Here is a 55064-nt window from a genome sequence, read left to right on the forward strand (position 1 = left end):
CGACGTGCGCGTGGAGCTGCTCGAGCCGCCCCGCTGACGCGTCGCGGGTCACTTGCCCACCGCGGTCCATCCTCCGTCGACCGCGAGGCACTGGCCTGTGACGAAGGACGCCTCGTCCAGCAGCATCCGGATCATCCCGGCTGTTTCGTCAGGCCGCGCCATGCGGCCGAGCGGCGTGCGCGCCGTGACGGCGCTCGCGTCGTAGCCGCGATCGATCATGTCCTGCACCATCGGGGTGAGCGTGTGGCCCGGCGCGACCGCGTTGACGCGCACGCCGAGCGGCGCCCATTCGATCGCGAGGTTCTCGGTCAGCTGGCGCACGGCCGCCTTCGCGGGCCCGTAGTCGATCTGGTTCGCCCATCCGCGGTACGCCGTGGTGGACGACACGAGGACGATGGATGCCGGCTCGCCCTCTAGGCGCCGCACCACCTCCCGGCAGACGGCGAAGGCTCCGACGACGTGGATGTCGTACAGCCGCCGGAGAGCGGCGAGGTCGATGTCGAGCGCCGGGGCGTAGGCGCCGCGGATGCCGTGGCACGCGACGACGCCCGTGATCCGTCCCGCGCGCGCCTCGGCGCGGGACACGGCGTCGACGACCTGCTGCTCATCGGTGACGTCGACGCGCTCGTATCCGACGTCGCCGTCGGCGGCTCCGACCGGCGCGAGGTCGAACACCGTCACGCGATGGCCGTGGGCGACGAGGTCGGCGACCACGGCGGCGCCGATGCCGCTGGATCCGCCGGTGACGATCGTGTGCGAGCGGGTGTCGGTCATCGGTCCTCCTCCGTGGGGCGCCGCCGGTTTCCGCGCACCCTCGAGCGATGCCATGCTAGCCTGTAAACCAAACAAGCGCTAGGTTTAGACCGGCGCGAGAACCCGCGTGTTCGCGAAGGCGCGAGAAGGAGCACGGATGCCGGACAAGCTGATGACGATCGATGAGGCGGTCGCCCAGGTCGAGAGCGGGATGACGATAGGCATCGGCGGATGGGGTTCCCGCCGCAAGCCGATGGCCCTCGTCCGGGCGCTCCTGCGCACTGACGCGCGCGACCTCACCGTCGTCGCGTTCGGCGGACCGGATGTGGGGCTCCTCGCGGCGGCAGGACGCATCCGCCGCCTCGTCTACGGCTTCGTCTCCCTCGACAGCATCCCGCTCGATCCGCTGTTCACCCAGGCGCGCGAGCGCGGGGAGCTCGAGATCGAGGAGTACGACGAGGGCATGTTCGTCGCCGGCCTGCGCGCGGCCGCGCAGCGCCTCGACTTCCTCCCCACGCGGGCGGGGCTCGGCTCCGACGTGCTGCCCGCGAACCCGCGGCTGAAGACCGTGGCGTCGCCCTACAGCGACGACGAGTACGTGGCGATGCCCGCGCTCCCCCTCGATCTGGCCCTCGTGCACATGAACCGCGCGGACGCGGCCGGGAACGCGCAGTTCCTCGGCCCCGACCCGTACTTCGACGACCTCTTCGCCATGGCCGCGCAGCGCACGATCGTCTCGACCGAGAAGGTCGTGTCGACCGGGAGCCTGCTGGACGAGGCGTCCTTCCACACGCTCCTGTTCAGCCGCATGTACGTGCACGGAGTGGTCGAGACGCCCCGGGGCGCGCACTTCACCACGTGCGAGCCGGACTACGGCCGCGACGAGGCCTTCCAGCGCCACTACGCGACCGCGGCGAAGGATGCGGATGCCTGGGCCGGCTTCAGCGGGACGTTCCTCGGCGGCGACGAGGCCGCCTATCACGAGGCCGTCGCGCGCTTCCACATCACCGAGGGGGAATCATGACCAGCGACGTCACCCGCGCAGAGATCTGCATCGCCGCGTGCGCCGACAACTACCGCGAGTCGGGAGAGGTGCTCGCCCACGCGGTCGGCATCGTGCCGACGCTCGGCGCGCGCCTCGCCAAGCGCACGTCGGCGCCGGACATCGTGCTGTCCGACGGCGAGGCGTTCTTCATGTCGGAGCTCCCGCCGCTCGGCACCTCGGATGCGGCCGGGGTCGTCGAGGGCTGGGCGCCGTTCCGCCGCATCTTCGACATCGTCGCGACGGGTCGCCGCCAGAGCATCATGGGCGCGAGCCAGATCGACCGCTACGGCAACCAGAACATCTCGCTCATCGGCGACTGGGCGCGTCCGAAGCGCCAGCTCATCGGCGTGCGCGGGGCCCCGGGCAACACCGCGAACCACCGCGTCGACTACTGGATCGCGAAGCACTCCGCCCGCATCTTCGTCGACTCCGTGGACATGGTGTCGGGCGTCGGCAACGACCGTGCGAAGGCTGCGGGGGCCGCGATGCGGTTCCATCACCTCGGCGTGATCGTCACGAACCTCGCGGTGTTCGACTACGACGTCGAGGGACGGGTCCGCGTGCGCTCCATCCACCCCGGCGTGACGCCCGAGGAGGTGCGGGAGAACACCGGGTTCGACATCGACACCGACGGCGTCCCCGCGACGCGTCTTCCGGATGCGGAGGAGCTGCGCCTCATCCGCGAGGAACTCGATCCGCGCGGCATCCGCTCCCGTGAAGTGCCGGCCTGAGGCCGGCACCCGGAGAGCTACTCGGCGAGGAGGCCGTTGTGGAAGAGGTCGAGGTAGTGGCGGCTCACGCTCGCGGCGGTGTGGCGACCGCCCGGGCGGAACCACCGCACCGTCGACCACAGCGAGTCGCGGAGGAACCGGTACGCGATGCCGGCATCCATCGACTGGCGGAACGCACCCGACTTCTGACCGCCGCGGATGACCTCGAGCCAGATCGCCTCGATGCGCGCCGACTTCTCGTGCAGGAACTCGAAGCCGGTCTGCGTCGCGAGGAAGGCCGACTCGTTCTGGTACAGGCCGACGGCATCCGGCTCGCGCTCGATCGTGAGGAACGCATGCTCGACGAGCGCGTCGAACGTGTCGCGCGGGCTGCCGCCGGCGGCGAGGATCTCCTCGAAGCGCGCCAGCAGGCCGTCCATGAAACTGCGCAGGATCTCCTCGAGGATCGCTTCCTTCGAGGAGAAGTGGTGGTAGAGACTTCCGGAGAGGATGCCGGCCTCGTCGGCGATATCGCGGACGGTCGTGGCCGAGTAGCCCTGGGATGCGATGAGCCGCGCCGCGATGGCCAGGATCTGCGTCCGGCGCTCGGAGCTCTGGTCCGCGCGCTCCGCCCTCGTGTTCATTGCCATCCGGCTGGCCTCCGTGTCAGTTGGTCAAGCGTTTGTTCAACTTGATGCGTTCATATGCTACGCCCACAATCAATACCCGGAAAAGCCCACACCGACGTGAAGGAACCCCGATGATCCGATACTCGACGGCCGAGACCCTGCCCGCCCTGCTGGCCGACATGAGCAGCCTCGGCGACCACCCGGCGGTCGTGGACGGCGACGAGCGCGTCGGATACCGCGAGCTCGAGACCCGCGTCCACGAGGCGAGCCGCGCGTACCTCGCCGCGGGCGTCCGGCGCGGCGACCGCGTCGCCGTCTGGGCGCCGAACCGGCTCGGGTTCATCCTGGCGATGCTCGGCGCCGAGGCGATCGGCGCCGCCGTCGTGCCGCTGAACACCCGCTACACGGGGCATGAGGCCGCCGGCATCCTGGCCCGCTCGCGCGCCTGTGTGCTCGTGCTCGCCGACGGCTTCCTCGACCGCTCCTTCTCCCGCATGCTGTGCGATGCGGCCGCCGAGCTCGAGGACGCCGACGGCGCGGGCGAGGGTGGCGCGGTGCCCGGGCTCCCGCACCTGCGACTCCTCGTCGGGCTGGACTCCCGCCCGGTCGGCGACGCCGCCCTCGACTGGGAGTCGTTCCTCGCGACCGGGCGGTCGGTCGACGACGCGACCCTGGCCTCGGCGCTCGGCGCCGTCGATCGCGACGACGTGATCGACATCCTCTACACGTCCGGGACGACGGGCGTGCCCAAGGGCGTCATGAGCGCGCACCGGCAGACGCTGGGCGTCGCCCGCGCCTGGGCGAAGGGCGCAGAGCTGTCGACGGAAGACCGCTACGCGATCGTCAACCCGTTCTTCCACGGCTTCGGCTACAAGGCCGGCATGATCGCCGCGCTCGTGGCCGGCTCGACGATCTACCCGCTGCCGGTGCTCGACGCCGACGCTCTGCTCGAGCTCATCCAGCGCGAGCGCATCACGGTGCTCCCCGGTGTGCCCACGATCTTCACGACCCTCATCGACCACCCGCGTCTCAAGGAGTACGACCTCTCGTCGCTGCGCTTCTCGATCGCCGGTGCGACGGCGGCGCCCGCGACGCTGTTCCGCGACATGGTCGGGATCCTCGGCTTCCAGCGGGTCGCGCAGGCCTATGGCCTGACCGAGTGCGTCGTGGCGACCATGTCGCGACAGGGCGAATCGCTGGACCACGCGCAGCAGACGACGGGGCCGGCGATCGAGGGGATGGAGATCCGCGTCGTCGACGAGGAGGGGAACGACGTCCCGACCGGCTCGGACGGGGAGATCCTGCTCCGCGGCGAGCAGGTCATGCTGGGCTACTTCGAGGATCCGGAGGCCACGAGCGCCGTCATCGACGAGGACGGCTGGTTCCACACCGGCGACATCGGCCAGCTCGACGAGCACGGATGCCTCAAGATCACCGATCGCCTCAAGGACATGTTCATCGTCGGCGGCTTCAACGTGTACCCCGCCGAGGTCGAGAACGTCCTCCGCAAGCACCCGGCTGTGAACGAGTCGGCCGTCATCGGCGTGCCTGACCGGCGCCTCGGGACGGTGGGGCGCGCCTACGTCGCGCTGCTGAGCGACCTCGACCACCGGCCCGACGCGGCCGAGCTCACCGCGTTCTGCCGCGAGCGCCTCGCGAACTTCAAGGTGCCGCACGACTTCGTGTTCGTCGACGACTTCCCCCGCAACGCGACGGGCAAGATCCTGAAGACGGAGCTCCGCGTCGCCTGACGGGCCTCGGACCCAGCGGGCGCCCTGCCGACGCAGGGCGCCCTTCGCGTATCAGGCGCCCTGCGTGGCGATGCGGAACGTCTCGCGCATGTCGGCGATCCAGGCATCCGGGTTCTCCCACGCGGCGAAGTGTCCGCCGTGCTCGTGCCCCCGGACGTTCACCAGGTTGTACCAGCGGGCGCTGCGGTCGCTCGGGCTGCGCTGGGCGGATGCGCTGATGTACGCCTCGGCGCGCTGCTGCGCGGTGACACCGGGAGGATTCTCGAAGCCGAGGAAGGTGATGCCGGTCGGCGGCTCGATCTGCGGGATGCGGTCGTGGTCCGGCCGCCACGGGTACATGGCGGAGTTCGCATACGTCCGGATGCTGGTGCCGATCGTGTTCGTGAGCCAGAACATCGTGACGGTGCCGAGCAGCTCGTCCTTCGAGAAGACCGATTCGAGGTCCCCGTCGTGATCGACCCAGAGCTGGCTGCGCCGCACGAGCCACGCGAGCAGCCCGACGGGCGAGTCCGACAGTCCATAGGTCAACGTCTGCGAGTCGAGCATGTGGACGGCGATGTGGGCGACGAACTTCCGCATGTACTTCTGCAGCCCGTCGCGCTCCTCCTGCGTCGCGTCCGGTGGCGAGACGCGCCCCTCGGTGATGTCCCACCACCGCTCGCCCTGGAAGATGTCGAGCGGGGTCGGCGTGCTGACGTGCAGGCCGATCACGTGCTCGGCGTGCTTGTGCCCCAGCTGCGCGGTCACGAGCGCGCCGAAGTCTCCCCCGCCCGCGGCGTAGCGGTCGCAGCCGAGCACCTCGGTCATGAGCTCGTTCCACAGGTCGGCGATCTTCCAGAAGTTGAGATCGTCGCGTCGCGACGGCGAGGACAGCGCGAATCCGGGGTAGGAGGGCACGATGACGTCGAACGCCGGAGCACCCGGTGCACCGTGTGCATCCGGATCGGCGAGCGCGTCGATGACCCGGCTCCAATGCCAGAACGTCCACGGCCACCCGTGCGTCAGGATGACGGGGATCGCATCCGCCCGCGGGCTCGGCCGGCGCAGGAAGTGGATCGGCTCGCCCGACACCTCGACGCGGTAGTGGTCGTAGGCGTTGTAGCGGCGTTCCATCTCGCGCCAGTCGAACTCGTCGAGCCAGTAGTCCACGAGCTCGCGCATGTAGGACTGCTCGACGCCGTAACGGCCCGTGTCGTCGCCGGGGAGTGCCGGCCATCGCGTGCGGCGCAGCCGCTCCCTGAGGTCGTCCATATCCTCCTGAGGGAAGGAGATCTCGAACTTCTCGGCGCGGGACGTATCGATCATTCGATCCTCCGATTAGGGGCTTGCGCGGTGCGGCTACACCCAGGTGGGACGCGGCGAGGCCAGCAGGCCCACCGGAGCGACGGTCTCGGCCAGCCGACCGGTGAGCGCCTCGGCGACGTCGGCGACGTCCCAGTGCTCGCGCTCGGTGAGGACCCGCAGCATCGGCGGGTCCATGAGGCCGAGCCGACGGCCGTCGAACCGGACGATCTGCCCGGTCAGGGGCGCCGAGGCGGCGCTGAGGAGATGCACGACGGCAGGGGCGACCCGCTCGGGCGGACCGCCGCGGTAGCGCTCGCTCGCCGAGCTCAGCTCCGACATCGCAGTGTGGGCGAGGGGTGCGATGGCATTGCAGCGGATGCCGGCATCCGCGCCTTCCAGCGCCCACGTGTAGGTCAGCGACATGACGGCGCCTTTCGTCGCCCCGTAGAGCGAGAGCCCGGCCATCCCCTGCAGCGCGCCGGACGCGACGGTGACGATGCTGCCGCCGTGGCCGTCTTCGCGCAGGGCGCGCATCGCCGCGCCGACCCCGTGGACGACACCGGCGACGTTGGTGGCGAGCATCTCCGCGACGTCGTCCGGCGTCACGTCGACGGCGTCGCCCGGGCGCAGCATCCCCGCGTTCGCGACGAAGCCGTCGATACGCCCGAAGGCTGCGCGGCACGCGCCGACGAGGTCGTCCGCGGCGCGCGGGTCGCGCACGTCTCCGCCGACGGCGACAGCGGATCCGCCGGCCGCCTGGATCTCTGCGGCGACCGCAGCGGCGGACGCGAGGTCGAGGTCGCCGACGGCCACGCTCGCCCCGGCCTCCGCCGCGGCGAGCGCGTACGCCCGCCCGAGACCGGCGCCCGCGCCGGTGATGGCGATCGCGGCGGCCTCGAGCGGGCTCTGCGTCATGTCAGCTGAGGCGTTCCAGTACGAGCGCCATGCCCTGACCGCCCGCCACGCACATGGTCTCGACGCCGAACTGCGCGTCGCGCTCCTGCATCGCGTGGATGAGCGTCGTCGTGATGCGAGCGCCGGTCATGCCGAACGGGTGCCCCAGCGCGATGGCGCCGCCGTTGACGTTCACCTTCTCGGGGTCGATCCCGATGTCGTCGATCGAAGGCAGCACCTGGGCGGCGAACGCCTCGTTGATCTCGAGCAGGTCGATGTCGGAGATCGACATGGAGGCGTTGCGCAGCGCCTGCGCGACCGCACCCACGGGGCCGAGGCCCATGATCTCGGGGCTGAGCGCCGAGACGCCGGTCGAGACGACGCGGGCGAGCGGCGTGAGCCCGAGCTCGCGGGCGCGGGTGTCGCTCATGACGACGAGCGCCGCGGCTCCGTCGTTCAGGGGGCAGCAGTTCGCCGCGGTGACGGTGCCATGCGGGCGGAAGACCGGCTGCAGGCCTGAGATGCCCTCGAGGGTCACGCCCGCGCGGGGGCCGTCGTCAGCCGAGACGACCGTGCCGTCCGCGAGGGTGACGGGGGTGATGTCCTTCTCCCAGAACCCGCGCACCCTGGCCTGCTCGGCGAGGTTCTGGCTGCGCACCGCCCACTCGTCCTGCGCAAGCCGCGAGACACCGCGGAACTGGGCGACGTTCTCGGCGGTGTCGCCCATCGCGATGTAGATGTCGGGCAGTTCGCCGCGGGCGCGCGGGTCGCTCCAGACGGCGCTGGCATCCTCCGCGAGCGCCTGCGTGCGCGCCATCGCGGCGGCGTACGCCGGGTTCTTCGTGTCGGGCATGCCGTCGGACTTGCCGAGACCGAAGCGCGAGACGGTCTCGACGCCGGCTGAGATGAACACGTCGCCCTCGCCGGCGCGGATGGCGTGGAAGGCCATGCGCGTGGTCTGCAGCGACGAGGAGCAGTAGCGGTGCACCGTCGTGCCGGGGACGCCGTCGAGCCCGAGCTGCAGGCCGATCTGGCGGGCGATGTTGTAGCCCTGCTCGCCGGCGGGCTGACCGCATCCGACCATCATGTCGTCGATCGTCGTCGGGTCGAGCTCGGGCACCCGGTCGAGCGCCGCGCGCACGATCTGGACGGCGAGGTCGTCGGCGCGCATGTCCTTGAGCGAACCCTTGTTCGCGCGGCCGATCGGCGAGCGCGCGGCGGATACGATGACCGCTTCGGTCATTTCCGGTCTCCTTCTGAGCTGTGGTCGTGGCGGGGGAAGACGGTGCCGACATCGGGGGTGTGCGCGAGGAAGGCGGGCCATTCGCCGCCTCCGTCCGCGGCGAGCACGGCGCCGGTGATGTGGGATGCCAGCGGAGAGGCGAGGAGCACACAGGCGTCGCCGATCTCGGCCGGCGTCGCGAGGCGGCCGCGCGGGATGGTCGCGGCGATGCGCGCATAGCTCTCGGCGTCGCCGTAGTGCTCGGTCGCGCCCTCCGTGGCGACGAGCCCGCAGCTGACGGCGTTGACCCGCACGTCGGGCGCCCACTCCGCGGCGAGGCTCTGCGTGAGGCTCTCCAGCGCCGCCTTGGCCGCGCCGTACACCGCGGTGCCGGGGCTCGGCCGCCGGGCGCTGATCGACGTGATGTTCACGATGGATCCGCCGGTCTCGCGCAGATGCGGATAGGCGGCCCGCGCGACGAAGGCCGCGGACAGGAAGTTCAGCTCCGTGATCGCCCGCAGGTATCGGGGCGATCCGTCTTCGAAGCGCCCGAACGGCGACCCGCCGGCGTTGTTGACGACGACGTCGATGCGGCCGCGGCGGGCGACGACGTCGGCGATCCACGCGTCGACGGCATCGGGGTCGCGCACGTCGGCGGCGCGGAAGACGGCCTCGCCCGGAGCATCGTCGGGCTCGCTGCGGCCGCAGAACTCCACATCGGCGCCTGCGTCGAGGAAGCGCCGGACGATGCCCGCGCCGACACCCCGGCCGCCGCCGGTGACGAGGACGACTCGACCGGACAGATCGATGGTCAGGCTCATGGGACCTCCTCGCAGCATCGCGGACTCTGGCCAGCCTACCAAACAAATGCTAGTTTTGGCGCATGACGCCCGGCTCCCCCGCATCCCCCGCCCGTACGGCACTCGTGACCGGCGGCGCCGGCGGCATCGGCGGGGCGGTGAGCGAGCGTCTCGCCCGTGACGGACTGCGGGTGATCCTCGTCGACACGGACGCGGATGCGGCCGAGCGTACGGCATCGCGCATCCGCTCCGCCGGGGGCGAGGCGACCCCCCTCGTCGGCGACGTCACCGACGACGAGACCGTCGCGCGGATCGGCGACCTGATCGACCGCGAGACGGACGGCGGGGTCGACGTGCTCGTCAACAACGTCGGCGATTTCCGCCCCGCGCGCGCCGTCTTCCACAAGAGCACGCCCGACCAATGGGAGGCCCTGCACCGCATCAACCTGTGGCACGTCTTCCGCGTGACACACCTCGTCGTCCCGGGGATGATCGCCCGCGGCGGCGGGGCGATCGTCAACGTCTCCACCGTCGAGGCGTTCCGCGGCATCCCGGGCAACGCGGTGTACTCCGCGTACAAGGCCGGCGTCTCGGCGTTCACGAAGAGCCTCGCCGTCGAACTCGGCCCGAGCGGCATCCGCGTCAACGCCATCGCCCCCGACCTCACCGACACCGCGCAGACTCCCGCCGACGCGATGCTCGAAGGACGTGACCCCGCGCTCGTGCGGTCGTGGGTCCCGCTCGGCCGGTTCGGCGCACCCGACGACCACGCGGAGGTGGTCTCGTTCCTCGCCTCCGATGCGTCCCGCTTCGTCACAGGGCACACGATCCCGGTCGACGGCGGGACCCTCGCCGCATCCGGCTGGTACGGCCGCACGGCGACGCGCGGCTGGACGAACCGACCGGACGGCGCATGAGCGATCTCGCCGGGGCTGCCGACGAAGCAGCCGACCGCGCCGCCATCCACCGCCTGGTGCTCGAGTACTGCCGCGCGGTGGACCGCGGTGACACGGCTGGAATCCGTGCGGTCTACTCGCGCGACGGCGTCGACCACCACACCGGCTTCTCCGGTCCCGCCGACGAGTACGCCGCGTGGGTCCGCGAGCGAACCGCCGTCTTCGACGGAACGATGCACCTCGTCGGGAACCACCTCGTCGAGCTCTACGGCGACCACGCACTCGCCGAGACCTACGGCACCGCGGTGCACTGGGGCACGCCGCAGGACGACCCCGCCCTGAACTTCACGAGCGGCTTCCGCTACATCGACCACGTGCGTCGCGACCCGGAGGGCTGGCGCATCGTCGAGCGCCTCGCGGTCCGCGAGTGGACACGGGTGGATGCCGGCCGCCTCGTCGCGCCCGAGGGCTTCGGCCCGCGCGGCAGCCGCGACGCGGACGACCCGCTGCACGTCGTGCGCGAGCGGGTCGTCCGGGCGATCGGCTGAGGCGGTTCAGGCGGCCAGCGCCGAGGAGGCGGAGGTCAGGCGGCGGTTCCGCCGAAGTATGCGCGCTGCAGATCGTCGAGGGTGACGGAGTCCGCGGCGCCGGCGAGGACCGTGCGGCCCATCTCGATGACGCTGACGTCGTCCGCGATGGCGACGGAGTCCTGCACGGCCTGTTCGACGAGCAGGATGCCGATGCCCGTCGCCTTCAACGCGTGCACCCGCTCCATGACCTCCTTGACGATGACCGGGGCGAGGCCCTGGCTCGGCTCGTCGAGGATGAGGAGCTTCGGCTTGGCCATGAGCGCCTGGCCGATCGCGAGCATCTGCTGCTGACCGCCCGACATGCTGGCCGCGGGCAGCGAGCGCTTGTCGCCGAGGATCGGGAAGAGCTCGTAGATCTCCTGCACCGATCCGGCGAGGGCGCGCTTCCGCTTGCCGGTGGAGAGACCGCCGAGCAGCAGGTTCTGCTCGATCGTGAGCTCGTGGAAGACGCGCTTACCCTCCTGCACGTAGGACATCCCGCGTCCGACCCGGCGGTGCGGCGGCACGTCGCCGAGCGGCTCGCCGAGGTAGCGCACGTCACCGCCCGTCGTGCGGTTGAGTCCCGTGATCGCGCGGAGGGTCGTGGTCTTGCCCGCGCCGTTGCGGCCGAGCAGGACCGTGATGCCGCCCGCCCGGACGGTGAGCGACACGTCGCGGACGACCTTCAGGTCGCCGTACCCCGTCTGCAGATGCTCGACCTCGAGCACGATCTCGTCAGTCATCGCCGCCTCCGTGGTGGGTCGCCGCGTCGTCGGGTGCGACGCCCAGATACTCCTGCATGACGCGCGGGTCGCGCTCGATCTCGTCCGGCGTGCCGTGCGCCATCACCTTGCCGTGCGCGAGCACGTAGATGTCGTCGGACAGACGCAGGACGAGCTGGAAGTTGTGCTCGACGAGCACGACGGTCAGCCCCGCATCCCGCAGCCGTCCGATGAGGGATGCCAGCACGTCGAGCTCGTCTTCGTCGAGACCCGAGGCGACCTCGTCGAGGAGGAGCACCTTGGGTGTGGCGACGAGGCTCCGCGCCACCTCGAGGAGGCGGCGGTTGCCGAGCGGAAGGGCGTTCGCGAGCTCGTGGCGGTGGGCGCTCAGCCCGACGAGTGCGAGGGCGCGCTCCGCCTCGGCGCGGTCCTGACGGCGGACGCGCCAGTACCGCGGCAGACGCAGGATCGAGCTCAGCATGCTCACGCGGTCGCTCGCGTAGCGCCCGGCCTCGACGGCCTCGAGCACCGTGAGCTTCTCAGGGATGTTCGGGGTCTGGAACGTGCGGGACACGCCGGCCCGCGCGACGCGGTAGGACGACTGCCCCTCCACCTCGTGCCCGTCGAGCGTGATCGCGCCGGCGTCCGTCCGGTAGAAGCCGGAGATCATGTTCAGCAGGGTCGTCTTGCCCGACCCGTTGGGCCCGATGATCGCCGTGACGGCGCCCGGCCGCGCATCGACGCTGACGTCGGTGAGCGCCTTGTTGCCGCCGAAGGACTTCGACACGTCGGTGACCTGCAGGTGCGCGCCATCCATCTCCCCGATCTCGGCGGCTGCCGCAGGGGCCTCCGCCGCGACCGCCACCTTGCTCCGCGCGGCGGCGTCGAGCCGGCGCACGAACGACCATGCGAGGCCGGCGAGACCGCCGGTGAACAGGACCCCGCCGAACAGCAGGAACGCACCGGTGATGATGAGGCCGTACTGCTGGAAGTTCGTCGCCTGGTTCATGCCGAACTGCAGGACCGTCGCACCCACGACGGCGCCGAAGACGGATGCCGATCCGCCGAAGATCGACGCTGCGAGCACCGTCATCGCGAACGAGAACGAGAACGCCTCGGGGGAGATGAACAGGTCGAGGTTGGCGAAGAGCACGCCGGCGAGTCCCGCGGGCAGCGCTCCAAGCGCGTACGCCGTGAGCTTCGCGCGGAACACCGAGATGCCCATCGACGACGCGAGCACCGGGCTCTGCTTGAGGACCCGCAGGGCCGTTCCGTGGCGCGAGACGATCACGTTGCGCATCACGGCGAACCACAGGATGGAGATGACGACGATGATGACGTAGAACAGCGACTGGTCGATCATCTCGCCGCCGAGCGTCGGCGGCTGGATGCCGGCGAGTCCGTTCCGCCCTCCGGTGATCCCCTTGAACATCGACAGCACGTCGGGGATGAGGAGGATGAGGAAGAACGAGGTCATCGCCAGCGACCAGCTGCCGAGTCGCAGACCGGGGATGCCTGAGATGAGGCCGACCACGAGCGCCGCCGCGGCACCCGCGATCAGCTGCAGCCACAGCTCGGTGATCCCCGCGGCGCCCATGATGCCGGCGGTGTAGGCACCGGCGGCGTACATCGCCACCTGGCCCATCGCGAGCTCCCCCGCGTAGCCGAGCGACAGGTTCATGCCGGAGACGATGAGGGCGAGCAGCATCGTGAGCTCGACCTGACGGATGACGCCGTACTCGGCGCCCGCGTACGGCAGGACGATGAGGGCGAGGCCGATGATGAGCGGCCACACCCAGCCGGGGACTGCGCGCAGTCGCAACCAGAGCGCGGCCATCAGACGGCCCTCTCCATCCGGCGGGTGAACAGGCCGGTGGGCTTCACCATGAGGATCACGATCAGCACGAGGAAGATGCTGAGGTTCGCCGCATCCGCACTGATGTAGCGGGCGGCGAGGGCTTCGGTGAGACCGACGATCAGTCCTCCGGCGAGGACGCCCCACAGCGAGCCGAAGCCGCCGATCGCGAGGACGACGAAGCCCTTGAGCGCGAGGGAGGCGCCGAGCGTGGCGACGGCGTAGGTCTTGGGCCCGACGAAGACGCCGAGGGCACCGGCGAGGACGCCGGTGAAGACGAAGGCGAGGAACGCGAGGCGGCGCACGTTGACGCCGCGCAGCTGTGCGGCCTCCCGATCCTCGCTCATGCCGAGCAGCGCGATGCCGGTGAGAGTGCGCTTGGCGTACTGGGTGAGCGCGACGACGAGCACGACCACGAGGACGATGAGCGCGAGCTCGACGGGGTACACGCGGCCGCCGAAGACGGTGAGCACCTGCTCGCCTGCGAAGAAGGGGACGCTGAGGGGCTCGCCGCCCCAGATGACCTGGGCGACGCCCTCGATGATGATCGAGGCGCCGAGGGTCGTGACGAGGATGTTGTGCGGATCCTTCACCGGGCGGATGGCGATCCGCTCCTCGAGAGCCGCGATGCCGCCGACCACCGCGCCGCCGATGATGGCGACGATCCACCAGGGGAGGTGCCACGACACGATGCCGACGTAGGCGATGAAGCCGCCGACCATCATGAGGGCGGCCTGCGCGAAGTTGAACGTCTTCTGCGAGAGGAAGACGATGTTGTATCCGACGGCGACGAGGGCGTAGACCGCCCCGAGCGCGAGTCCGGACCAGATGATCGTCATGAGGGTTCGGGTTCCCTTCCGCGGTCCAGCCGCTGTTGCGAGGCGGCCTCGGATGCGCTCAGGCGCGTTCCGAGGCCGCGTCGGCAGGGTTCTAGTGGAACTGGCCGTCCACGAGCGGTCCGGGCGAGATGAACAGGAAGTCCGACGGCTGCACGTGCGGCGAGTGCGCGGCGGCCGTGAATCCGTACAGCGACAGGATGGCGGTGCCGGCGGACTTCTGCACGGCCGGGTCGATCAGCGCCTGCGCGATCGCGGCGGTGTCGAACTTGCCCGCCTTCTCCGCGGCCGCCTTGACGAGGAACATCGAGTCGTAGTTGTACGCCAGGATGAGCGACGACTTGATGTCGCCCGCCTTCAGCATCTGCTGGACGGCGTCATTCACCGCGGTCGCGTTCGCGTCGTACTTCGTGCTCGTGTAGACCTGCATCGTCAGGTTCTTGACCGCATCCGTCCCGAGCACGCCGGTGGGCGGCGGAGTCGAGATGAGGCCCGTGGCCGCGACCGAGGTGTTGCCCATGATCGGCACGTTCCAGCCGAGCTTCTGGATCCCCTGCAGCACGTAGCCGAGCGGAGCACCGTACGCGTCGAGCACGAGCACATCCGGGTTGCCCTGCTGGAGCGCCGCGAGCTGCGGCGTCATGTCGAGCGCCGCGACGTCGTACCCCTCGTCGCCCGTGACGGTCATGCCGGCCTTCGTGAAGGCGGCGCTGGACATCTGGCCGAACAGTTCGCCGTACGCGCTCGAGCCGTGCAGGATCGCGACCTTCTTCACGCTGCGGTTCTTGAGCTCGTCGACGAAGGACCCGAGGTAGTCGGGCACGGATGCCGACAGGTCGAAGTTGTAGGGGCTCTTCTTCGGGTCGCCCGAGGTCGCGGTCGGGCCGATGTCGAACGACAGGATCTTGTTCTGGGTGACGATGGGCAGCATCGCCTCCGTGATCGTCGACGGACCCGAGTTCAGGACGATGTCCGGCTTGCTGCTGCCGGAGACGGCTTCGCGAAGCTTCGTGACGGCGACCGTCGGGTCGCCGGTGTCGTCGATGACCTGGATCTCGACCTTGCGGCCGAGGATGCCGCCCTTCTCGTTGATCGCGTTGACGGACGCCTTGGCGGCCGTCACCGACGTCGTGGCGTTGTCGGCCAGGATGCCCTTGCCGCCGATGCCGCCGAGGACGACGACCTTGATGGGGTCGCCTCCCGCGGACGTGGAGGGGTCGGCCGAGCCTGAGCCCGAGCAGCCGGCGAGTGCGACCGCTGCCAGGACGAAACCTGCGACGGTTGCTGTGATCTTGGTGCCGCGCATGTGTTCACCTTTCTCATCGTTGAGCGAAACTACCAAACGCTTGCTTAGTCAAGCATACCAAGCGCTTGCTACACAAGAGTTCGACGCCACCGGCTCAGAACACCGGCGAGTGGAAAGCCGTGCTGGAGCGGTTCGCGGCCCGCTCGACGCGGTGGGCGATGCGCCAGCCCGTCGCCGTGCGCACGTAGTCGACGACGTACATGCCCGTCACGGCGGAGATCTCGAATCCATCTTCCGACGTGCGGCCGGACTCGAAACGGAAGTGCATGCGGCCCGTGGCGCGGTCGCCGTCGAGCACGATCTCGGGCAGATGGATCAGGTGGAGTCCGCGGAAGCGCCGGTTGATGTCCCGGCAGAACTGTGCGAGCTCGGCCCGCCCCTCGTAGCGGGCGCCGGGCCGCACGGCGGTCGCCGGCATCTCGAAGACGCCGTCTGCGGCGAACAGGCCCGCCCACCCCTCGGCATCCACCGTGTCCCACGTACGGGCGTACGCACCCTCGATGTCGAGGATCGCGAGGCGGTCCTCCGCGCGCTGCAGTCGCTGTTCGAGATCGGTCATGTGGTCCATCCCTTCGCACCGGGCGCCGAGGCCGGTCCGTCATCGTCGGCGGGGTTCCGATAGCCTACCAAGCACTTGCTTGATGTGATACGTTCCGGGCATGACCGACACCGACTTCGCCGGGCTGCCCGGAATCGCACTCGTCCTGGGCGGATCCGGAGGCATCGGCGCCGCGATCGTCCGGCGCCTTGCCACAGGCGGAAGCCGCGTGGCGCTCACCTATCGATCCTCGCGACCGTCGGAACTCCCCGAGGGCATCGAGGCGCATCCGCTCGACGTCGAGGACGCCGCCGGCGCCGAGTCGCTGGTCGCGGACCTCGTCGCGCGCCACGGCGCGATCCACACCGTCGTGCACGCCGCCGGACCGCACGTGCCGATGGTGCACCTCTCGAAGGTCGGCCCGGAGCAGTTCGCACGGCAGATCGACGCCGACCTCGTCGGCTTCTTCACCGTCGTCCACGCCGTCCTGCCCGCGCTGCGCGCGTCATCCGGCTCCCTCGTCGCGGTCACCACGGCCGCGACGAGCCGCTATCCCGTCCGCGACGGCCTGTCGGCGGCGCCGAAGGCCGGAGTGGAGGCGCTCGCCCGCGGGCTCGCCGCCGAGGAGGGCCGCTTCGGCGTGCGCGTCAACTGCGTGGGCCCGGGCATGCTCGACGACGGGATGTCGGCACGCCTCATGGCATCCGGCGACCTCGACGAGCGGGCGCTCGACGTCGCCCGCTCGAACATCCCGCTCCGCCGCTTCGGGAGCTCGCAGGACATCGCCGAGGCGGTGGCCTTCCTCGCATCGCCCCGCGCCGGGTTCATCACCGGCCAGAAGCTCGACGTCGACGGCGGCTACGGCGTCTGACCGACGACGGTGCGCTGCTCCACCGGAGGGGTGCGACCGCTCAGCTGCTCGCCGCGCTCGGTCATGATGCGCGCCCCGATCTCGGGCTGCGGCAGCAGGTAGAACGCGCCGTTCGCCGCCTGAGCGAAGATCTCGCGGGCCGCATCCGCCGGGGTCGACCCGGTCGCCAGCAGCTCGCGCATCGTGCGGCGCTCGTCCTCCGCGGCGGCGACGTCACCGGCATCCACCATGCCCGTCGCGTCGAAGATCCGCGTCGCGACGGCGGCCGGCAGCACGACGCCGACGCGGATCGGCGCACCCACCCGCGCGAGGTCGACCTGCAGCGCCTCGCTCATGCCGAGGACGGCATGCTTCGTCGCGATGTACGGGCCCTGCCGCGAGATCGTCTTGACCGCGGCGACGGATGCGAGGTTCCAGATGTGCGCGGGAGCATCCGCAGCGATCATGCGCGGCACGAAGGAGCGGATGCCGTGGAACACCCCGCTCACGTTGATGTCGACGATGCGCCGCCAGTTCTCGAGCGGCGTGTCCCACAGATAGCCGAGCTGCTCGACGCCGGCGTTGTTGACGAGGAGGGACACCGGGCCGAGGGCGAAAGCCGTGTCGGCAAGAGCGTCGACCTGGGCGGGGTCGCGAACATCCGTCTCCACCGCCCACGCCCGGGCGCCGCCGTCGATCAGGTCGCGCGCGGCCCGCCGTGCGGCCGCAGCGTCCACGTCGGCGATGACGACCCGCATTCCGAGCCCCGCCGCGTGCCGGGCGATGCCTTCGCCGATGCCGGACCCGGCACCCGTGACGACGGCGAGTCCGCCTTCGAAGGTCTGCGGCGGGATCATGTCAGCTCTCCTCGTCCTCGTTCTCGATCTGCTCGCGCAGCCATCCGATGCGCGCGGCCTCGTCCTGCAGGTACCGGGTCGACCAGCCGAGGGCGATCGACGAATAGCGCCACCCGGGCACGGCGGACGAGTTCGCCCGGTGCTGCTCGGCGCGCTCCGCGCGGGCGAGCACCTCGTCGCGGTAGTCGTCGAGCACCCGCAGCAGCCGGGTGCGGTCGCCGTTGTGCGCCGCCCAGACGCGCAGGAGGACGGGGTGCTTCAGCACCACCGGGTCGGGCTCGAGCCGGTCGGCCCAGTCCCGCATCCAACGCCGCCCGGTGTCGGTGATCTCGTACAGCCGCCGGCTCTTCGCCTCGTGCGTCTGCTCCACGCGGGAGACGACGAGTCCGTGGCTCTCGAGCCGGCGCAGCTCGGTGTAGATCTGGCTCTGCGACGGCGCCCAGTAGAAGAACGCCAGGCTCTGCTCGGCCCAGCGCTTGATGTCGTAGCCGGAGAGCTGCTCGCCGAACGACAGGATGCCGAGAACGGCCCAGCTCGTCGCCGGCAGCTCGGCCTCGTCGGCTGTCACGACCTCGGCGTCGTCGTCCATGCGGCTCCCCCTCTGTGTTCACGACGCGTGCGCTCCGCGTCGAGCGGATGGTTCTGAACACGGTATGACTTTCCGGCATAGTTCCATGGCGGCGGCGTCGGACACAAGTGCAAACCAAGCGCTTGACCAACTCTCGACACCATGCGATAGTTCTGGCAGTGCTATGACTTTTAGTCATACCGATCGAAGGAGATCGCATGAGCGCGACGGATGCCACGCCGGCCGCCGCGGGGGTGGGCGACGAGACGCGTCGCCTGCTCGCGCTGCTGAACGAGACGTTCCCCGACATCGCGTCGATGGAGCCGCTCGAGGCGCGCACGGCGGTCGATGCCCGCATCCGCCCTGCGGCGAACCTCGACGACGTCGCCTCCACGACGGACGAAGCCGTCGGCACCGACGGCGTGACGGTGCGCGTCTACCGGCCGCACGATCCCGACCCCGATGTGCCGGCCACGGTCTACGTGCACGGCGGCGGGTTCCTGCACGGCTCGGTGGAGGGACACGACTCCTACTGCCGCAGCTGGGCGCGTGCCGTGCGCGGCATCGTGGTCTCCGTCGACCACCGCCGGGCTCCGGATGTGCCGGCGCCGGTGCCGCTCGAAGACGTGATCGCCGCCGTCGACTGGGTACGCGCGAACGGGTTCGCCGACGCCGGCGTCGTCATCGCGGGCGACAGCTCGGGCGGAAACCTCGCGGCGGGCGCGGCGCTCGCCCTGCGCGATCGCAGCGACTCCCCGCTCGTCGGCCAGGTGCTGCTCTACCCGTTCCTCGACCCGACGATGTCGTCGCCGTCGTACGAGCGGAACGCCGAGGGGTACTTCATCACGGCCCGCATCCTCGACTACTACTGGCAGTCGTACCTGGGCGAGACCGACCGGGATGCCGCGGCATCGGACCCGCGGATCTCGCCGCCCGCCGCATCCTCACTGGCGGGGCTCCCGCCCGCGATCGTGGTGACGGGCGGACGCGACCCGCTGTGCGACGAGGGCCGCGACTACGCGGACGCGCTGCGCGATGCCGGCGTCCCCGTCATCCATCACCACTTCCCCGAGCAGTTCCACGGCTTCGCGACGATCCCCGGCTACGGGCCGGGTGCCGCCGCGAGCGCGATCGTCTGGTCGGATTTCGCCCGCATGTTCACGAGAGCAGGAGAGTCATGAGCGACACGCACACCCACCACGACCTCATCGTCGTCGGCGCCGGCTTCGCCGGGATGTACACCGTGATCCACGGGGTCCGCGCCGGCCTCGACGTGCTCGGCCTCGAGGCCGGGAACGACGTCGGCGGCACTTGGTACTGGAATCGCTACCCCGGCGCGCGGTGCGACGTGGAGAGCATCGACTACTCCTTCTCGTTCGACGAGGACCTGCAGCGCGAGTGGCGCTGGACCGAGCGCTACGCCACGCAGCCGGAGATCCACCGGTACCTCGCCTACGTGGCGGACCGGTACGACGTGCGCCGCAGCTTCCGGTTCGGCGAGTTCGTCGATGGCGCGGACTGGGATGAGGACACGCAGCGCTGGACCGTCCGCACCCGCGATGGCCTCGTCGCATCCGCGCGCTGGCTCGTGATGGCGACCGGCAGCCTCTCCACGCCGATCCTGCCCGACATCCCCGGCCGGGACTCGTTCGCGGGCGACGTCTACCAGACCTCGGTGTGGCCCGACGAGCACCCCGACTTCGCCGGGCAGCGCGTCGCGGTGATCGGCACGGGCTCGTCGGCCGTCCAGTCGATCCCGATCTTCGCCGAGAGCGCCGACGAGCTCGTCGTCTACCAGCGCACGGCCAATTACAGCGTGCCCGCGTTCAACCGCCTTCTCGACGACGCCGAGTGGGATCAGGTGCTCGAGCGCTACGACGAGCGGCGCGAGCTGTCCTGGAACGGCCTGGCCGGATCTCCGTGGGGAAGCCACCCGATCCCGTTCGAGGACGTGCCGGAGGACGAGCGCGATGCGATCTTCGAGGAGGCGTGGGAACGCGGCGGCGTACTGTTCGCCAAGGCCTTCCAGGGCCTGACCGCCAAGCCCGAGATCAACGCCGCGGCGCGCGATTTCTTCGAGCGCAAGATCGGCGGCATCGTGCAGGACCCGCAGACCCTAGCGGATCTCACACCGCACAACCATGCCATCGGCACCAAGCGCATCTGCACCGACTCGGGCTACTTCGAGACGTTCAACCTGCCGCATGTCGACCTGGTGAATCTGCGCCGCGATCCGATCGTCGAGATCTCGCCGGAGGGCATCCGCACGGAGTCCGGCGCGCGCGGGTTCGACGTCATCGTGTACGCCACGGGCTTCGACGCCATGACGGGGTCGCTGACACGCATCGACATCCGCGGGCGCGATGGCGCGCTGCTCCGGGATGCGTGGGCCGACGGCGCGACGACGTACCTCGGCGTCGCCGTCCCCGGCTTCCCGAACCTCCTCGTGCTCAACGGCCCCGGGACGCCCAGCGTGCTCTCCAACATGGCGCTCACGTCCGAGCAGCAGGGCGACTATGCGCTGCGGCTCATCGCCTACAGCGACGAGAACGGGTACACGTCCGTCGAGGCCAGAGCGGATTCCGCGCACGCCTGGGACGCGCACGGGGCCGAGCTCGCCGGCAAGACCCTCTTCGGGGACGCGGAGTCGTGGTACACGGGCGCGAACATCGCCGGCAAGGCGCGCGGGTTCCTCCCCTACATCGGCGGGTTCCGCCCCTACATCGACCGCGTCGACGCGGTGGCGGCGGAGGGCTACCCCGGGTTCGTGTTGACCCGCGCGTGAGCCCGCGCGCACGGGCCCTTGGCACCGTGGGACGCCGGCGCTAGGGTATCAAGCAAACGCTTGGTCTGGAGGATTCATGGATGGTGCCCGCTTCGGCTTCTCGCCAGACGATGCCGTGCTGATCACCGGCGCGGGAAGCGGCATCGGCCGCGCCACTGCGCTGCGCGCGGCCGAGCAGGGACTCGCCCTCAGCCTGTGGGACCTCGACCCCGCAGGACTCGCGGCGACCGTGGAGCTCGTCGCGCCGACCGGGGTGCGCGTCCACTCGTGGGTGGCCGACGTCGGGGACGAGGATGCGGTCGCGGACGGTGTCGGCGACGCCGTCGCCGCGCTCGGCACCATCCGCTACCTCCACAACAACGCCGGCCCCGCCTCGAGCAGCAGCATCCCGTTCGACCGCGCGCTGGAGATCTGCGTCGGCAGCGTCCGACGGGTCACCCAGCACTGGTCGGCGGCGGCGCCGGGCGCCGGAGCGGCCATGGTCGCGACCACGTCGGTCGCCGGCAACCTCGTGGGGACGGACAGCGACTGGTACTCCGCATCCAAGGCCGCGATCATGGGCTACGTCCGCCACCTCGCCGCCCACCGGGCTGCGGAGTTCCGCAGCAATGGCGTCGCCCCCGGCATGACGGACACCCCCCGGCTCGCCGGATTCGCGCAGAGTGAGACGGGCAAGCGCGTGCTCACCCGCATCCCGCTCGGCCGCATGGCGAGCCCCGACGACATCGCCTACGCGACGCTCTTCCTCCTCTCCCCCGTCGCGTCGTACATCAACGGCGTCTTCCTGCCGGTCGACGGCGGCTGGACGGTCACGCAATGACCGACGCACCGGTGCTGCACAGCGCCACCCACCGCCTGAGCTACGCCGACACCGACCCGGCCGGCATCCTGTACTACGCCGCCTGGTTCCCCAAGATGGAGGCACTGCAGACCGAGTTCCTCTTCCTGCAGGGGCTGCGCCAGGACACGCTCCTCGACCGGTTCGGCTGGTGGACCGTGTCGCGCGCGACGAAGTGCGACTACCTCGCGGCGGCCCGACTGCTCGAGGAGTTCCGCATCGATCTGCGGCTCGGGGAGATCGGGACCACCTCGTTCCGCTTCGACTTCGACATGCGGCGCATCGGCGACGACGTGCAGGTGGCGCGCGCGTCGAACACCGTCGTCACCGTCTCGTCGGATCAGCGGCCGGTCCGCATCCCGGAGATGCTGCGCGTGCGCCTGGAGGCGTGGCGCACCGGAGCGGTCTGATGGATGCGGGCGACCGCGTCGACATCGCGATGCTCATCGCGCGCATCGCGCAGCTGGCCGACGACGGCGAGGTCGACGACTACCTCGACTGCTTCACCGGCGATGCCGCGTGGGAGCTCACCGACGCGAGCGGCATCGGCCTCGAGGTGCAGACCCGCCGCGGCCGTGCCGAGCTCGAGGCGGGTGTCCGCGAGCGCCGCGCGCAAGGGATGCAGGGCCCCGGCACGCACACGAAGCACGACGTGTCGACGGTCGCCGTGACGGTCGACGGCGACCGCGCGCGGGCGAGCGCCTACTACCGCTACTACCTCGACACGCACGCGACGCCGCGGCTTGCGACGATGGGCCGGTACGACGATGAGTTCGTCCGCGCCGCCGAGGGATGGCGGCTCGCCCGCCGCGTGATCAGTCGGAGCTGACGCGCGACAGGAACGCGGCGGCCCGCCCGCTGCGGACGAGATCGAGATGCATGTCCGCCTGGCGCAGCGCGGAGTGCAGGTGGAATCCGTCGAGGCCGTCCCAGCCCGCGGTCCAGGTGAGCCGTCGTGCGTACTCCCACACCGGTGCATCGCCGAGCTCGGGACGCAGGACGGCGACCTCGGCGGTGCGCCGCAGGTGGTGCGCCGCGATCTCCGCGCAGCGACCAGCCAGCCCCGTGAAGCGGAACTCGTGCCCGGGCAGCACCTCGAGGTCTCCGAGGCCGGCGATCCGGTCGAGCGAGTCGAGGTAGTCGCCGAGGGGGTCGGTGCCGGGGAGCGTGCCGATGCCGACACCCGCGTAGATGCGCGGCAGGACGTGGTCGCCGGAGAGCACGACGCCGCGCGCGCGATCCACGAGGCACATGTGACCCGACGTGTGGCCCGGCGTGAGCAGAACGTCGAGCGAGCCGGCGTCCCCGAGCTCGATGCGGTCGCCGTCCGCCACGAGGACGTCGGCAACCGTGGTCGGCACGAGCGACGGACGATCGAATGACTCCCGCAGCTCTTCGCGGCGGGCCGACGGCACCGCCCACGCCTCGAGAAGCCGTTCGTATGCGGCGCGGTCGTTGCGGCCGGGCGCCGTCTCCTGTGTCAGCACGTCGGCCTCGCGGCCCGACAGGACGAGTCGCGCACCGCTGGCCTGGCGCAGGCGTGCAGCAGCACCGAGGTGATCGGGATGGTGATGGGTCACGATGATCGTCACGATGTCGGTGACACGCAGTCCGAAGGACGCCAGGACCTTCTCGATCGAGGGCAGCGTCTCGACTCCGTCCCAGCCGGGATCGACGACATGGACCCCGTCGGAGCCGATGAAGACGTAGGCCAGTGTGTACGGGAGGGCACTCGCCGGTATGGGCACCGGGAACGCCCAGAGCCCGTCGGAGACATGCTCGGGCGCCGGCAGACCGCGCGCGTCCCACGCATCCCGCTGCGCCATGCTCGTGGGCCGGGCGCTCGAGGCCCTGGTCATGACGCGTGCCGCCGGAAGGAGATGGGCCGCTTCGCGAGGAACGCCTCGCGCGCGATGGCGTACTCGTCCGACGCGAGCAGGTCTCCCTGCACCGCGAGCTCGGCGACGAGCGCTTCCTCGAGAGCCGACTCGGCCGCACCGCGCACGAGGCGCTTGGAGGCGAAGACCGCCTGCTGCGGAGCGTCGAGGATGCGGTCGACGTACACGGCGATACGGGCGTCGAGCTGGTCGTCCGGGACGACGTCGGCGATGAGCCCCCATTCGGCGGCCTGGGTCGCGCCGATCCGCTCCCCGCCGAGGATCATGCGGGTCGCCCGCGCGCGACCGACGAGCTCCACCAGCGTGCGGGTGGCACCGCCGTCGGGCACGAGTCCGATCGGGAGGAAGGGCATGAGGAAGAACGCGGATGCTGCAGCCACGACGAGGTCGCACGCGACCGCGATCGACGCTCCGACGCCCGCCGCCGGGCCCTGGACGCGCGCGATGACGACCGCGCGCGCGCCGGAGATCGCACGGATGACGTCGGCCGCGGCGGCGACGGTGGCCGCATCCACGAGCCCAGACAGGTCCGCGCCGGTGCAGAAGGCGCGACCCTCGCCCTCGAGGACGATGACAGAGGGCCCGTCGGCGTCGACCGCGCGGATCGTCTCGGCGAGAGCCGCGAGGTCTTCCGTCGTGAGGGAGTTCAGCCGGGACGGCCGACTCAGCCGCACCACCGCACGGTCACCCACACGCTCACTCGACACGACATCCATCCTGGACCCCTCTCGATCTCGACAGCATACCAATCAAATGCTTGGTAGAGTCAGCGGCATGAGCGACGTCGACGTGCTGCACACCCCGCTGTCGGTCGGCCCTGTCGAGCTGTCGCACCGCGTCGCCGTCTCGCCGATGTGCATGTACGCCTCGGTCGACGGCCACGCCACCGACTTCCACCTCGTGCACCTCGGCCGCTTCGCGCTCGGCGGCGCCGCGCTCACGATGGTCGAGGCCACCGCGGTCGAGCCGCAGGGACGCATCTCCCACCACGATCTCGGACTGTGGAGCGACGACCACATCCCCGGGCTGCAGCGCATCGCCGGATTCCTCGCGGCTCACGGTTCGGTACCCGGCATCCAACTCAGCCACGCCGGCCGCCGCGCCTCGGTGCGAGAGCCGTGGCGGGCGGGGGCGCCCCTCGACGAGACCGATGCCGCCGCGGGCCTCCCCCCGTGGCCGGTCGAAGGTCCGTCGGCACTCCCGGCCGGTCCCGGCTGGCCGATCCCCGCCGCCATGGACATCGGCGACATCCGGCGAAGCATCGAGCGGTGGCGGGATGCGGCGGCCCGCGCCGTCGCCGCGGGCTTCCGGGTCATCGAGCTCCACGGAGCCCACGGCTACCTGCTGCACGAGTTCCTCTCCCCGATCGCCAACCAGCGCACCGACGCCTACGGCGGCACCACGGAGGGCCGCATGCGCTACCCGCTCGAGGTCGTGGCGGCCGTGCGCGAGGCGATCGGCCCTGAGACGGCGCTCGCCTACCGGCTGTCCGCCGTCGACGGCGCCGTGGGCGGCCTCGACCTCGACGACACCGCGGCTTTCGCGGCGCGCCTGCAGGACGCCGGCGTCGATCTCATCGACGTGTCGTCGGGCGGCATCTCGACCGACCGGTCGCTCGACACGCGGATCCGGCGCGGGTTCGCGTTCCACGCCGACTTCTCCCACCGCATCCGCGAGTCCGTCGACATCCCCGTCGCCACCGTCGGGCTCGTCGTCGAGCCGGAGCAGGCGCAGGAGCTCGTCACCCGCGCCGACGCCGACCTCGTGCTGCTCGGGCGCTCCGTGCTCGACGACCCCAACTGGCCGCATCACGCGCGGGTCGCGCTCGGCGACGATGAGTTCGCGGAGTGGGACGTCCGCTACGGGCACGCGCTGGCGCCGCGGGCGCGGCTCATCGGCAAGCTCGCCGCGACCGGCGAGTCCCCGATGTCGCGCTTCGAGTAGACCCCGGCTGGATGCCGCCGGGCTCAGGCGCCGGGGTACCGCACGGGGTCGATGGCCGCGGCCGTGGCGGACAGCATCCGCTCGCCCACCGCCGGAGCGTCCGCCTCGATCTCGCGCACGCGCGCGGCCGTCTCGGTCGGGTCGCCGTCGAGGTACACGAGACGCACGCGGACGCTCCCCGGTGCCTGCACGGGCGACTCGTCGAACGGGAGCGAGGAATGCCGCTGCGGGTGGCTGTACGAGAACGTCCAGACACCGGCGACGCCGTCGACCTCGAGGAGGCGCGGGATCAGCATGCGGTCCTCGTACTCGTGTGCGGCGTGCACGTCGAGGGCGTGCGGGTCGTCGAACCGCGTGGCCGTGACCTGGACCCCGCGGTTCGGGCGGTACGGCAGCACCTCGGGCGAGACGAGGGCGCTCGCGGAGGAGTACCCCTTGACCGGCAGGAAGAACGCGAGCATCGGCCGACGCACGCCCGGGATGATCGGGCCGCGGCCCCACTGGAACGACGCCTCGCCGAGGGCGTCCCATTCGCGCACCGACTGCTCGACCGGCGGCCGGAACCAGTACATCGCCACGTAATCGACCCCCGCGAACTCCGGGTCTGCGCCGGGCTGCGCGCGGGACTCGTCGGTCACCGCCCAGCGCTCGCCCCACGCGACGCCGGGCAGCGCGAGGTTCTCCGGGCGATGGTCGAAGAGGTGCCACCGGTTGTACGACCCGTGCTGCGACGGGTCGGTGAGCTCGACGAAGGAGAAGAAGGCCAGTTCCGCGAACATGAACCCATACAAGCGCTTGGTTGGTATCTCGTCAAGCGCGTCGCCGACGTTCAGGGCGCGAGCAGCGCTCGGGCCGCCTCCTCGCCGGTGAGCAGCCGGTTCCGGCGCCGGCGGATGCGCCATCCGCCAACCGCGCGGACCAGCTCCCACCGGTTCGCACCGACGCGTACCGGCATCCATCCGGTTCCGTCGTACTCGAGCACGATCGAGTGGTTGACCGCCGTCGCCACGTCGCCGTCGATCTCGATGCGCGGCGGCGACAGGACGTGGGCGCATCCTGCCGCCATGAGGCGCCGGTGCTCCTCGATGTCGACGAGAGCGGGCAGCTCGTCTCGCCGCAGCACCGTGTCGTCGAACCCGTACTCGCCGTCGTCGGACCACAGCGCGGCGAGCGCCTCACCGCTGCCCGAGTCGGCCGCCGGCCCGTAGCGGGCGATCAGATCGGCGATCGCGAGCCGATCCTCGATCGCCGCGATCCGCTCTTCGAGCGTTCGATGGCGTGCAGCGTCGGCTTCCATCATCCCAGCCAAGCGCTTGGTCGGTTGCCCGTCAAGCGGCTCTCAGCGCCGACGAGACCGCTCAGCGGTTGATGAAGGAGGGCGCGCGCTTCTCACGGAAGGCGGCCATCCCCTCCTTCTGGTCCTCCGTGTCGAACAGGCCGGCGAACGTCTGCCGTTCGAAGCGCAGCCCCTCCCCGAGAGACGACTCGAGCGCCGCATCCAGCGCCGCCTTCGCCGCGAACACCGACGGCAGCGACTTGGATGCGATCGCCTGCGCCGTCTTCTCGGCCTCCGCGAGCAGGTCGGCCGCGGGAACGACGCGCGAGACGAGACCCGAGCGCTCCGCCTCCGTCGCATCCATCAGTCGTCCCGTGAGGACGAGCTCCGCCGCCTTGTAGTACCCGACCGCGCGCACGAGGCGCTGCGTGCCGCCCATGCCCGGGATGACCGCGAGGTTGATCTCCGGCTGCCCGAACTTCGCCGTGTCAGCGGCGAGGATGATGTCGCACATCATCGCGAGCTCGCATCCGCCGCCGAGGGCGTAGCCGGACACGGCGGCGATCACCGGCGTGCGCACGGCTGCGAACCGCGCCCATCCGCCGAAGTGGTCGCCCATCAGCATGTCGAGGCCGCTCTTGGCCTCCATCTCCTTGATGTCGGCGCCCGCGGCGAACGCGCGCTCGGAGCCGGTGACGACGATCGCGCCGATGCCCTCGTCGGCGTCGTACCGGGTCGCAGCATCCACGACGTCGGCCATGATCTGCGAGTTCAGCGCGTTGAGCGCCTCCGGACGGTTCAGGGTGATCCAGCCGACGCGGCCGCGCGTCTCGGTGAGGATGGTCTCGTAGTCGGTCATGGGTCCTCCAGTCACGGGCGCATCGTCGCGCGACGGGCTCGCGCCCGCCGATCCCACCCTAGGCGCCGCGGGCACACACGACAGATCCGCGCTACGCACGGGGGTCGACGCCCACCCGCACGTGCTGGCCGCGTGCAGCGAGCGCGAAGGCGTCGTCCACACGCGAGAGCGGGAGGGTCGCGCCGGTGAGCTCGTACAGCGGGATGCGGCGCCACGCGTGCTCGACGTAGCGGACCGCATCGCGGAGGTCGTCCGACGTGTAGTTGTGCACGCCGCGGACGGTGACGAGCCCGCGCACCACGCGCTCCGGGTCGAGCGGCACGGCGCCCGCGGAGAAGACGCTGCCGACGAGCGCGACGACTCCTCCGACGCCGACGACGTCGAGAGCCTCTCCGACCGCGGAGAGGGATCCGGATGCCTCGACCACGGCGTCGACCTGATCACGCCGGGCCGCGGCGAGCGTCGCAGTGAGGCCGCCCGGGATCTCGCCGCCTCGGTGCCGCGAGCGGGAGGGGTGGGCGGCCGCGGCCCGCGCGGCGGAGTGGTCGACGCCGCGCGGGTCGTAGACGGCACGGGCGCCGAATCGGATCGCCCGGGCGCGGCGCGCCGCATCCGGGTCCGACACGATCACCGTCGCGTCCTTGTCCGTCGCGATCGCCGTCGCGACGAGCCCGATGAGCCCGGCCCCGGTGACGAGGAGCGTCGCGTCCTCGAGGTCGACGGTCTGCTCGATCGCGCGGATGGCGGCCCACGCCGTCGCGACGCCGCACGACACGGGCGCGAGCGCTTCGGCGGGCACACCCTCCGCCACCTTCACGATGGCCGTGCCGGCGCGCACGTGGACGTGCGTCGCGAATCCGCCGTTCAGCTGCCACCCCGGCTGGATCTTCTCGTGGCCGTATTTGCGCAGCGACGTGCACTTCTGCGGAATGCCCCGCTCACAACGGCCGCACGTGCCGCACGACACCGTCACCGACCACACCACGCGGTCACCCGGGCGGAGCGCCGCGCCATCGACGTCGACGGCGTCCGTCCCGACGGCGACGATCCGCCCGACGCTCTCGTGCCCGAGCACCGTGGGAACCGGCGTCGGGCGATCGCCGCGCACCGTGTGAACGTCCGATCCGCAGATGGTCGACAGTTCGACGGCGACGAGCGCCTCGCCGTCGGCGAGCGGGGCATCGAGCACTGCCATCGCCTCGTGCGGGCGCCCCGGCTCGAACCACACCTGCGCGGTCGCCGCAGGGTCGAGCCGCGCGCGGTACGCCCCGACGGGCGCGAGCGTCGTCTTCATCCCCGGCGGCGTCAGCGGGCGCTGACGGGGGCGAAGGATGCGGCGACGCTGTCGTCCTCGGCATCCTCGATGTCCGCCTCGACGATCCGCCCGCGGATGCCGAGGAGCGCAGGCAGGTGCGTGACGTCGGGGATCACGGCATCGGCCCCGGCGCGCAGCAGTGCAGGGCGGCCGTGCGCGCCGCTGAGCACGCCCGCGACGAGTCCGGCGCCCGCGCGCAGACCGGACTCCATGTCGCTCGCGGTGTCGCCGGCGACGGCGACCGCCGCGACCGACGACGCCCCCGCACGCAGGAGCGCGCCGAGCACCAGGTCGGGCGCGGGGCGGCCTCGGCCGACGTCGGCGGGCGAGAGAGCTGCGACGATCTCGTCCGTCCAGTCGATGTGGCGGAGGATGGCGTCGCGCGTCGCCGGCGCGAAGCCGGTCGTCAGAGCGACCTGCACGCCGGCGGCGCGGAGTGCCCGCACGGTGTCCCCCGCGCCGGGCACCTCTGTGACGCCCTGCTCGTCCACGAGCTCGGCGTACGCGTCCTCGAACGCGGCGTTCGCGCGCGCCGCCGCCTCCCGGTCGCCCGCGGCGAGGTGGGTGAAGACCTCGATCTTCGACTGACCCATCGTGTCGCGCACGTACTGCAGGGCCTCGTCCGCCGGCAGGGCGACCGCGCCGGTGCGCTCGGCTGCCCGGGCGAAGGCCTGCTCGACGAGACCGTCGTCGACGATCGTGGTGCCGGCCATGTCGAAGACGACGAGCTCGATGGGCGTGGTGGGGCGGGCGGTCATCGGGTGCCTTCCTTCTGGGGTGCGGACGCGGATGCGGAGAGGTGGGGATATGCGGCGGCGATGACGGACTCGGCGACACCGAGGCCCGTCGTCATGCCGATGCCCGTCGTGACGGTCGCGACGTGGACGCGAGGCTCGACCTCGGCGACGAGGAAGTCGTCGGCGCCGCTCGCGTAGACGCCCTGCCAGCGCTCGCGCACGCGGAGACGCTCGCCGAAGAGATCCTCCGCGGCGGCGAGGAGCTCGTCCGCCGCATCCTCGCTCTGGAACGGCGGGATGACGGCGCCTCGCGCGTGCGTGTCGCCGACGAGGAGCGACCCGTCGGGCAGCTGCGTGTACATCTGATTGAGATCGAGCGCCGCGAGGACGGGATGCTCCGCGTGCAGCCGCTCCCGGACCGCCGCGGCTGCCGGGTGGTCGGCGAAGCCGCTGTACCGGATCAGCGACCAGCCGGTGAGGAGGGGCGCATCAAGGCGCCGCGACGGCGGCGCGGTGCGCAGCATGTCCAGTCCGCAGCGCTGGACGTCGTGCCGTTCGGCGAGTTCGGGGAGGAGCTGATCGAGATCGTGGTTCACCGCCACGACGACGGTGTCGGCGTCGACGGTCCCGTGCGTGGTCTCCACAGCGCCGGGCACTGCCCGCGTGACAGCCGTCCGCATCCGGAACTCCACGCCGCGCTCCGCGAGGTGGCGGGTGATGGATGCGAGCGCCTCGCGCGGATTCACCTGCAGGTCGTAGGGCAGCACGGCCCCGCCGACGAGCGCATCGCGGCGGACCGGGGTGCGGGCGGCGATGGCGTCGGCGTCGAGCAGCTGCACTTCACGCCCGTAGACGCCGCCGGACGGCCGCTCCTGCGCAATGGCTGCGAGAAGGGCCAGCTCGTCGTCATGGCGCGCGGCGACGAGTGTGCCCGACTCGCGGAGCCAGAATCCCGCCTCTTCGGCCAGATCGCGCCAGATCGCGCGGGCGGCGAGCGCGTAGGACCGCGCCGGTCCGGACTGCGGGGTGAGGCAGATGTGGCCGAAGTTCCGGATGCTGGCGCCCGACTGCTCCGCGCCGCGGTCGAGGACGACGACGCGCAGGCCGCGGCGAACGGCTGCGTACGCGACGCCGAGCCCCACGATCCCGGCACCGACCACGGCGACGTCGTACCGCCGGCTCATCGGAAGACCTTCCGCATCCACATCGCGATCCCCTCGACGACGAGCACCGCGACCAGCGTCATCAGCACGATGGCCGTGACGGTCTGGTAGTGCGAGCCCTGGGCCGCGTTGAGGAGGTAGTACCCGACTCCGCCGCCGCCGACGATGCCGAGGATCGTCGCCGCGCGGATGTTCGTGTCGAGGAGGTAGAAGCCGTGGCCGAGGAGCGCCCGCGTCGACTGCGGGACGGTCGCGCCCGAGTACACCTGGGCACGGGTCGCACCCGTGGCGCGCAGTGCGCGTTCGGGGCCGCGCGGCACCTCCTCGATCGAGTCGGCGAAGAGCTTGCCGAGGAGCCCGATGCCGCCGAAGGCGAGCGCGAGCACGCCCGCCTGCGAGCCGAGTCCCGTGATGACGATGAGGACGATCGCGAGGATGAGCTCCGGGATGCCGCGGATGCCGACGAGAAGCACCCGGGCTGTTCCGCGGATCCCGCCGCTCGGCGCCACGTTGCGGGCGGCGAACGAGCCGACGAGGAGCGACGGCAGGAGCGAGAGCACCGTCGCCGCGAGCGCGATCGCGATCGTCTCGCGCATCGCATCCACCATGATCGCGGTGTCGTACGCGCCGAACGACGGCGGCCAGAACTGCGCCAGGACGGCCGGCATCTTCCCCCACACCGTGAGGAAGTCGCTCCAGGTGATCTGGCACACCCAGACGGAGGCGGCGATCACGGCGACCGCGACCCAGCTCCAGGCGACGTTGCGGACGCGCCGCGACGTCCACGGGCGGCGGAGGGCGGTCTGCGGCGTCGCCGCCCATGCAGGCCGCACCGCCGGGGCATTCGACACGGGAGCGGCGCGACGACCACGTCGTCCCCACGCCTTCTCCACAGATCGCTGGCGCGATCCGCGGAGCCTCCGGGCGCGTGGGCCCAGCATCCGGTCGAACAAAGACCCGCGGTCGCCCGCGGAGCCGAGCATCGCTGCGCGCACGAGGCTGGAGATGATCTCCATGACGACGCACAGGATGAAGATGACGAGCGCGATACCGAGGCCCAGGCCGTACTGCAGCGACTTGAAGGCGTACGACATCTGCATGCCGAGCCCCGCGACGCCGACGTAGCCGAGCACGACCGAGCCGCGCAGGTTGATGTCGTTGCGGTGGAGCACCGTCGCGATCCACGACGGCAGGACCTGCGGGAGGATGCCGGAGCAGAATTCCTGCATCCGGCCGCCGCCCGCGGCGCGGATCGCGCGCCGCGGCCCCTCGTCGATCTGCTCGATGGCGTCGGCGAAGAGCTTCGAGATCATGCCGATCGAGTGCAGCCCGATCGCGAGGATGCCGGGCAGGGCGCCGAGCGAGAACATGAGGGCGAACACGATCGCGAACACCACGTCGGGGATCGCGCGCGCGAGGACGCCGACGAACCGCGCCGCGGCGCGCCATCCATTGCCCGGAGTCGTGTTGGCGGCGGCGAGGTAGGCGATCGGGACCGAAAGCACCGCGGCGAGGATCGTGCCGGTGATGACGATCCCGAGCGTCAGCGCGATGAGCCCCGCGAGTTCGGCCGGCGGCGGGAAGCGCAAGTGGCCGACGCGCGCGAAGAAGTGCTCCGCGTTGCCCCAGCTCGCGATCATGTCGGGGATCGAGATGTCGATGCCCTGCAGCGCCACGATGGCGGTGACGAGGAGCGCGACGAGGGTGAGGGATGCGGCGATCCGCTCCGGCGAGACGTGCCGGCGCGGGGCGCGCGACGCGACGCTCGCGGCGGGCGGGACGAGGAGGGGCGGATGCGGGGCGGTCGCCGTCATGCCGAGGCTCCCGCCGTCTCCATGAGAGACTCGACGGCCTCGAGTTCCCGCGTCGTGGTCGCGACGCGGCCGTAGATCTCCATGACCTCGGCCTTGGAGAGCCCGGCCGCGGGCGTGTCGAGCACGAGCTTCCCGTGGCGCAGGCCCACGATGCGGTCGGCCCACGAGATCGCGAGGTCGACCTGGTGGAGGCTGCACAGGACCGTGAGGCCGTCGTCCGCCGCGATCTCACGGATGAGCGCCATGACCTGGTCGCTCGATTCCGGGTCGAGCGAGGCGACCGGTTCGTCGGCGAGCAGGATGCGGGGGCGCTGCATCAGCGCGCGGGCGATCGCCACGCGCTGCTGCTGGCCGCCGGAGAGGGTGTCCGCGCGCTGGTAGGCGCGATCGAGGAGGCCGACGCGGTCGAGGTGGCCGAGGGCGGCGAGCCGCGCGGATCGCGGGTACGACCACAGCCCGAGCCGCGGACCGCGGAGCGCCGCGAGCGCTCCGGTCAGGACGTTCTCGAGCACCGTCAGCGACGCCACGAGCTCGAACTGCTGGAAGATGAAGCCGACCTCGCTGCGGAGATTCCGCAGCGCCCGGCCTTTCATTGCGGACACCGGCCGGCCGAGCACCTCGACAGTGCCCGCGGTCGGCGTCTCCAGCCCGTCGAGGTGACGCAGGAGCGTCGATTTGCCGGAGCCGGAGAGACCGAGCAGCACGACGACCTCGCCGCGTGCGACGTCGAGGGTGACGTCATCCAATGCCGTCGTCGTCCCGAACCGCTTGGTGACGCCGTCCAGGCGCACCACCGTGTCGGAGGTCGTCGTGCCGCTCATGTCTCTACCTGTGCTTCCGGATCACTGGCACTGCGTGGCGTGCGTCTTGGTGCAGATGTCGCGGATGAGGTCGTAGTACTTGTCGTCCACCGGGCTCGTCGCGTAGAAGACGCTGCGGAAGCCGTCTGTGTCGGCGCCCTTGATGCCCGCGGCGACGATCTGGTCGATCGTGACGTTGCCGAGGGCCTTCTCGACCTGGGCCTTCTCGTCTGCGGGCAGCGCGTCGGAGACCGTGATCGGGGCGCCGGGGACCTTCGTCTTCTGGATGACGGTCACCTTGGCCGACTTCGCGACCTCGCTGTCCTCGGCGAAGCCCGCCTCGCACTCGGTGCCCTCACCGGTCTTCTGCACGCTGATGTCGTGCTTGCCGGCGAAGACGGGGGTGACGTCCTTCTGCGGGTCGATGCCGGCCTTCAGCAGGTTGTACGACGGGAAGAGGTAGCCCGAGGTCGACGACGGGTCGACGAAGCAGACCTTCTTGCCCTTGAACCCGGCGAGGTCGGTGATCGAGCTCCCCTTGGGGACGATCGCCTCGGAGTAGTAGCCGGGCTCCTGGCCCTTCTCGGTGATGATCGACGAGATCGGAGTGATCTTCGCGCCGTTGTTCTTCGCCGTGACGTACGTGAAGCCGGAGAACGACGCGACGTCGACCTTGCCGGCGACGGCGGCCTCGATGAGGGCGGCGTAGTCGGTCGACTCCTTGTACTCGACCTTCTTGCCGGTCTCCTTGGCGAGGTAGTCCATGAGCGGCTGGTAATTGGTCTGCGTGTCGGCGGAGTCGGGGACGACGCCGAAGACGATCGTGTTCGCGTCGACCGCGTAGGCGGGCTTCGCGGACGCCGTGGACTCGGCGGCACCGGCCGACGACGTGCAGGCCGAGAGCGTGAGGGCGAGCAGGGCCGTGCCGGCGAGGGCGACGGGCGCGAGACGGGCTCGGAGGTTCATGACAGCCTTTCGGGTGGACGGGAGGAACCGGCATCCACTCTGCGGCCTCCGCGACCGACATGTATACCTAAGTACGGACTGTTCAAAGGCTGTTCACCTGGGTTACGAGTTCGTGACGCAACTTCCCGGGGCATGGATGGCGAAGTAGTATTCCTATGTGTCCGAGATGGTGTACAAGCAGATCGCCGACGATCTGCGTCTCCGCATCTCCTCCGGCGAGCTCGCGCCGGGCGACGTCGTGCCCACCGAGGGCCAGCTGGCCGAACAGTGGCAGACGTCGCGCGGGCCCATCCGCAACGCTCTCGCCGAGCTGCGGACCGAAGGGCTGATCGAGACCGCGCGCGGCCGTCCCGCGCGAGTGGCGTCCCGCAAGGCGGGGCAGGCGGTGGATGTCTCGATCCCGTTCACCCGCTGGGCGAGCGACCTCGGAGCTGCGCCGGGTGCGCAGACGCAGGAGCTCACGCTCCGCCGAGCATCCGCATCCATCGCCGCCGAGCTCGAGATCGCCGAGGGCGAGCTCGTGGTGGACGTCGTGCGGCTGCGGCTCCTCGACGGGCGACCCACGATGCTCGAGCGCCTGACGTACATCGAGTCCGTCGGGCGGCTCCTCTTCGACGCCGATCTCGATGCGGTGTCCATCACGGATCTCCTCGCCGCGCACGGCGTCGTGACCGCCGACGTCGACCACGAGATCGACGCGGTCGCCGCCGACGATCTCGACGCCGCACTCCTCGGGCTGCCGCCGGGCGCACCGCTGCTGCGCCTCCATCGCGTGGCGAGGGATGCGGCCGGCCGCACCTTCGAGACGTCCGACGACCGCTACCGCAGCGACATCGTCCGCTTCACGGTCGCCGCCCCCGGCCCGCGCCTGCGGTGACCGACGTCGCTCGTTGAGCGGGCGACGCGGTGTGCTTCCGAGACCAGCCCACAGATCCCCTGCGGGTCGTTGAGCGAGCGAGGAACGAGCGAGACGAAACGCGGTGGGCTTCCGACAACAGCTCACCAGATCCCCTGCGGGTCGTTGAGCGAGCGAGGAACGAGCGAGACGAAACGCGGTGGGCTTCCGAGAACAGCTCACTGCGTTTCGTCTCGTCGCTGGCGCTCCTCGCTCAACGACCCGCGGGGGGGTCAGCGCTGCTTCTGCACCAGCACCGCCACCGTGCGTGCGGGCACCGAGACGGTTCCGGATGCCGCATCCCACGTCGTGGTCTTGACGACCGGGTCGGAGCCGTGCGCCTGCGCATCCACGAGCTGGAAGTCGCGGCCCTGCAGCGAGCCGATCGTCTGCGTCGTCGCGTTCGGCGACGCGTTGAAGACGACGAGCGCACCCTTGAGCGCCGGGTCGACGTCCGGCCCGATCAGGTCGTTGATGAGCATCACCACGACACCGGGCGTCGCCTGCGCGCCGCCGTTCGGGAACGACACCTTCTGCCGGATGAGATCGGCCGACCCCAGGCGCAGAAGCGCGACCTGCGAGCGGATGCGCAGGAGATCCATGGCACCTGCATCCGCCGCCTTCATGTCCGCCGGGCCCGGCTTCAGCGCGGGGTCGGCGAGCAGCGGCGCCATGATCGGCCATTTGTCCTTGTTGTCCGCCGCCGGCGGGAGGCCCGAGCCGAACGTGTTCTGCTGGCCGGTCCAGTCGATGCGGTTGAACCAGTCGCCGGAGTTGTAGCTGTTGCGGTCGAGCGACTTCGAACGGAGGAGCTCGGTGCCGGCCTGCCAGAACGACGGCGTCTGCGACAGGGTGACCGTCGCGAGCTGCAGCGTGTTCATCCGCACCCGGTCGGCCATCGACGTGTTCCGCGGCAGCTTGAACACCGAGAGGTCGTACAGCGTCTCGTTGTCGTGCGCGTCGACGTAGTTGACGACCTCGTCGGGCTGGTCGGCGTAGCCTGCGGCCTGCCCGTTGTAGTCGATCTGCGAACCCTGCTTGACGCTGCCGTCCGAGGTCAGGAACGAGTACGACCGGAGGTTGCCGGCGAGCCCGAGCTTCACGAGGTCGGTGTCGTGGCCGAGTGCCATGAGCTGCTGCGCAGCGGAGCCGTTGATCGCGTCGCCGTTGGGGTCTGTCGCGAGGCCCGTTCCGAAGCCCTGGACGAAGGTCGAGCCTCCGTCGACGGGGCTGCCGCCGTGCACGGCATCGCGCAGCCGGTCGTTGAACGTGCCGATGCCGGTGCCGCCGAGCTGCCCCTGCGTCGCCTGCTCGAACAGTGCATTGTTCGCGACCTCGCCGAAGTTCCAGCCCTCGCCGTACAGGTAGATCGCCTTGCCGTCGACGCCGTCCTTCTTGAGCGTCAGGGCGTCCAGGGCCGACCGGATCGCCAGCATGTTGGCCTTGGACGCGTGCCCCATGAGGTCGAAGCGGAAGCCGTCGACCTTGTACTCCTTCGCCCCCAGGACGACGGAGTCGACCATGAGCTTCTGGGCGACGGCGTGCTCCGTCGCGACGTTCTGGCAGCAGGTCGAGGTCTCGACCGCGCCCGCCGCATCCAGTCGCTGGTAGTACCCGGGCACGACCTGGTCGAGCACGGAGGTGGATGCCTCGCCTGACGCCGCGGTGTGGTTGAAGACCTGGTCGAGCACGACCTGCAGCCCCATCCCGTGCAGTGCGCCGACCATCTGCCGGAACTCCAACGTGCGCGATCCGCCGTCGGGGTCCACGGCGTAGGAGCCCTCGGGCGTCGAGTAGTGGAACGGGTCATAGCCCCAGTTGTAGCCGTCGGTGTCTGCCTGGGCCATGACGCACGCCTGCTGGTCGGGGGATGCCGGGCCCATCGCCGCGAGGTCGCAGTTCGGGGTCGTCTGCTTCGAGCGGTCCTCCTGGATCGTCGCGAGGTCGAACGACGGCAGCAGGTGCACGGTGTTGATGCCCGCGGAGGCGAGTTCACGCAGGTGCTTCGTGCCCGCGCTGTCCTCGGTGAACGCGGAGTAGGTTCCGCGCTCCGCCGCCGGCACCGTCGTGTCGCCGATGGAGAAGTCGCGGATGTGGAGCTCGTAGATCGTGTGGTCGACCGGCTTCGCGACGACGGGAGACGGAGTCTTCCGCCACTGCGCGGGCTGCCAGTTCTGGTCGTCGAGGTCGACCGCGACGGAGCGCGTCGAGTTCGTGGTCAGGGCGACCGAGTACGGGTCGGTGACCCGGTTGGTCTCGATCTTCCCGGTGGTCGGCGCGTAAACGGCGACCTCCCACAGGTATTCGCTGCCCTTGAGCGGCGCCTTCGCGGCGACGGTCCAGACACCGGATGCGGCATCCCACCACGCCGCGTGGCGTGCCGGTTCGCCGGTCGCACCGGGCGCCCACGTCAGCAGCGTCGCGGTCTGCGCCGTCGGCGCCCACAGCCGGAACGTCGGCTGAGCGCCCTGGAAGGTGACGCCGAGGCCGGTCTTGCCGACGCCGGGCGCGTACAGATCGTCGAGCACGCCCGGGATCTGCACGCCGGTGAACGCGGAGAGCGCACCCGAACCGTCGCGCTGCGCGACGCGCAGCTGGCCCTTCAGGAGCTTCGCGACGGAGGCACGGTCCTGGCCGTCGACGTGCAGCGCCGTGTAGCCGGCGAGTGCGGGGAAGGTCGCCTTCTGTGCATCCGTGAGTCCGCCGGCGGTCTTCGTCAGCGAGACCGGGTCACCGCCGCCGGTGACCGCGCCGTCCTTCGCATCGAGGGAGGCGGACGTCGAGCTGTAGAGCTGCCACGTGGCCGCGGCATCCTGCGATCCGAGGTTCGCCGGCCACGCGATGGTGGATGCGTCGACCCACTGGGCGCGCGACTCCCCGAGGCCGGGCAGCGGCGGGTCGGTCACGATGATCTGCAGCACATGGGTCGCGAGGGTGTAGCGGAACGCGACCATCTTCCCGCCGGTCACGCTGAAGGTCAGGTTCGCCCCGCCGGCGACGCCGTCGGCGCCGTAGTTCTCGTTCCAGCTGAGATTGTGGGCGACCTTCACCTGGTACGACCCCGTCGGGATCTGATCGGTTGCGAACTCGTACACGCCGTCGTGGTCGCCGTCCGACATGAGGGTCGCGAGGCAGTCGGGCGCCCAGTCGGCGGCGCACCCGAGGCTCGCGTCGAACGAGCCGGGGAGGGTCACGATCGGGCCGTCATCCGTCGTCTGGGCGATGCCGGTGCGCGGGTCGAAGTAGAACGTGACCGGGCCGCCGGGGTGCGTCAGCGCGATGTTCGCGCCGCCGGGTGCGCCGTTCGCGCCGAAGTTGACGGTCCAGCTGCCGTCGATCGCGATCTTGTACTGGTAGCTGCCGGCGGGGAGCGTGAACGTTCCCGCCCAGATGCCATCGGCGCGCTTCGCCAGCTGCGCGGCGGTGCAGTCGGGCTGCCAGTCGCCGGGACATCCGATCTTCGAGTCGAGGTCGCCGGCGACCGTCACGGTCGAGTACGACGGGGTCGTGGATGCCGCCGCCGGGGACGCAGCGGGGGCGATCGCGACGAGTCCTCCCGTAAGGGCGAGGACGGCGGTTGCGGACAGGGCGAGCGCGCGCCACGCGCGACGGAGTTGCTTCGACACTGAGGCTCCTGGGGGGATCGGTTCCTCAGGAGGCTAGCCCGCAGATGCAGCAGACCGCAAGCGCTTACATGGCTTGTTCTTAACGTTTCCTTGACGCACTGTCATAGCCAGTTCCCAGAATCGCAAGCGCTTCCAGCATCCCGTGCGGGTCGTTGGACGAGCTCGCGAGTGGAACCGCAGCCAGCCGATCTCGTGACGTCACCACGTTTCGTCTCGGTCGTTCCTCCCTCGCTCAACGACCCGCGAGGAGTCACCGTACGGGTCGTTGAGCGAGCGCAGCGAGACGAAACGCAGCTCACCCGTGCCGGTCGTTGAGCGAGCGAAGCGAGACGAAACGCAGAAGACGAAACGCGGTGAGCCGATCTCGTCACGGTCACCGCGTTTCGTCTCGGTCGTTCCTCCCTCGCTCAACGACCCGCGAGTCGCTCAACGACCGATGGTCATCAGCCGGCGGCCTCCGCAGGGCGGTCGACCGTCGCCGCGAAATCCGGGACGTAGCCCTCGATGTGCCGCTCGTCGACGCCGTTGTACTCGGACAGCGGGCGGATGAGGGCGTTGGACGCGGCCTGCTCCATGATGTGCGCGGTCCACCCGGTGACACGCGCGGCGACGAACAGCGGCGTGAAGGTCAGGGTGTCGAAGCCCATCAGGTGGTACGCCGGGCCCGACGGGTAGTCGAGATTCGGGTAGATGCCCTTGCGAGAGACGAAGTCGGCCTCGAGCGTGTCATAGAGCTCCGCGAGCTCCTGCGCGTCGTAGTGCTCGACGAGCGTGTCGAGCGCGGCCTTCATCGTCGGGACGCGCGAGTCGCCGTGCTTGTAGACGCGGTGGCCGAAGCCCATGATCTTGCGCTTCGACGCGAGCGCCTCGTCCAGCCACGGCCCGACGTTCGACGCCGTCCCGATCTCGTCGAAGATGTGCATGACGGCCTCGTTGGCCCCGCCGTGCAGCGGGCCCTTCAGGGCGCCGATAGCACCGACGACCGCGGAGTACAGGTCGGCCGTCGTCGACGCGATCACGCGCGCGGTGAACGTCGACGCGTTGAACGAGTGCTCCGCGTACAGGATCATCGACACGTTGAACGCCCGCGCGACGACCGAATCCGGCTCCTCGCCGAAGGTCATCCAGAGGAAGTTGTGCGAGTAGTCGAGGTCGTCGCGCGGCTCGACGATGCCCTGCCCGCGGCGACGGCGCTGGTCGTACGCGACCATCGCCGGGATCTTCGCGAACAGCAGACGCGACTTCTCGAGATCCGACTCGCGCGAGTTGTCGTAGGCAGCCGGGTCGGAGGCGCCGAGCACCGACACCGCGGTGCGCACGACGTCCATCGGGTGGGCCTCGAGCGGCAGCAGGTCGATCGCCGCGATGATCTCCGGGTCGAGCGTGCGGTGCGAGCGCTCGTACGCGACGAGCTCCGCCAGCTGCTCGTCGGTCGGCAGCTCGCCGTTCCACAGCAGGTACGCGACCGCCTCGAACGGCTGGGTCGCCGCGAGCTCCTGCACCGGGTACCCGCGGTACAGCAGCGAGTTGGTGTCGGGGTTGACCTTGCTGATCGCCGTGTAGTCGACGACGACTCCGGCGAGGCCCTTCTTGATGTCGGTCATGTCAGTCCTTCGTGATGGTGAAGTTGAAGACGCTGGTGTCGAAGCGGTTGTACTGCTCGTAGTCGATCAGATCGTAGAGGTCGGCGCGGTGCTGCATCTGGTCGAGGAGCCCGGTGAGGTGCCCCTCCTCCGTCAGCGTGTCGAGCGCGCGGCCAGCCGCGCCCATCGCCATGCGCAGCAGCGAGACCGGCCAGATGACGATGTTCACGCCGACGTCGCGCAGCTGGTCGACCGTGAAGAGATCGGACTTCCCGAACTCCGTCATGTTCGCGAGGATCGGGACGTCCACCGCCGCGCGCACCGCCGCGAACTCCTCGAGCGTGCGCATCGCCTCGGGGAAGATCGCATCCGCCCCCGCGTCCACGAGCGCGCGGGCGCGGTCGGTCGCCGCGTCCAGCCCCGACACCGCGCGGATGTCGGTGCGCGCCATGACGAGGAAGTTCGGGTCGCGACGCGCGTCCACGGCGGCGCGGATGCGGCCTGCCGCCGTGCCGAGGTCGACGACCTCCTTGCCGTCGAGGTGCCCGCAGCGCTTGGGGTTGACCTGGTCCTCGATGTGGAGGCCCGCGAGCCCCGCATCCTCGAGCGTCTGAACGGTGCGGGCGACGTTCATCGGCTCGCCGAACCCGGTGTCCGCGTCGATGATCGCCGGGAGGTCTGTCATCCGGGCGATCTGCTGACCGCGAGCGGCGACCTCGGTGAGCGTCGTCAGGCCGATGTCCGGGAGCCCCATGTCGGCGGACAGGACGGCGCCGGAGATGTAGACGCCCTCGAACCCCTTGCGCTCGATGAGCCGCGCCGACAGCGGATTGAACGCACCGGGGAACCGGAGCAGCTCGCCGGTGGCGAGCCGCTCGCGGAACGCCCGGCGCTTCTCATGCGCCGGCACCTGGGAGTACAGCATCAGAACAGGCCCTTGGGCGCCGGCGCGAGGGCCAGCACGCCGAGCTTCGCGACGATCGACAGCTCGCGCACCTCTTCGGGGGTGAGCTCGGGCAGGCGCTGGGCGAGCTCGAGGAAGCGCTCGATCTCCTCGGCCTCGAGCACGGGCTCGGCGAGCGTGCGGAACTTCCGGATGTAGTCCTCACGGGCGAACGGGCGCGCACCGAGCGGGTGGGCGTCGGCGACGGCGATCTCGTCGACGAGCTCGGTGCCGTCGGCGAAGTGGATGACGACGCGGCCGCCGAACGCCTTCTCCGCCGGGTCCTCCGAGTGGTAGCGGCGCGTCCACTCCGCGTCCTCGGCCGTGGTGATCTTGTTCCACAGCGCGACGGTGTCGGGTCGTCCGGCGCGCTCGGGCGCGTACGAGTCGACGTGGTGCCACGCGCCGTCCTGCAGGGCGACCGCGAAGATGTACGGGATCGAGTGGTCGAGCGTCTCGCGGGATGCCGTCGGGTCGTACTTCTGCGGGTCGTTCGCGCCGGAGCCGATCACGTAGTGCGTGTGGTGCGACGTGTGCAGCACGATCGACTCGATGTTCGGGATGTCGACGCCCTTGTTGTGGAGCTTGCGGGCGAGGTCGATCCACGCCTGCGCCTGGTACTCCGCGGAGTGCTCCTTCGTGAACGAGTCGAGGATCGCGCGCTTGGGCTCGCCTTCGGCGGGCAGCGGCACGTCGTACGAGGCGTCGGGACCGTCCAGCATCCAGGCGACGACGCCGTCCTCGCCCTCGTAGATCGGCGACGGGGACGTCTCGCCGCGCATGGCCCGGTCGACCGCCTCGACGGCCATCTTTCCGGCGAACGCCGGGGCGAAGGCCTTCCACGTGGAGATCTCACCCTTGCGCGACTGTCGGGTGGCGGTCGTGGTGTGCAGCGCCTGCCCGACCGCCTGGTAGATGGTCTCGGCGTCGAGGCCGAGGAGCGTGCCGATGCCCGCGGCCGCGGACGGGCCGAGGTGCGCGACGTGGTCGATCTTGTGCTTGTGCAGGCTGATCGCGCGCACGAGGTCCATCTGGATCTCGTAGCCGGTCGCGATGCCGCGCACGAGCTGCGCACCGCCGAGGCCGACGTGCTGCGCGACCGCGAGGATCGGCGGGATGTTGTCACCCGGGTGCGAGTACTCGGCCGCGAGGAACGTGTCGTGGTAGTCGAGCTCGCGCACGGCGACGCCGTTGGCCCACGCCGCCCACTCCGGCGACGTGCGGCGCTCGAGGGTGCAGCCGAAGATCGTGGCGCCCTCGCCGCCGACCGAGACGGGGTGGTCGAGCGCCTGCTGGCGCGCGGCGCTCACGGGCGCGCGCGTGAGGGATGCGGCAGCGACGGAGGCGTTGTCGATGACGCGGTTGATGATCATGTCGACGACGTCGGCGTCGACCTCGACCGGGTCCGTCGCGACGCGGGCGATCGTCCAGGCGAGCTGGCCTTCGCGGGCCAGGTTCTCGTCGCTGCGATGCACGCGGAGGTGGTGCGTGACGGTCATGATGCTCCTTCGTTCTTCGAGCTTGTCTTCGGCGGATGTCGGGCGGGTCAGGGGGTGGTCTCGATGGCCGGGGCGTCGAGGATGCTCGCGAGCGCGTTGTGCAGGTGCACGTGCGTCGCATGGGCTGCGAGATCAGCGTCGCGCGTCGCGATCGCCTGCGCAATGAGGCGGTGCTCCGCGACGGACGCGGCGAGCCGCTCGGGCTTGTCGCGCGCGAGTCGGCGGACGCGCACGAGGTGGGTGCGGACGGTACGCAGGGCGGCGGCGAGGTACGCGTTGGATGCCGCGGCATCCACCTGAGCGTCGAAGTCGGCGATGAGGGCGTAGTAGTCGTCCGCGGCGCCGAGGTCCGTCGAGGCGAAGGCGGACGCGAGCGCGGCGAAGGCTGCCGCATCCCCTCGGGTCGCCGCGATGCGGACGGCGGTCTCCTCGAGCGCGCGCCGCAGTTCGAACAGGTCGCGGATGTCGTCCGCGGCGAGGTCTGCGACGACCGTGAGCCGCGGCGAGATCTCGATGACGAGGCCGTCGGCGGCGAGGCGTCCGAGCGCTTCGCGGACGGGCGTGCGGCTGACGCCGAGGCGCGCCGCGAGCTCGACCTCGGCGAGGGCGGCCCCGGGCGCGAGCGCGCCGGACTGGATCTCGTCGAGGAGCGCGCGGTACGTGCGGTCGCTCGCCCTCATGTGCACCCCCCTATTCACACCGACGTCAGTGTATACACATCTCACTCCTGAATGCCATTTGAGGGGCGATCTGGCCCGGACCGTATACAGATGCGACATATCGGCCGACGTCGAAACGCACCCGTAAGGATTTCGTTTAGAACTTTCACAAGTTCCTGAAATCGGTGTACTCTCACGTTCATGACCACAGTCATCCGCACGAGCGGACTCACCAAGCACTACGGCCGTGTGCACGCACTCGACGGCCTCGATCTCACGGTCGACGACGGTCAGGTGCATGGATTCCTCGGGCCCAACGGCGCCGGGAAGACCACGACCATCCGCATCCTCCTGGGCCTGGCCCGCAAGACCGGCGGGGAGGTGAACGTCCTCGGAGAGGAGCCGTGGCACAACGCGCCGCGCCTGCACAAGCGCATCGCGTACGTCCCCGGCGACGTCAGCGTCTGGCCGAACCTCTCCGGCGGCGAGGCGATCGACTTCCTCGCGCGCCTGCGCGGCGTGAAGACGAAGGATGCGGCGTACCGCGTCGAACGGGAGCGGCTCATGGCCGCGTTCCAGTTCGATCCGCGCAAGAAGGGGCGCGCGTACTCGAAGGGCAACAGGCAGAAGGTCGCGCTCATCGCGGCGTTCGCCGTCCCCGCCGACCTCTACATCCTCGATGAGCCGACGAGCGGTCTCGACCCGCTCATGGAGGTCGTGTTCCGCGACGAGGTCGAGCGCCTGCGCAAGGCCGGCGCCACGATCCTCCTCTCGAGCCACATCCTCTCCGAGGTCGAGCTCCTGTGCGACCGGGTCAGCATCATCCGCGCGGGGAAGGTCGTGGAGTCCGGCACGCTCGCGGAGCTCCGCCACCTCACCCGCACCGAGGTGTCGTTCGAGGCCGTCGACGACTCGGCGTTCGCCGGCATCCCGCAGGCGCACGACGGCTCGATCGAAGAGGGCCGCGCCCGGTTCACCGTCGACAGCGACGCGATTCCGGCCGTCCTGCCACTGCTGGCGCAGCGCAACGTCACGGGGCTCCGGATCGAGCCGCCCTCGCTCGAGGAGCTGTTCCTGCGTCACTACGGCGACGATCTCGCGGCGCTGCGCGCCGCCGAAGAGGAAGACGGCACGCGCGCCTCGCGCCGGGTCGCCGTGAAGGAGTCGAGATGAGCGCACTGCTCCGGCAGCGGCTGCGCCGCGACTGGCTGCAGCTGCTCCTCTGGATCCTCGGCACGGTCCTGCTGGCGTTCTCCGGCTACGCGGGGGTCACCCAGTCGTACGGCACCCACACCGACCGCGTACAGGTGCTCGCCGCCGTCATGGCGAACCCCGTCATCATGATGTTCCGCGGTCTGCCCTCCGGCGCCTCGGAGGGCCAGTTCGTGGCGTTCGAGATCCTGCCGTGGCTCACGATGCTCGCCGCGTTCATGAGCATCTTCCTCGCGGTGCGCCACACGCGCGGCGATGAGGAGGCAGGCCGCTCCGAGCTCGTCGCGGCGACGCCCGCGGGCCGCTCGCTGCCGACCGTCGCGACGCTCATCCACGGCGTCATGGCGAACGTCGTGCTCGGGGTGCTCGTCGCCGCGGCCCTCATCGGATCGAAACTGGATGCGGAGGGCTCCTGGCTCATGGGTGCGGTGTCCGCGACCACGGGCATCGCCTTCCTCGGCATCGGCCTCATGGCGGCGCAGCTCATGCGCACGTCGCGCGGTGCGAACTCGCTCACGGTCTGGATCCTCGTCGCGACGTTCCTCATCAACGGGATCGGCAACGTCGCGGGCACGCCGAGCAACGACCTGACGCGCATCTCGAGCTCGTGGCTCGTGTGGCTCTCGCCGTTCGGCTGGGCGCAGCAGGCCCGTCCCTACGACACGAACGACTGGTGGCCCGCCGTCCTCGGCCTCGCGTTCGGCGTCGCCCTCGCGATCGTCGCGACGGCGCTGCAGTCGGTCCGCGACATGGGCGAGGGGTTCGTCCCCGCTCGTGCCGGGCGCACCTTCGCGCGACCCGCACTGTCCACCCCGCACGCGCTCGTGTGGCGGCTGACGAACGGCGGGATTATCGGCTGGGCCATCGGCGGAGCGCTCACCGGCATCCTCGCCACGAAGCTCAGCGGCCTCGCCGGGCAGGTGGCCGGGCAGAACCCCGCCGTGCAGCAGATCCTCGACAAGATCGGCAAGGCCGGGAACCTCGAGGAGACCGTCGTCTCGGTGTTCTTCACGATGCTCGGCATCCTCGCCGCGTGCGCCGCGGTGCAGATCGTCGCTCGCGCCCGCCAGGAGGAGGCGCACGGCACCGCGGAGAACGTGCTGGCGCGTCCGGTGGATCGCGTCATGTGGCTGCTCGACTACATGCTGGTCGCGACGTTCGCGATCCTCATCACGGTCGCCGCGGCCATGCTCGCCGCGTACGCCGGGCTCTCGGGGAACAAGGATGCGTCGTCCCTGTCGCACGTCGTGCTGGTCGTCGGCCTGGGGCAGGCGCTCGCCGCGTGCGTGTTCACCGTCCTGACGGCGCTCGTGTTCGTCCTGTTCCCGCGCGGAACGATCGCCATCGCGTGGTCGCTCCTGCTGCTGGCGACCATGTTCGGCCTGTTCGGCCCGCTGTTCGGGCTGCCGGAATGGACGACGAAGTTCTCCCCGTTCGCGGTCTCGCCGGTCGTCTCGAACGGTGACGTCGACCTCCGCGGGATGTGGTGGCTGGTGCTGGCGGTCGCGGTGGGGGCCGCGGCATCCCTCACCCTCATGCGGCGTCGCGAGCTGGCGTCGGACGGGTAGCGTAGACAGACAGTCTGGGGGAACCATGGAGCACCGCGGAGTCGATGCCGCCGAGCAGGCGGCAGCGATGATGACGGCGGCGGGCATGCCGCGGATGCCCGCGCGCACCCTCATGGCCCTGCTCGCAGCTCCCGCCGGCGGCTATACGGCGGCGGAGCTCGCAGACCGCCTCGGCGTCAGCGCCGGGGCGGTCTCCGGCGCCGTCCGGTACCTGCAGGACGCGCACTTCATCCGCCGGATGCCGACGCCGGGGCATCGGCGCGACCGGTACGACGTCGTGGTCGACGCGTTCCACTCGGTCATCATCGGGAACATCCCCGTCTACCTGCAGATGGCCGACCACGTCGACCGGATCTCCGGCGAGATCGCGGACGACGAGGTCGCCGTCGAGCGGGCGGCCAGCATGTCGGGCTTCCTCCGGTTCATGGCGAAGCGGATGCCGGAGCTCGTCGCCGAATGGGAGGACATCCGCACCTCAGGCGACTTCGGCGTCGACGCCTGACTCCCCTGGTCGTTGAGCGAGGGAGGAACGACCGAGACGAAACGTGCCAATCCAACGAGATCAGCTCGCCGCGTTTCGTCTCGCCGGTGCCCGTTGTGCGGGACGCCCAGGGATGTCCGCCCGGTCCGGCTCACAGACTGCGGTGTGTCCGGAGTGGGCCGCCAAGCAGGCTGCCCCTTGTCCGTGCCCAGGCGGCCGGTGTTGTTTGTCCCGACGTGGCGGACGCCTCCGCATGCGACGTGCCCGTAAGCGGATCGTTCAGCGCTCGGTAGGGATCTTCAGCGCCCGCATGTACCGTCGTCGCGCGACACGCTGCGCGATCAGGAGCAGGGGGAAAAGCGCACGCCAGTGCAGAGTTCGACTGGGGCGAGTGACCGATCGTATGGTGAGCCTGACGACACCGTTCTCGCGGTGGACGATAAACGCTTCCTCGCCGGTGACGGGGTGGCCAGGTAGCGTCCGGTATGCGAATCCGACGCGGTCGCCGGTCCGGACCACATCAACCACTTCAACGGGCTCCAGAATCGTGATGCCGAGCGCGTGAACAGCTATTACGGGTCGGTCCCCCCGTGCCACTGTTCTTGCCGGCTCGACCGAGAAGCCACTTCGAGTCTTCACGCCCCAGCACAGGGTCTCGGTCGTGGCCCAATCCCACAGGGAGTCACCTCGCCCCAGCGCGACAGTCTTTTCCCATAAGCGACCGGGTGACGGCTGGAGGCTCCACTGCGCCGCGGAGATCTCCGTCAGTGAAGTGTTCTGCCTGAGCGCCATGACCCGATCATTTCACCCCACGTGCGACGCCCCCGAGCCGTCCCCGTCGCATCCGTGGGTGCGGGGCATCGAGTCAGCGAGCCGACTGCGTGCCCCAGGGCGAGTATTCGGACGGGATCCGGTTGGGAACATCCGTTCAGCATGCGCTGCTGCCAGGAAGTTGGGCTCGCCGCGACGGCTGCGCGGAGCCGGTGAGAACCGCCTCAGACCGGGAAGCTGCCCATCGTCAGCTCGGCGTCGACTCCGGCGGGCAGGGGAAACCACCCGATGAAGGTGACGCCCTCTTCGGTGGCGTCAAACCTGGCAATGGTCTCATTGGCTGGCTCGTAGAAAGTGTCCCCGGCCCGGAGGATGGACTCCTGCTCGCCACTTACTTGGAAATACACCGAACCGGACTCGATGACACCGAAGACGGGCCCGTTGTGCCAATGCGCTCCGGGATGGACGTTCGCGGCGATCCTGATCCGTCGGACTTCCATCGTTGCAAAGCTCGTGTGCGCAGGGAGCTGAAGTCTGCTGAGCGTCACACGTTCCACCGGGTCCTGGCTCACGTCTCGATCGTGTCACAGCCGTCGTGACCGATCAGGAATACGTCACACCGACGCCGCCAGTAGCCCGACCGCAGGTGGATCCGTCGGCGTGCCGAACAACGAGGAGTGGCGCCAACCGGGGGCCTGCCGGCATGAGATTCGAGGCCGAGACGAAATTCCGTACGGGGTGCGGAGCCTCAGCGAGTCGTGGTGGCCCAGTAGACCGTGGCAAGCGGGACGTCGCACGACGTCAGTAGATAGCCCCAGGCCCGTCTGAACCCCAGGATGAGCTTCGGGTCGGGAAGGAGCTGCCCGATCTTCCCGTTCGCCTCGATGCGAACAGCGCAATTGCCAGACATCGACCAGTGAGCGTCACCGCTCAATGGCGTCGGTCACCAGACAGGCACCATCGTCCAGGCTCGTTCTGTATGACGTCTAACGATGGACCCGCTCGGGTCGCCAGGGTTACGGTGGGCTCGTGGGTTCGATCACTGACGGTCAGCCCGAACGACGTGGCGTCCGCGCCCGGCTCGGCGTGGGCATCGCCGTCGTCCTGGGTGTCGTTGCCGGATTCTTTGGTTCGATCTTCGGCCCCTTCAGCGTCATGCTCGCCGGCGGGATCCTGACTGCGGTGGGCGGGATCGCCGCCGTGGCCTTCCGTGGTAGAACGTGGACCCGTGTGGTTCTCGCAGTCGGCATCGCCGTCGTGATCGGGGCATGCGCGTACGTTCTGATAGGACTCGTCATGCCGCAAGGAGCCGGCAGCGGGTCGGGCGGTGGCTGCGAGCCGGGCGGTACGTGCCGCCCGTAACAGTGGGGCGGGTGGTCACCCCGGTGGAGGTCGAGGTCTTCCGATGATGGAGGTTCCTTCGCGTTCCGGCCGAGGGGTGCTGCCCAGGCAGCCACCGACGGACCGCATCGCCACGCGAAAGCCGATCGGTCAGCGTGCGTCGCACCGTTGGGCATGGGCATGCACGCCATGGGTCAGAGGTCGAGGAAGTCGCCGAGCCAGGCTCTGACGGATGCAAGGCATCCGGTGCTGACAATGCCGGCGGTGCCGGTGAGGCGGTCGCGAGATAGCGTACGGGGCTGCTCGGTCATGATCCAGGAGGCCCGGTCCAGGTCATTCGGCCCGTCAACGCGGATGTGGTTGGGCCAGCCACGATCACTGGTGGTGATCGGCAACGCGATCACGAGGGTGGTGACCGCGTCGAGGTAACCGGCAGAGGCGACGATCAGGACCGGGCGGTGGCCACCCTGCTCACGACCGCGCACGGGTTCCAGCGATGCCCAGGCGATGACGCCCGGTGCAAGCTCAAGGTCGGTCACGCCACGGAGTCTGTCAGTTCAGTCCGTTCCCACTGCGCCGACTCCGCGGAATGCGAGGCCACATCCGCGGGCGAAGTCCGGGCGATCGCCGTCTTCAGCGACTGCAGCCGCAGCCGGCGGTCTTCAGCATCTGCCAGGCGAGCAAGGTGAGCGCCGAGCGTCAATCCCTCACGCCCTGCTTGCGCCTTGAGGCGGTCGCGAAGCTCATCGCTCACCTTGATCGTGGTAGTCATACCAGGAGTATACCGACCTGCACGGAGAACGATTCCACATTCGTGGCTGCTCTACCGACGTCCGGCTCAACGATCCCCGCATGGCCACCTTGGGCCGCGAAGTGCAGCTGAGTGAACCCGGAGGTATCCGCCAGATTGACGTCGTCGCCTACTTTGATCGCGGCTTCGACATGGCCGAGCCGTCCCCCCAGCGCTGCGTAGTGGAGGTCAGTCCTGCCGACACGATCGAGAGTCGGAGTCACGACGGACGTACTGGCACGCCGAGCAGACCGCACATTCGCCCGTGGCGACGTCAGAAGAGGATCCGTCAACGCCCGTCGCGAAGTATCACACGGCTCAGACGCAGTTGAACATCGCCAAGTACGCGAAGCGTCGCGACGTCATCGAGCCCGGTGGTGGCCTCCCAGTCATGGCCCGAGCCAAGAACATCACAATCGTCGTTGTCGAGTAGCGCGGACCCGTGATGGGCGCGGTCCACATCCGCTCGCGACGGGATACGAACTCGGGGTCATCCAGCACGTCGTCTGGCACGGCACGGGCGAATACATCTCGTGCATCGACAAAAGCGGGCGTAATCTGTGCTCACATCATCTGCGAGACGCGATCTGGGGAGCCGCGGTCATGGATGCATCGACATCGCCGGAAGGGCCGAGTCCGTACGGACCCGGCTCCAGTCCGTTCGTCGCGCCTGGAAGTCCGCTCCCCGATGCCAGTCCTGACGTACCGTCCGCCGGCCCGCCCCTCGGCGGCGTCGCGCTGACGCCACCGCCGACTCCTCCTGAGCCGGTCCGCGGCGGCCGGGCGCTCCTCACCGTCACGATCGTCTCCGCGGCGATCGGGCTCGTCGCATCCGTCGTCTCCGTCGCGCTGACGGACATCGACCTGTCGATCGGCGTCGCCTCGCCGTTCGTGCCGTGGCTCGCACTCGCCGCCTGCGCGGTCGCGGTCGTGTGCGGAGCCGTGCTCCTCGAGCGCCGGGCGCGGCGGCGGGGGCTCATCGGATCAGTCGTCGGGGTGGCCGCTGCGACCGGGATCCTGGCGGCCACATCCCTCATCCCTCTCCCTGATCTCGCGGTCCATGCCTACGGCTACGCGTGCCCGTTCTCGACGTCCGGACTGCAGGGCTCGGCCGGCTGGTCACCGGATGCGCCCATCCCCTACGGCAGCACGATCGCCGAATCCAGCGGCATGCAGAACCAGCCGTGGACGACCTTCACCGTCGACAAGCCGGTCGACGTCACCGCGATCGCGCTCACAGCGGGCGCACGACTCCCGCGCAGCGGAACCTACTTCGCCGTCCCTGTGACGCGCGGCAAGGTCGACGAATCAGCGATGTCGTGCTCCGATCCGCTCAAGGCGCAGGCGTTCTGGGCCTCCGGCGGCGGTCGCGGAGGCGAGACCGCAGACATCGCGCTCGCGCTCCCGGACTACCCGGGAGGCGCACAGGGCGGACGGGACAACGGCGACGGCACGGTCACGTACTTCGTGATCTTCGACATCACCCCGGATGCGGCTGCGCACGGTGCATTCGGGATCACGCAGCTGCCGTCCAACAACGCGGATCCGTCCGAGGTCTACTGGGGTGCGCATTCGTCAGGGCCGGTCCTCGCGGCACCGGAAGCGTCGCCCTCAGCACCCGCTGCGACGCCCGCACCCTCGGACACCGGCGGCCCTTCCACACCGGTACCGGTGGGTCCCGCGCCGGATCCGTCGGCGAGCACGTCGGTCGACGTGTACGTCCCCGACGACTCGGCGACCGGCTCGTCGCCGTCGCATCCACTTCCCTACGGCTCGGCCCAGACGATGAAGGCGGTGCGCACGGGGAAGGATGCGCTGACCTTCATCGTCGGCGCGCCGAAGGACATCACGGCCGCGGCGAAGGCCGGCGGTGCAGCTGCCCCGAAGCAGGGGGCGTACCTCGCGGTACCGGTCACCTCCCGGGAGATCGACGCGAGTGCGATCACGGATGCGAACGGGGTCGAGTATCCGGGCGGATACTGGTCGACCCCGGCGAACCTGAACGGCGTCGAGAGCATCGACGTCTCGATCCCCGGGTATCCGACGCTCACCAAGGTGCAGAACCCCAACGCGGACGGGACGTGGAGCTACTGGGAGATCTTCGACGTGCCGGCGAGCACGATCTCCACCGGCCGATACGAGATCGACCTCACGCTCCCCGACGGAACCGTCGAACCCTGGTACTGGGGGACGCCCGCACCATGACCGCACCCATGGCTCCCGCGATCACCGCGACCGCACCCGCACGCCCGCCCCGCACCGTGGTGGTGGCGTTCTATCTGTGGTGGGCGCCCATCACCTGGCAGCTGATCGGGCTCGCGTACATCCTCCTGACCTTCTCTGAGGCCGCGCGGATCGGCGGTCCCGCCTGGGACGTCCTCCTGAACGACGGCCCGTCCGCCCTTCTCCTGCCCGTGGTGTGCGGTGTCGAGATCGCATTCCTGTTCCCCATGCGCCGGGGCATGCGCGCAGCACGGATCGTGCTGACCGTGGTCGGCTTCCTCATCGCGGCGGCTCTGGCCCTGCTGCCTACCACCATGGAAGGAAACCCGGCGGCGCTCCTCACCGCATTCGGTCTGGTGGTCGCTGTCACGATCGCCGCCGTCGTGCTGATGTTCGTGCCGTCGTCGAACCACTGGTTCGCGGGGGCGACGGATGCGGGCGTCCCCGACGCTGCCCTCGACACTGCCGCACCCGTGACGCGACGGCCTCTCATCGTGACGGTCGCGTTCTGGATGTGGTGGGTGATCGTCCTCGCGCAGTTCGCGTTCGTCATCCAGGACATCGTCGAGGTCGCGCAATACGGGGTCGGGATCCTCGTCAACGTGTGGTGGGGGGACGCGCTCGACCTCGCCTTCGCCGTCGTGGCGGCCGTCTTCACTCCGAGTCTCGGACACGGTAGTCGCGTCGCGCGGATCGTCCTCACCGTGGGGAGCGGCGTCACGCTTCTGCTCGGTCTCGTCGTGGAGCCGCTCCTCAGCTGGACCATCCCCTGGTACACCGCCCTGTTCTTCCTGTTCCTGATCGCCGCGACCGTCCTCCTCTTCGTGCCCGTCGCGAACCGGTTCTTCGCGCGGCGCCAGGCTCAGCCCACGCATGCGGTGCCGCACGAGGCGACAACCGCAGCATCCGCGACGACCACGACATCCGCGGTCGTGCCGCCGAGCCCGTACGCCATCGCACCGGCCACCGACCTTGAAGCCGCGCCCGGCGACGCCGAACCCGCCGGGGACGATCCCCAGCCGGTCGACGAGAGCTGACTCAGCGGGGAGGTCATGGATCAGTCGCCGCCGCCGCGGGTCGAGTCCGTTCACCCCGCCAGGGGGCCGGGACCTCGCGGATCCGTCCGATACCGCGCGTGGTGAAATCGTCGTCTCTACGCCGCACGAGCGCCCCCGATCCACCGTTCGGGCTCGAGCTGGCATTCGAACTGCCGATGCCAGCAGTGTGTCGGTGCAGGCACACGAGGCTGCGACGTGCAGATGGGTGAAGAACACCCGGCCAGCCCCCATCCGCTCGTATTCCGGAGCAATCGGGCGACTGCTCGCGTTGTTCTTGATGATGTGGAGATTCGGACGCGCTTCGGTGCGTGCCTCTCTTCTCGGTCGATTCTTGAGTGAATTCGGAGTCATATGACTACGCCGCCGCGCAGCTGGAACTCGGGAGAGTGCCACGATCGCCGTCGGGCACGCGGCGCTATGGCGCGAATAGCCGACTCGATGCTCTCGTAGCGAAGAGACCATTCCTCGGGCTTGCTGAGCACCAGGACCACGGGCTGATCGTCGCCACCCCGCGATCATCGCAACCCGGCGGTGTCGCGGACGCCGGCCACGCGTCAGACGAGGCGCTCGAGCACGTCGAGGATGGGGAGCTGGCCCTTCACAAGACGGATGCGCGCCGCATCCATCGTCGACCACTCGGCGCGATCGACCTCGGGGAAGCGCTCCAGCTTCCCCGAGCGGGGCGGCCACTCCAGCTCGAACTCGCCGAACGCGAACGGCCCGGGCTCCCACCCGGAGCCGTCCAGCGCGTAGACAGCGAGCTTCTTCGACGACGAGACCGTGAACACGCCGAGGTCGAGCGCACGCGCGTCGGGCGGAGCGACGCCCAGCTCCTCGTGGAACTCGCGGACCGCCGCATCCCACGGCTCCTCGTCCGCCGGGTCGTATTCACCCTTCGGGAGCGACCACGCGCCGGCGTCCTTGCGGGCCCAGAACGGCCCGCCCATGTGCGCGATGAGCACCTCGAGCGCCGGCGCCCGCCGGTACAGGAGGATGCCCGCGCTCGTCACCATGGGTCCGCCCGGCCTCAGGGCCGCGTCTTCGGGGAGACCTCGTCGGTGAGCGCGGCGTCGCGGACGACGACGTCGCCGAGCGCGACATCGATGGCCGCGAGGACGTCCGCCTCGAGGACGACACCGGATGCTGCGACGTTCGACGCGATCTGCTCAGGACGGGATGCGCCGACGAGCGCGGCGGCGACGTTCGGGTTCTGCAGCACCCACGCGATCGCCAGCTGCGGCATCGTGAGCCCGAGGTCGTCGGCGATGGGCTGCAGCTGCTGCACGGCGGTCAGGACGTCGTCGCGCAGGAACCTCTGGATGAAGTGCGCGCCGCTCTTCTCGTCGGTCGCACGCGACCCCTCGGGCACCGGCTGACCGGGGAGGTACTTGCCGGACAGCACGCCCTGCGCCATCGGCGACCACACGATCTGAGAAAGCCCGAGCTCCTCGCTCGTGGGGACGACCTTCTCCTCGATCACTCGCCACAGCATCGAGTACTGCGGCTGGTTCGAGATGAACGGGACCTTCAGCTCGCGGGCGAGCTCGGCGCCCGCGCGCAGCTGATCGGCGGTCCACTCCGAGACGCCGATGTAGAGCGCCTTGCCCTGCCGGACGATGTCCGCGAACGCGAGGAAGGTCTCCTCGAGCGGCGTCTCGTAGTCGAACCGGTGGGCCTGGTACAGGTCGACGTAGTCGACCCCGAGACGGCGCAGCGACCCGTCGATGCCCTCGAAGATGTGCTTGCGGCTGAGGCCGGCGTCGTTCGCGCCCTTCGGGCCGATGGGCCAGTACACCTTCGTGAAGATCTCGAGCGACTCACGGCGCTGGCCGGCGAGGGCCTTGCCGAGCACGACCTCGGCGGCGGTGTTCGCGTACGTGTCGGCGGTGTCGAACGTCGTGATGCCGGCATCCAGCGCCGCGTGGACGGTCGCGA

General features: G+C 70.2%; 54 protein-coding genes and 1 pseudogene (2 of these 55 running past the window's edge). 20 read left to right on the plus strand and 35 right to left on the minus strand.

The window, feature by feature from the left end:
* Positions 1-37 carry the end of a VOC family protein gene (locus tag QSV35_RS08235; RefSeq protein ID WP_286288184.1) on the plus strand. Its footprint begins 404 nt before the window's first position, so the window shows 37 of its 441 coding nt (coding positions 405-441); the start codon falls outside the window, past its left edge; it ends in the stop codon at positions 35-37.
* A gap of 11 nt (positions 38-48) precedes the next feature.
* On the opposite strand, the gene QSV35_RS08240 is transcribed toward QSV35_RS08235, so the two are convergent.
* On the minus strand, positions 49-774 hold the full coding sequence (locus QSV35_RS08240) for an SDR family NAD(P)-dependent oxidoreductase (RefSeq protein WP_286288186.1): 726 nt from the start codon (positions 772-774) through the stop codon (positions 49-51).
* Positions 775-910: 136 nt separating this feature from the next.
* Here QSV35_RS08240 and QSV35_RS08245 point away from each other — a divergent pair, with 136 nt between their 5' ends.
* Entirely contained in the window at positions 911-1777 is an 867-nt protein-coding gene (locus QSV35_RS08245) for a CoA transferase subunit A (protein WP_286288187.1), read from the plus strand.
* Positions 1774-2529, plus strand: coding sequence for a CoA-transferase subunit beta (locus QSV35_RS08250; RefSeq protein WP_286288188.1), 756 nt, complete (start codon positions 1774-1776; stop codon positions 2527-2529). The genes QSV35_RS08245 and QSV35_RS08250 overlap by 4 nt, the downstream gene beginning before the upstream one ends.
* Before the next feature lie 17 nt (positions 2530-2546).
* On the opposite strand, the gene QSV35_RS08255 is transcribed toward QSV35_RS08250, so the two are convergent.
* On the minus strand, positions 2547-3158 hold the full coding sequence (locus tag QSV35_RS08255; protein WP_286288189.1) for a TetR/AcrR family transcriptional regulator: 612 nt from the start codon (positions 3156-3158) through the stop codon (positions 2547-2549).
* Between the two features lie 110 nt (positions 3159-3268).
* On the opposite strand from QSV35_RS08255, the gene QSV35_RS08260 reads away from it, so the two are divergent.
* Positions 3269-4888 (plus strand): AMP-binding protein, encoded by a 1620-nt coding sequence (locus QSV35_RS08260; RefSeq protein WP_286288191.1) that lies wholly within the window; start codon positions 3269-3271, stop codon positions 4886-4888.
* Positions 4889-4939: 51 nt separating this feature from the next.
* Here QSV35_RS08260 and QSV35_RS08265 read toward each other — a convergent pair whose 3' ends face one another.
* From QSV35_RS08265 to QSV35_RS08280, 4 genes are read right to left on the minus strand one after another with little or no spacing between them, the layout of a single operon-like run.
* Positions 4940-6193, minus strand: coding sequence for an epoxide hydrolase family protein (locus QSV35_RS08265; RefSeq protein ID WP_286288192.1), 1254 nt, complete (start codon positions 6191-6193; stop codon positions 4940-4942).
* A gap of 33 nt (positions 6194-6226) precedes the next feature.
* Positions 6227-7087, minus strand: a complete 861-nt coding sequence (locus QSV35_RS08270) for an SDR family oxidoreductase (RefSeq protein ID WP_286288193.1) — start codon at positions 7085-7087, stop codon at positions 6227-6229.
* Between the two features lies 1 nt (position 7088).
* Positions 7089-8309 (minus strand): acetyl-CoA C-acetyltransferase, encoded by a 1221-nt coding sequence (locus tag QSV35_RS08275; protein WP_286288194.1) that lies wholly within the window; start codon positions 8307-8309, stop codon positions 7089-7091.
* Positions 8306-9109, minus strand: coding sequence for an SDR family oxidoreductase (locus QSV35_RS08280; protein WP_286288195.1), 804 nt, complete (start codon positions 9107-9109; stop codon positions 8306-8308). The genes QSV35_RS08275 and QSV35_RS08280 overlap by 4 nt, the downstream gene beginning before the upstream one ends.
* A 62-nt stretch (positions 9110-9171) precedes the next feature.
* On the opposite strand from QSV35_RS08280, the gene QSV35_RS08285 reads away from it, so the two are divergent.
* Complete coding sequence (locus tag QSV35_RS08285) at positions 9172-10005, plus strand: SDR family NAD(P)-dependent oxidoreductase (protein ID WP_286288196.1); 834 nt, start codon at positions 9172-9174, stop codon at positions 10003-10005.
* Complete coding sequence (locus tag QSV35_RS08290) at positions 10002-10532, plus strand: nuclear transport factor 2 family protein (protein WP_286288197.1); 531 nt, start codon at positions 10002-10004, stop codon at positions 10530-10532. The genes QSV35_RS08285 and QSV35_RS08290 overlap by 4 nt, the downstream gene beginning before the upstream one ends.
* A 35-nt stretch (positions 10533-10567) precedes the next feature.
* On the opposite strand, the gene QSV35_RS08295 is transcribed toward QSV35_RS08290, so the two are convergent.
* From QSV35_RS08295 to QSV35_RS08315, 5 genes are all read right to left on the minus strand, one after another.
* Positions 10568-11296 carry an ABC transporter ATP-binding protein gene (locus tag QSV35_RS08295; RefSeq protein WP_286288198.1) on the minus strand — a complete coding sequence of 243 codons (729 nt, stop codon included), beginning with the start codon at positions 11294-11296 and terminating at the stop codon, positions 10568-10570.
* Complete coding sequence (locus tag QSV35_RS08300; RefSeq protein ID WP_286288199.1) at positions 11289-13112, minus strand: branched-chain amino acid ABC transporter ATP-binding protein/permease; 1824 nt, start codon at positions 13110-13112, stop codon at positions 11289-11291. Before QSV35_RS08300 ends, QSV35_RS08295 begins: the two co-directional genes overlap by 8 nt.
* Entirely contained in the window at positions 13112-13969 is an 858-nt protein-coding gene (locus tag QSV35_RS08305; protein WP_286288200.1) for a branched-chain amino acid ABC transporter permease, read from the minus strand. Before QSV35_RS08305 ends, QSV35_RS08300 begins: the two co-directional genes overlap by 1 nt.
* A 91-nt stretch (positions 13970-14060) precedes the next feature.
* Entirely contained in the window at positions 14061-15272 is a 1212-nt protein-coding gene (locus QSV35_RS08310) for an ABC transporter substrate-binding protein (RefSeq protein WP_286288201.1), read from the minus strand.
* 94 nt (positions 15273-15366) lie between these two features.
* Positions 15367-15831 carry a nuclear transport factor 2 family protein gene (locus tag QSV35_RS08315; protein ID WP_286288202.1) on the minus strand — a complete coding sequence of 155 codons (465 nt, stop codon included), beginning with the start codon at positions 15829-15831 and terminating at the stop codon, positions 15367-15369.
* Positions 15832-15931: 100 nt separating this feature from the next.
* On the opposite strand from QSV35_RS08315, the gene QSV35_RS08320 reads away from it, so the two are divergent.
* Positions 15932-16681 (plus strand): SDR family oxidoreductase, encoded by a 750-nt coding sequence (locus QSV35_RS08320; protein ID WP_286288203.1) that lies wholly within the window; start codon positions 15932-15934, stop codon positions 16679-16681.
* On the opposite strand, the gene QSV35_RS08325 is transcribed toward QSV35_RS08320, so the two are convergent.
* Entirely contained in the window at positions 16669-17517 is an 849-nt protein-coding gene (locus QSV35_RS08325; protein ID WP_286288204.1) for an SDR family NAD(P)-dependent oxidoreductase, read from the minus strand. The two genes, QSV35_RS08320 and QSV35_RS08325, sit on opposite strands and share 13 nt — an antisense overlap.
* Position 17518: 1 nt before the next feature.
* Complete coding sequence (locus QSV35_RS08330; RefSeq protein ID WP_286288205.1) at positions 17519-18106, minus strand: PadR family transcriptional regulator; 588 nt, start codon at positions 18104-18106, stop codon at positions 17519-17521.
* Positions 18107-18303: 197 nt separating this feature from the next.
* Here QSV35_RS08330 and QSV35_RS08335 point away from each other — a divergent pair, with 197 nt between their 5' ends.
* The 5 genes from QSV35_RS08335 to QSV35_RS08355 all read left to right on the plus strand — a co-directional run bounded on the left by QSV35_RS08335 (position 18304) and on the right by QSV35_RS08355 (position 22537).
* Positions 18304-19266 (plus strand): alpha/beta hydrolase, encoded by a 963-nt coding sequence (locus tag QSV35_RS08335; protein WP_286288206.1) that lies wholly within the window; start codon positions 18304-18306, stop codon positions 19264-19266.
* Positions 19263-20870: a flavin-containing monooxygenase gene (locus QSV35_RS08340; RefSeq protein ID WP_286288207.1), complete on the plus strand. Its 1608-nt coding sequence runs from the start codon at positions 19263-19265 to the stop codon at positions 20868-20870. Before QSV35_RS08335 ends, QSV35_RS08340 begins: the two co-directional genes overlap by 4 nt.
* 76 nt (positions 20871-20946) lie before the next feature.
* Positions 20947-21690, plus strand: a complete 744-nt coding sequence (locus QSV35_RS08345; protein ID WP_286288208.1) for an SDR family NAD(P)-dependent oxidoreductase — start codon at positions 20947-20949, stop codon at positions 21688-21690.
* Entirely contained in the window at positions 21687-22118 is a 432-nt protein-coding gene (locus QSV35_RS08350) for an acyl-CoA thioesterase (protein WP_286288209.1), read from the plus strand. The genes QSV35_RS08345 and QSV35_RS08350 overlap by 4 nt, the downstream gene beginning before the upstream one ends.
* Positions 22097-22537, plus strand: a complete 441-nt coding sequence (locus QSV35_RS08355; protein ID WP_286288210.1) for a nuclear transport factor 2 family protein — start codon at positions 22097-22099, stop codon at positions 22535-22537. Before QSV35_RS08350 ends, QSV35_RS08355 begins: the two co-directional genes overlap by 22 nt.
* On the opposite strand, the gene QSV35_RS08360 is transcribed toward QSV35_RS08355, so the two are convergent.
* Complete coding sequence (locus tag QSV35_RS08360; RefSeq protein WP_286288211.1) at positions 22524-23567, minus strand: MBL fold metallo-hydrolase; 1044 nt, start codon at positions 23565-23567, stop codon at positions 22524-22526. The two genes, QSV35_RS08355 and QSV35_RS08360, sit on opposite strands and share 14 nt — an antisense overlap.
* Positions 23564-24313: an enoyl-CoA hydratase/isomerase family protein gene (locus QSV35_RS08365; RefSeq protein WP_286288212.1), complete on the minus strand. Its 750-nt coding sequence runs from the start codon at positions 24311-24313 to the stop codon at positions 23564-23566. Before QSV35_RS08365 ends, QSV35_RS08360 begins: the two co-directional genes overlap by 4 nt.
* A 67-nt stretch (positions 24314-24380) precedes the next feature.
* On the opposite strand from QSV35_RS08365, the gene QSV35_RS08370 reads away from it, so the two are divergent.
* The gene (locus QSV35_RS08370) at positions 24381-25550 is read left to right on the plus strand and encodes an NADH:flavin oxidoreductase/NADH oxidase (RefSeq protein ID WP_286288213.1); all 1170 of its coding nucleotides are present in this window, start codon (positions 24381-24383) and stop codon (positions 25548-25550) included.
* A gap of 23 nt (positions 25551-25573) precedes the next feature.
* On the opposite strand, the gene QSV35_RS08375 is transcribed toward QSV35_RS08370, so the two are convergent.
* The 9 genes from QSV35_RS08375 to QSV35_RS08415 form a co-directional block, all read right to left on the minus strand.
* A complete protein-coding gene (locus tag QSV35_RS08375; RefSeq protein ID WP_286288214.1) occupies positions 25574-26329 on the minus strand; it encodes a hypothetical protein in 756 nt (251 codons plus the stop codon).
* 50 nt (positions 26330-26379) lie between these two features.
* Positions 26380-26847 carry a nuclear transport factor 2 family protein gene (locus QSV35_RS08380; RefSeq protein WP_286288215.1) on the minus strand — a complete coding sequence of 156 codons (468 nt, stop codon included), beginning with the start codon at positions 26845-26847 and terminating at the stop codon, positions 26380-26382.
* Between the two features lie 61 nt (positions 26848-26908).
* Complete coding sequence (locus tag QSV35_RS08385) at positions 26909-27685, minus strand: enoyl-CoA hydratase (protein ID WP_286288216.1); 777 nt, start codon at positions 27683-27685, stop codon at positions 26909-26911.
* Positions 27686-27776: 91 nt separating this feature from the next.
* A complete protein-coding gene (locus QSV35_RS08390) occupies positions 27777-28979 on the minus strand; it encodes an alcohol dehydrogenase catalytic domain-containing protein (RefSeq protein WP_286288217.1) in 1203 nt (400 codons plus the stop codon).
* Positions 28980-28990: 11 nt separating this feature from the next.
* Complete coding sequence (locus QSV35_RS08395) at positions 28991-29758, minus strand: phosphonatase-like hydrolase (protein ID WP_286288218.1); 768 nt, start codon at positions 29756-29758, stop codon at positions 28991-28993.
* Positions 29755-30921 carry a TIGR03364 family FAD-dependent oxidoreductase gene (locus QSV35_RS08400; protein WP_286288219.1) on the minus strand — a complete coding sequence of 389 codons (1167 nt, stop codon included), beginning with the start codon at positions 30919-30921 and terminating at the stop codon, positions 29755-29757. The genes QSV35_RS08395 and QSV35_RS08400 overlap by 4 nt, the downstream gene beginning before the upstream one ends.
* Positions 30918-32714 (minus strand): phosphonate ABC transporter, permease protein PhnE, encoded by a 1797-nt coding sequence (gene phnE / locus QSV35_RS08405; protein ID WP_286288221.1) that lies wholly within the window; start codon positions 32712-32714, stop codon positions 30918-30920. The genes QSV35_RS08400 and phnE overlap by 4 nt, the downstream gene beginning before the upstream one ends.
* Positions 32711-33535 (minus strand): phosphonate ABC transporter ATP-binding protein, encoded by an 825-nt coding sequence (gene phnC / locus QSV35_RS08410; RefSeq protein ID WP_286288222.1) that lies wholly within the window; start codon positions 33533-33535, stop codon positions 32711-32713. Before phnC ends, phnE begins: the two co-directional genes overlap by 4 nt.
* Before the next feature lie 21 nt (positions 33536-33556).
* A complete protein-coding gene (locus QSV35_RS08415) occupies positions 33557-34480 on the minus strand; it encodes a phosphate/phosphite/phosphonate ABC transporter substrate-binding protein (RefSeq protein WP_286288223.1) in 924 nt (307 codons plus the stop codon).
* A gap of 166 nt (positions 34481-34646) precedes the next feature.
* Here QSV35_RS08415 and QSV35_RS08420 point away from each other — a divergent pair, with 166 nt between their 5' ends.
* Positions 34647-35357, plus strand: coding sequence for a GntR family transcriptional regulator (locus tag QSV35_RS08420; protein WP_286288473.1), 711 nt, complete (start codon positions 34647-34649; stop codon positions 35355-35357).
* Between the two features lie 251 nt (positions 35358-35608).
* Here QSV35_RS08420 and pulA read toward each other — a convergent pair.
* The 5 genes and pseudogenes from pulA to QSV35_RS08445 form a co-directional block, all read right to left on the minus strand.
* Positions 35609-39001 (minus strand): annotated as a pseudogene (gene pulA / locus QSV35_RS08425) (pullulanase-type alpha-1,6-glucosidase); the annotation flags it as partial.
* 443 nt (positions 39002-39444) lie between these two features.
* On the minus strand, positions 39445-40605 hold the full coding sequence (locus QSV35_RS08430; RefSeq protein ID WP_286288224.1) for a bifunctional 2-methylcitrate synthase/citrate synthase: 1161 nt from the start codon (positions 40603-40605) through the stop codon (positions 39445-39447).
* A gap of 1 nt (position 40606) precedes the next feature.
* Entirely contained in the window at positions 40607-41509 is a 903-nt protein-coding gene (gene prpB / locus QSV35_RS08435) for a methylisocitrate lyase (protein ID WP_286288225.1), read from the minus strand.
* Positions 41509-43026, minus strand: coding sequence for an MmgE/PrpD family protein (locus QSV35_RS08440; protein WP_286288226.1), 1518 nt, complete (start codon positions 43024-43026; stop codon positions 41509-41511). The genes prpB and QSV35_RS08440 overlap by 1 nt, the downstream gene beginning before the upstream one ends.
* 47 nt (positions 43027-43073) lie before the next feature.
* The gene (locus tag QSV35_RS08445) at positions 43074-43706 is read right to left on the minus strand and encodes a GntR family transcriptional regulator (protein ID WP_286288228.1); all 633 of its coding nucleotides are present in this window, start codon (positions 43704-43706) and stop codon (positions 43074-43076) included.
* Positions 43707-43886: 180 nt separating this feature from the next.
* Between QSV35_RS08445 and QSV35_RS08450 the strand changes: the two genes are divergently transcribed.
* The 3 genes from QSV35_RS08450 to QSV35_RS08460 are packed head-to-tail and all read left to right on the plus strand — an operon-like array spanning position 43887 to position 46967.
* A complete protein-coding gene (locus QSV35_RS08450) occupies positions 43887-44858 on the plus strand; it encodes an ABC transporter ATP-binding protein (protein ID WP_286288229.1) in 972 nt (323 codons plus the stop codon).
* On the plus strand, positions 44855-46465 hold the full coding sequence (locus QSV35_RS08455) for an ABC transporter permease (protein WP_286288230.1): 1611 nt from the start codon (positions 44855-44857) through the stop codon (positions 46463-46465). Before QSV35_RS08450 ends, QSV35_RS08455 begins: the two co-directional genes overlap by 4 nt.
* 25 nt (positions 46466-46490) lie before the next feature.
* Positions 46491-46967, plus strand: coding sequence for a GbsR/MarR family transcriptional regulator (locus QSV35_RS08460; RefSeq protein WP_286288231.1), 477 nt, complete (start codon positions 46491-46493; stop codon positions 46965-46967).
* 258 nt (positions 46968-47225) lie between these two features.
* On the opposite strand, the gene QSV35_RS08465 is transcribed toward QSV35_RS08460, so the two are convergent.
* Complete coding sequence (locus tag QSV35_RS08465) at positions 47226-47738, minus strand: DUF1990 family protein (RefSeq protein ID WP_286288232.1); 513 nt, start codon at positions 47736-47738, stop codon at positions 47226-47228.
* 203 nt (positions 47739-47941) lie between these two features.
* Positions 47942-48289 (minus strand): cupin domain-containing protein, encoded by a 348-nt coding sequence (locus tag QSV35_RS08470; protein WP_286288233.1) that lies wholly within the window; start codon positions 48287-48289, stop codon positions 47942-47944.
* A 457-nt stretch (positions 48290-48746) separates the two neighbouring features.
* Between QSV35_RS08470 and QSV35_RS08475 the strand changes: the two genes are divergently transcribed.
* Positions 48747-49079, plus strand: coding sequence for a hypothetical protein (locus QSV35_RS08475; RefSeq protein ID WP_286288234.1), 333 nt, complete (start codon positions 48747-48749; stop codon positions 49077-49079).
* Positions 49080-49252: 173 nt separating this feature from the next.
* Here QSV35_RS08475 and QSV35_RS08480 read toward each other — a convergent pair whose 3' ends face one another.
* Together QSV35_RS08480 and QSV35_RS08485 are read right to left on the minus strand one after the other, a co-directional pair.
* Positions 49253-49597: a type II toxin-antitoxin system PemK/MazF family toxin gene (locus tag QSV35_RS08480; protein WP_286288235.1), complete on the minus strand. Its 345-nt coding sequence runs from the start codon at positions 49595-49597 to the stop codon at positions 49253-49255.
* Positions 49594-49830, minus strand: a complete 237-nt coding sequence (locus tag QSV35_RS08485) for a hypothetical protein (RefSeq protein WP_286288236.1) — start codon at positions 49828-49830, stop codon at positions 49594-49596. Before QSV35_RS08485 ends, QSV35_RS08480 begins: the two co-directional genes overlap by 4 nt.
* A gap of 621 nt (positions 49831-50451) precedes the next feature.
* On the opposite strand from QSV35_RS08485, the gene QSV35_RS08490 reads away from it, so the two are divergent.
* Together QSV35_RS08490 and QSV35_RS08495 are read left to right on the plus strand one after the other, a co-directional pair.
* Positions 50452-52053 (plus strand): hypothetical protein, encoded by a 1602-nt coding sequence (locus tag QSV35_RS08490; RefSeq protein WP_286288237.1) that lies wholly within the window; start codon positions 50452-50454, stop codon positions 52051-52053.
* Positions 52050-53108 carry a hypothetical protein gene (locus QSV35_RS08495; protein WP_286288238.1) on the plus strand — a complete coding sequence of 353 codons (1059 nt, stop codon included), beginning with the start codon at positions 52050-52052 and terminating at the stop codon, positions 53106-53108. Before QSV35_RS08490 ends, QSV35_RS08495 begins: the two co-directional genes overlap by 4 nt.
* A 575-nt stretch (positions 53109-53683) precedes the next feature.
* On the opposite strand, the gene QSV35_RS08500 is transcribed toward QSV35_RS08495, so the two are convergent.
* Positions 53684-54142: an NUDIX hydrolase gene (locus QSV35_RS08500; RefSeq protein ID WP_286288240.1), complete on the minus strand. Its 459-nt coding sequence runs from the start codon at positions 54140-54142 to the stop codon at positions 53684-53686.
* A 14-nt stretch (positions 54143-54156) separates the two neighbouring features.
* Positions 54157-55064, minus strand: partial view of an aldo/keto reductase family protein gene (locus tag QSV35_RS08505; RefSeq protein WP_286288241.1) — the 3' portion only. Its footprint extends 100 nt past the window's final position; 908 of the gene's 1008 nt are visible here — the last part of the coding sequence; the start codon falls outside the window, past its right edge; its stop codon occupies positions 54157-54159.

The sequence above is a fragment of the Microbacterium candidum genome (assembly GCF_030315975.1).
GTDB lineage: Bacteria > Actinomycetota > Actinomycetes > Actinomycetales > Microbacteriaceae > Microbacterium > Microbacterium candidum.

Excerpts from the sequence above, each read along its gene's own strand:
- QSV35_RS08300 (WP_286288199.1), bottom strand. The coding sequence starts at position 13,112 with ATGGCCGCGCTCTGGTTGCGACTGCGCGCAGTCCCCGGCTGGGTGTGG.
- QSV35_RS08460 (WP_286288231.1), top strand. The coding sequence starts at position 46,491 with ATGGAGCACCGCGGAGTCGATGCCGCCGAGCAGGCGGCAGCGATGATG.
- QSV35_RS08325 (WP_286288204.1), bottom strand. The coding sequence starts at position 17,517 with ATGATCCCGCCGCAGACCTTCGAAGGCGGACTCGCCGTCGTCACGGGT.
- QSV35_RS08420 (WP_286288473.1), top strand. The coding sequence starts at position 34,647 with ATGGTGTACAAGCAGATCGCCGACGATCTGCGTCTCCGCATCTCCTCC.
- QSV35_RS08245 (WP_286288187.1), top strand. The coding sequence starts at position 911 with ATGCCGGACAAGCTGATGACGATCGATGAGGCGGTCGCCCAGGTCGAG.
- QSV35_RS08440 (WP_286288226.1), bottom strand. The coding sequence starts at position 43,026 with ATGACCGTCACGCACCACCTCCGCGTGCATCGCAGCGACGAGAACCTG.
- QSV35_RS08495 (WP_286288238.1), top strand. The coding sequence starts at position 52,050 with ATGACCGCACCCATGGCTCCCGCGATCACCGCGACCGCACCCGCACGC.
- QSV35_RS08390 (WP_286288217.1), bottom strand. The coding sequence starts at position 28,979 with ATGAAGACGACGCTCGCGCCCGTCGGGGCGTACCGCGCGCGGCTCGAC.
- QSV35_RS08430 (WP_286288224.1), bottom strand. The coding sequence starts at position 40,605 with ATGACCGACATCAAGAAGGGCCTCGCCGGAGTCGTCGTCGACTACACG.
- QSV35_RS08265 (WP_286288192.1), bottom strand. The coding sequence starts at position 6,193 with ATGATCGATACGTCCCGCGCCGAGAAGTTCGAGATCTCCTTCCCTCAG.
- QSV35_RS08465 (WP_286288232.1), bottom strand. The coding sequence starts at position 47,738 with ATGGCGCTCAGGCAGAACACTTCACTGACGGAGATCTCCGCGGCGCAG.
- phnE (WP_286288221.1), bottom strand. The coding sequence starts at position 32,714 with ATGACGGCGACCGCCCCGCATCCGCCCCTCCTCGTCCCGCCCGCCGCG.
- QSV35_RS08380 (WP_286288215.1), bottom strand. The coding sequence starts at position 26,847 with ATGGAAGCCGACGCTGCACGCCATCGAACGCTCGAAGAGCGGATCGCG.
- QSV35_RS08350 (WP_286288209.1), top strand. The coding sequence starts at position 21,687 with ATGACCGACGCACCGGTGCTGCACAGCGCCACCCACCGCCTGAGCTAC.
- QSV35_RS08275 (WP_286288194.1), bottom strand. The coding sequence starts at position 8,309 with ATGACCGAAGCGGTCATCGTATCCGCCGCGCGCTCGCCGATCGGCCGC.
- QSV35_RS08285 (WP_286288196.1), top strand. The coding sequence starts at position 9,172 with ATGACGCCCGGCTCCCCCGCATCCCCCGCCCGTACGGCACTCGTGACC.
- QSV35_RS08395 (WP_286288218.1), bottom strand. The coding sequence starts at position 29,758 with ATGACCGCCCGCCCCACCACGCCCATCGAGCTCGTCGTCTTCGACATG.
- QSV35_RS08290 (WP_286288197.1), top strand. The coding sequence starts at position 10,002 with ATGAGCGATCTCGCCGGGGCTGCCGACGAAGCAGCCGACCGCGCCGCC.
- QSV35_RS08280 (WP_286288195.1), bottom strand. The coding sequence starts at position 9,109 with ATGAGCCTGACCATCGATCTGTCCGGTCGAGTCGTCCTCGTCACCGGC.
- QSV35_RS08260 (WP_286288191.1), top strand. The coding sequence starts at position 3,269 with ATGATCCGATACTCGACGGCCGAGACCCTGCCCGCCCTGCTGGCCGAC.
- QSV35_RS08400 (WP_286288219.1), bottom strand. The coding sequence starts at position 30,921 with ATGAGCCGGCGGTACGACGTCGCCGTGGTCGGTGCCGGGATCGTGGGG.
- QSV35_RS08455 (WP_286288230.1), top strand. The coding sequence starts at position 44,855 with ATGAGCGCACTGCTCCGGCAGCGGCTGCGCCGCGACTGGCTGCAGCTG.
- QSV35_RS08270 (WP_286288193.1), bottom strand. The coding sequence starts at position 7,087 with ATGACGCAGAGCCCGCTCGAGGCCGCCGCGATCGCCATCACCGGCGCG.
- QSV35_RS08490 (WP_286288237.1), top strand. The coding sequence starts at position 50,452 with ATGGATGCATCGACATCGCCGGAAGGGCCGAGTCCGTACGGACCCGGC.
- QSV35_RS08415 (WP_286288223.1), bottom strand. The coding sequence starts at position 34,480 with ATGAACCTCCGAGCCCGTCTCGCGCCCGTCGCCCTCGCCGGCACGGCC.
- QSV35_RS08450 (WP_286288229.1), top strand. The coding sequence starts at position 43,887 with ATGACCACAGTCATCCGCACGAGCGGACTCACCAAGCACTACGGCCGT.
- QSV35_RS08240 (WP_286288186.1), bottom strand. The coding sequence starts at position 774 with ATGACCGACACCCGCTCGCACACGATCGTCACCGGCGGATCCAGCGGC.
- QSV35_RS08255 (WP_286288189.1), bottom strand. The coding sequence starts at position 3,158 with ATGGCAATGAACACGAGGGCGGAGCGCGCGGACCAGAGCTCCGAGCGC.
- QSV35_RS08445 (WP_286288228.1), bottom strand. The coding sequence starts at position 43,706 with ATGAGGGCGAGCGACCGCACGTACCGCGCGCTCCTCGACGAGATCCAG.
- QSV35_RS08305 (WP_286288200.1), bottom strand. The coding sequence starts at position 13,969 with ATGACGATCATCTGGTCCGGACTCGCGCTCGGGGCGGTCTACGCCCTC.
- QSV35_RS08360 (WP_286288211.1), bottom strand. The coding sequence starts at position 23,567 with ATGACCAGGGCCTCGAGCGCCCGGCCCACGAGCATGGCGCAGCGGGAT.
- QSV35_RS08315 (WP_286288202.1), bottom strand. The coding sequence starts at position 15,831 with ATGACCGATCTCGAACAGCGACTGCAGCGCGCGGAGGACCGCCTCGCG.
- QSV35_RS08295 (WP_286288198.1), bottom strand. The coding sequence starts at position 11,296 with ATGACTGACGAGATCGTGCTCGAGGTCGAGCATCTGCAGACGGGGTAC.
- phnC (WP_286288222.1), bottom strand. The coding sequence starts at position 33,535 with ATGAGCGGCACGACGACCTCCGACACGGTGGTGCGCCTGGACGGCGTC.
- QSV35_RS08250 (WP_286288188.1), top strand. The coding sequence starts at position 1,774 with ATGACCAGCGACGTCACCCGCGCAGAGATCTGCATCGCCGCGTGCGCC.
- QSV35_RS08370 (WP_286288213.1), top strand. The coding sequence starts at position 24,381 with ATGAGCGACGTCGACGTGCTGCACACCCCGCTGTCGGTCGGCCCTGTC.
- QSV35_RS08385 (WP_286288216.1), bottom strand. The coding sequence starts at position 27,685 with ATGACCGACTACGAGACCATCCTCACCGAGACGCGCGGCCGCGTCGGC.
- QSV35_RS08335 (WP_286288206.1), top strand. The coding sequence starts at position 18,304 with ATGAGCGCGACGGATGCCACGCCGGCCGCCGCGGGGGTGGGCGACGAG.
- QSV35_RS08500 (WP_286288240.1), bottom strand. The coding sequence starts at position 54,142 with ATGGTGACGAGCGCGGGCATCCTCCTGTACCGGCGGGCGCCGGCGCTC.
- QSV35_RS08320 (WP_286288203.1), top strand. The coding sequence starts at position 15,932 with ATGACCGACACCGACTTCGCCGGGCTGCCCGGAATCGCACTCGTCCTG.
- QSV35_RS08330 (WP_286288205.1), bottom strand. The coding sequence starts at position 18,106 with ATGGACGACGACGCCGAGGTCGTGACAGCCGACGAGGCCGAGCTGCCG.
- prpB (WP_286288225.1), bottom strand. The coding sequence starts at position 41,509 with ATGCTGTACTCCCAGGTGCCGGCGCATGAGAAGCGCCGGGCGTTCCGC.
- QSV35_RS08485 (WP_286288236.1), bottom strand. The coding sequence starts at position 49,830 with ATGACTACCACGATCAAGGTGAGCGATGAGCTTCGCGACCGCCTCAAG.
- QSV35_RS08375 (WP_286288214.1), bottom strand. The coding sequence starts at position 26,329 with ATGTTCGCGGAACTGGCCTTCTTCTCCTTCGTCGAGCTCACCGACCCG.
- QSV35_RS08340 (WP_286288207.1), top strand. The coding sequence starts at position 19,263 with ATGAGCGACACGCACACCCACCACGACCTCATCGTCGTCGGCGCCGGC.
- QSV35_RS08345 (WP_286288208.1), top strand. The coding sequence starts at position 20,947 with ATGGATGGTGCCCGCTTCGGCTTCTCGCCAGACGATGCCGTGCTGATC.
- QSV35_RS08310 (WP_286288201.1), bottom strand. The coding sequence starts at position 15,272 with ATGCGCGGCACCAAGATCACAGCAACCGTCGCAGGTTTCGTCCTGGCA.